54 protein-coding genes (2 of these 54 only partly in view) are annotated in these 57,671 nt (G+C 41.9%); 33 read left to right on the top strand and 21 right to left on the bottom strand.

Going from position 1 to position 57,671, the window contains the following annotated elements:
- From LZG71_RS14610 to LZG71_RS14580, 7 genes are all read right to left on the bottom strand, one after another.
- Window positions 1–708: the 5' portion of a hypothetical protein gene (locus tag LZG71_RS14610; protein ID WP_233821470.1), read on the bottom strand. 1,002 nt of this gene lie to the left of the window's left edge; the window shows 708 of its 1,710 coding nt (coding positions 1–708); its start codon is at window positions 706–708; its stop codon lies beyond the left edge, outside the window.
- Between the two features lie 17 nt (window positions 709–725).
- Window positions 726–1,937 (bottom strand): hypothetical protein, encoded by a 1,212-nt coding sequence (locus LZG71_RS14605; protein ID WP_233821468.1) that lies wholly within the window; start codon window positions 1,935–1,937, stop codon window positions 726–728.
- Between the two features lie 11 nt (window positions 1,938–1,948).
- Window positions 1,949–5,563 (bottom strand): hypothetical protein, encoded by a 3,615-nt coding sequence (locus tag LZG71_RS14600; protein ID WP_233821466.1) that lies wholly within the window; start codon window positions 5,561–5,563, stop codon window positions 1,949–1,951.
- Complete coding sequence (locus tag LZG71_RS14595) at window positions 5,524–7,020, bottom strand: hypothetical protein (RefSeq protein WP_233821464.1); 1,497 nt, start codon at window positions 7,018–7,020, stop codon at window positions 5,524–5,526. The genes LZG71_RS14600 and LZG71_RS14595 overlap by 40 nt, the downstream gene beginning before the upstream one ends.
- 21 nt (window positions 7,021–7,041) lie before the next feature.
- On the bottom strand, window positions 7,042–7,413 hold the full coding sequence (locus LZG71_RS14590; RefSeq protein ID WP_233821462.1) for a hypothetical protein: 372 nt from the start codon (window positions 7,411–7,413) through the stop codon (window positions 7,042–7,044).
- Window positions 7,414–7,418: 5 nt separating this feature from the next.
- On the bottom strand, window positions 7,419–8,675 hold the full coding sequence (locus tag LZG71_RS14585; RefSeq protein ID WP_233821460.1) for a hypothetical protein: 1,257 nt from the start codon (window positions 8,673–8,675) through the stop codon (window positions 7,419–7,421).
- Between the two features lie 296 nt (window positions 8,676–8,971).
- Window positions 8,972–9,409, bottom strand: coding sequence for a GNAT family N-acetyltransferase (locus LZG71_RS14580; RefSeq protein ID WP_233821458.1), 438 nt, complete (start codon window positions 9,407–9,409; stop codon window positions 8,972–8,974).
- A 177-nt stretch (window positions 9,410–9,586) separates the two neighbouring features.
- On the opposite strand from LZG71_RS14580, the gene LZG71_RS14575 reads away from it, so the two are divergent.
- On the top strand, window positions 9,587–12,463 hold the full coding sequence (locus LZG71_RS14575; RefSeq protein ID WP_233821456.1) for an outer membrane beta-barrel protein: 2,877 nt from the start codon (window positions 9,587–9,589) through the stop codon (window positions 12,461–12,463).
- A 74-nt stretch (window positions 12,464–12,537) separates the two neighbouring features.
- On the opposite strand, the gene LZG71_RS14570 is transcribed toward LZG71_RS14575, so the two are convergent.
- From LZG71_RS14570 to LZG71_RS14555, 4 genes are all read right to left on the bottom strand, one after another.
- Window positions 12,538–13,146, bottom strand: coding sequence for a LysM peptidoglycan-binding domain-containing protein (locus LZG71_RS14570; RefSeq protein WP_233821455.1), 609 nt, complete (start codon window positions 13,144–13,146; stop codon window positions 12,538–12,540).
- Window positions 13,147–13,224: 78 nt separating this feature from the next.
- The gene (purE, locus tag LZG71_RS14565) at window positions 13,225–13,719 is read right to left on the bottom strand and encodes a 5-(carboxyamino)imidazole ribonucleotide mutase (RefSeq protein WP_233821453.1); all 495 of its coding nucleotides are present in this window, start codon (window positions 13,717–13,719) and stop codon (window positions 13,225–13,227) included.
- 170 nt (window positions 13,720–13,889) lie between these two features.
- A complete protein-coding gene (locus tag LZG71_RS14560) occupies window positions 13,890–15,017 on the bottom strand; it encodes a 5-(carboxyamino)imidazole ribonucleotide synthase (RefSeq protein ID WP_233821451.1) in 1,128 nt (375 codons plus the stop codon).
- A gap of 72 nt (window positions 15,018–15,089) precedes the next feature.
- The gene (locus LZG71_RS14555; protein ID WP_233821449.1) at window positions 15,090–17,150 is read right to left on the bottom strand and encodes a BatA domain-containing protein; all 2,061 of its coding nucleotides are present in this window, start codon (window positions 17,148–17,150) and stop codon (window positions 15,090–15,092) included.
- A gap of 300 nt (window positions 17,151–17,450) precedes the next feature.
- Between LZG71_RS14555 and LZG71_RS14550 the strand changes: the two genes are divergently transcribed.
- The 3 genes from LZG71_RS14550 (at window position 17,451) to LZG71_RS14540 (ending at window position 19,106) form a co-directional block, all read left to right on the top strand.
- A complete protein-coding gene (locus tag LZG71_RS14550; RefSeq protein WP_233821447.1) occupies window positions 17,451–18,008 on the top strand; it encodes a YcxB family protein in 558 nt (185 codons plus the stop codon).
- A gap of 72 nt (window positions 18,009–18,080) precedes the next feature.
- A complete protein-coding gene (locus LZG71_RS14545) occupies window positions 18,081–18,650 on the top strand; it encodes a Crp/Fnr family transcriptional regulator (protein ID WP_233821445.1) in 570 nt (189 codons plus the stop codon).
- Window positions 18,651–18,758: 108 nt separating this feature from the next.
- Window positions 18,759–19,106: a hypothetical protein gene (locus LZG71_RS14540; protein WP_233821443.1), complete on the top strand. Its 348-nt coding sequence runs from the start codon at window positions 18,759–18,761 to the stop codon at window positions 19,104–19,106.
- Here the strand turns inward: LZG71_RS14540 and LZG71_RS14535 are convergent.
- Both LZG71_RS14535 and LZG71_RS14530 read right to left on the bottom strand, forming a co-directional pair.
- Entirely contained in the window at window positions 19,103–19,708 is a 606-nt protein-coding gene (locus LZG71_RS14535) for a DUF1684 domain-containing protein (protein WP_233821442.1), read from the bottom strand. The genes LZG71_RS14540 and LZG71_RS14535 overlap by 4 nt on opposite strands.
- A gap of 82 nt (window positions 19,709–19,790) precedes the next feature.
- A complete protein-coding gene (locus tag LZG71_RS14530) occupies window positions 19,791–20,333 on the bottom strand; it encodes a hypothetical protein (RefSeq protein ID WP_233821440.1) in 543 nt (180 codons plus the stop codon).
- A gap of 239 nt (window positions 20,334–20,572) precedes the next feature.
- Between LZG71_RS14530 and LZG71_RS14525 the strand changes: the two genes are divergently transcribed.
- Window positions 20,573–20,992: an OsmC family protein gene (locus LZG71_RS14525; protein ID WP_233821438.1), complete on the top strand. Its 420-nt coding sequence runs from the start codon at window positions 20,573–20,575 to the stop codon at window positions 20,990–20,992.
- 89 nt (window positions 20,993–21,081) lie between these two features.
- Here the strand turns inward: LZG71_RS14525 and hemW are convergent, their stop codons facing one another.
- Both hemW and LZG71_RS14515 read right to left on the bottom strand, forming a co-directional pair.
- A complete protein-coding gene (gene hemW, locus LZG71_RS14520; protein ID WP_233821436.1) occupies window positions 21,082–22,212 on the bottom strand; it encodes a radical SAM family heme chaperone HemW in 1,131 nt (376 codons plus the stop codon).
- 210 nt (window positions 22,213–22,422) lie between these two features.
- Complete coding sequence (locus tag LZG71_RS14515; RefSeq protein WP_233821435.1) at window positions 22,423–24,489, bottom strand: TonB-dependent receptor; 2,067 nt, start codon at window positions 24,487–24,489, stop codon at window positions 22,423–22,425.
- 229 nt (window positions 24,490–24,718) lie between these two features.
- On the opposite strand from LZG71_RS14515, the gene LZG71_RS14510 reads away from it, so the two are divergent.
- On the top strand, window positions 24,719–25,177 hold the full coding sequence (locus tag LZG71_RS14510) for a hypothetical protein (RefSeq protein ID WP_233821434.1): 459 nt from the start codon (window positions 24,719–24,721) through the stop codon (window positions 25,175–25,177).
- A gap of 71 nt (window positions 25,178–25,248) precedes the next feature.
- Here LZG71_RS14510 and ctlX read toward each other — a convergent pair whose 3' ends face one another.
- Together ctlX and LZG71_RS14500 are read right to left on the bottom strand one after the other, a co-directional pair.
- The gene (gene ctlX / locus LZG71_RS14505) at window positions 25,249–26,199 is read right to left on the bottom strand and encodes a citrulline utilization hydrolase CtlX (protein ID WP_233821432.1); all 951 of its coding nucleotides are present in this window, start codon (window positions 26,197–26,199) and stop codon (window positions 25,249–25,251) included.
- A gap of 61 nt (window positions 26,200–26,260) precedes the next feature.
- Window positions 26,261–27,712, bottom strand: a complete 1,452-nt coding sequence (locus tag LZG71_RS14500; protein ID WP_233821430.1) for an arginine deiminase family protein — start codon at window positions 27,710–27,712, stop codon at window positions 26,261–26,263.
- Between the two features lie 248 nt (window positions 27,713–27,960).
- On the opposite strand from LZG71_RS14500, the gene sufC reads away from it, so the two are divergent.
- The 10 genes from sufC to LZG71_RS14450 all read left to right on the top strand — a co-directional run bounded on the left by sufC (window position 27,961) and on the right by LZG71_RS14450 (window position 34,946).
- Window positions 27,961–28,719, top strand: a complete 759-nt coding sequence (gene sufC / locus LZG71_RS14495) for a Fe-S cluster assembly ATPase SufC (protein WP_233821428.1) — start codon at window positions 27,961–27,963, stop codon at window positions 28,717–28,719.
- Window positions 28,720–28,788: 69 nt separating this feature from the next.
- Window positions 28,789–30,108, top strand: a complete 1,320-nt coding sequence (gene sufD, locus LZG71_RS14490) for a Fe-S cluster assembly protein SufD (protein ID WP_233821426.1) — start codon at window positions 28,789–28,791, stop codon at window positions 30,106–30,108.
- 45 nt (window positions 30,109–30,153) lie between these two features.
- On the top strand, window positions 30,154–30,444 hold the full coding sequence (locus tag LZG71_RS14485) for a DUF2442 domain-containing protein (RefSeq protein WP_233821424.1): 291 nt from the start codon (window positions 30,154–30,156) through the stop codon (window positions 30,442–30,444).
- Entirely contained in the window at window positions 30,431–30,691 is a 261-nt protein-coding gene (locus LZG71_RS14480; RefSeq protein WP_233821422.1) for a DUF4160 domain-containing protein, read from the top strand. Before LZG71_RS14485 ends, LZG71_RS14480 begins: the two co-directional genes overlap by 14 nt.
- Window positions 30,692–30,697: 6 nt before the next feature.
- Complete coding sequence (locus LZG71_RS14475) at window positions 30,698–31,933, top strand: cysteine desulfurase (RefSeq protein ID WP_233821421.1); 1,236 nt, start codon at window positions 30,698–30,700, stop codon at window positions 31,931–31,933.
- Between the two features lie 34 nt (window positions 31,934–31,967).
- Window positions 31,968–32,348 carry a DUF5618 family protein gene (locus LZG71_RS14470; protein WP_233821419.1) on the top strand — a complete coding sequence of 127 codons (381 nt, stop codon included), beginning with the start codon at window positions 31,968–31,970 and terminating at the stop codon, window positions 32,346–32,348.
- A gap of 15 nt (window positions 32,349–32,363) precedes the next feature.
- Window positions 32,364–32,792 (top strand): SufE family protein, encoded by a 429-nt coding sequence (locus LZG71_RS14465; RefSeq protein ID WP_233821418.1) that lies wholly within the window; start codon window positions 32,364–32,366, stop codon window positions 32,790–32,792.
- Between the two features lie 41 nt (window positions 32,793–32,833).
- Window positions 32,834–33,145, top strand: coding sequence for an SUF system Fe-S cluster assembly protein (locus LZG71_RS14460; protein WP_233821416.1), 312 nt, complete (start codon window positions 32,834–32,836; stop codon window positions 33,143–33,145).
- Window positions 33,146–33,266: 121 nt separating this feature from the next.
- Window positions 33,267–33,695 carry a BrxA/BrxB family bacilliredoxin gene (locus LZG71_RS14455; protein WP_233821414.1) on the top strand — a complete coding sequence of 143 codons (429 nt, stop codon included), beginning with the start codon at window positions 33,267–33,269 and terminating at the stop codon, window positions 33,693–33,695.
- A 141-nt stretch (window positions 33,696–33,836) separates the two neighbouring features.
- Window positions 33,837–34,946: a VWA domain-containing protein gene (locus tag LZG71_RS14450; RefSeq protein ID WP_233821412.1), complete on the top strand. Its 1,110-nt coding sequence runs from the start codon at window positions 33,837–33,839 to the stop codon at window positions 34,944–34,946.
- A gap of 86 nt (window positions 34,947–35,032) precedes the next feature.
- On the opposite strand, the gene LZG71_RS14445 is transcribed toward LZG71_RS14450, so the two are convergent.
- Both LZG71_RS14445 and LZG71_RS14440 read right to left on the bottom strand, forming a co-directional pair.
- On the bottom strand, window positions 35,033–37,537 hold the full coding sequence (locus tag LZG71_RS14445; protein ID WP_233821410.1) for a PIG-L family deacetylase: 2,505 nt from the start codon (window positions 37,535–37,537) through the stop codon (window positions 35,033–35,035).
- Window positions 37,538–37,555: 18 nt separating this feature from the next.
- Window positions 37,556–38,182: a 4'-phosphopantetheinyl transferase superfamily protein gene (locus LZG71_RS14440; protein ID WP_233821408.1), complete on the bottom strand. Its 627-nt coding sequence runs from the start codon at window positions 38,180–38,182 to the stop codon at window positions 37,556–37,558.
- A gap of 136 nt (window positions 38,183–38,318) precedes the next feature.
- On the opposite strand from LZG71_RS14440, the gene LZG71_RS14435 reads away from it, so the two are divergent.
- The 15 genes from LZG71_RS14435 to LZG71_RS14365 all read left to right on the top strand — a co-directional run bounded on the left by LZG71_RS14435 (window position 38,319) and on the right by LZG71_RS14365 (window position 52,332).
- Complete coding sequence (locus LZG71_RS14435) at window positions 38,319–40,010, top strand: C45 family peptidase (protein ID WP_233821406.1); 1,692 nt, start codon at window positions 38,319–38,321, stop codon at window positions 40,008–40,010.
- A gap of 54 nt (window positions 40,011–40,064) precedes the next feature.
- On the top strand, window positions 40,065–41,330 hold the full coding sequence (locus tag LZG71_RS14430) for a phenylacetate--CoA ligase family protein (RefSeq protein ID WP_233821404.1): 1,266 nt from the start codon (window positions 40,065–40,067) through the stop codon (window positions 41,328–41,330).
- A gap of 92 nt (window positions 41,331–41,422) precedes the next feature.
- Window positions 41,423–41,977: a hypothetical protein gene (locus LZG71_RS14425; RefSeq protein WP_233821402.1), complete on the top strand. Its 555-nt coding sequence runs from the start codon at window positions 41,423–41,425 to the stop codon at window positions 41,975–41,977.
- Window positions 41,978–42,012: 35 nt separating this feature from the next.
- Window positions 42,013–42,642, top strand: coding sequence for a hypothetical protein (locus tag LZG71_RS14420; protein ID WP_233821401.1), 630 nt, complete (start codon window positions 42,013–42,015; stop codon window positions 42,640–42,642).
- A 188-nt stretch (window positions 42,643–42,830) separates the two neighbouring features.
- Window positions 42,831–43,505 (top strand): YdcF family protein, encoded by a 675-nt coding sequence (locus LZG71_RS14415; RefSeq protein WP_233821399.1) that lies wholly within the window; start codon window positions 42,831–42,833, stop codon window positions 43,503–43,505.
- Window positions 43,502–44,566 (top strand): methyltransferase, encoded by a 1,065-nt coding sequence (locus tag LZG71_RS14410; protein WP_233821397.1) that lies wholly within the window; start codon window positions 43,502–43,504, stop codon window positions 44,564–44,566. Before LZG71_RS14415 ends, LZG71_RS14410 begins: the two co-directional genes overlap by 4 nt.
- Before the next feature lie 40 nt (window positions 44,567–44,606).
- Window positions 44,607–45,092: a hypothetical protein gene (locus LZG71_RS14405; RefSeq protein ID WP_233821396.1), complete on the top strand. Its 486-nt coding sequence runs from the start codon at window positions 44,607–44,609 to the stop codon at window positions 45,090–45,092.
- A 33-nt stretch (window positions 45,093–45,125) separates the two neighbouring features.
- Entirely contained in the window at window positions 45,126–46,028 is a 903-nt protein-coding gene (locus LZG71_RS14400; RefSeq protein ID WP_233821394.1) for a hypothetical protein, read from the top strand.
- Window positions 46,029–46,088: 60 nt separating this feature from the next.
- A complete protein-coding gene (locus LZG71_RS14395) occupies window positions 46,089–47,231 on the top strand; it encodes a beta-ketoacyl-ACP synthase III (RefSeq protein WP_233821393.1) in 1,143 nt (380 codons plus the stop codon).
- An 82-nt stretch (window positions 47,232–47,313) separates the two neighbouring features.
- A complete protein-coding gene (locus tag LZG71_RS14390) occupies window positions 47,314–47,712 on the top strand; it encodes a hypothetical protein (RefSeq protein ID WP_233821391.1) in 399 nt (132 codons plus the stop codon).
- A 4-nt stretch (window positions 47,713–47,716) separates the two neighbouring features.
- On the top strand, window positions 47,717–48,748 hold the full coding sequence (locus LZG71_RS14385; RefSeq protein WP_233821389.1) for a BtrH N-terminal domain-containing protein: 1,032 nt from the start codon (window positions 47,717–47,719) through the stop codon (window positions 48,746–48,748).
- Window positions 48,749–48,761: 13 nt separating this feature from the next.
- Entirely contained in the window at window positions 48,762–49,511 is a 750-nt protein-coding gene (locus LZG71_RS14380) for an ABC transporter ATP-binding protein (RefSeq protein ID WP_233821387.1), read from the top strand.
- Between the two features lies 1 nt (window position 49,512).
- Complete coding sequence (locus LZG71_RS14375; protein WP_233821385.1) at window positions 49,513–50,793, top strand: ABC transporter permease; 1,281 nt, start codon at window positions 49,513–49,515, stop codon at window positions 50,791–50,793.
- A 73-nt stretch (window positions 50,794–50,866) separates the two neighbouring features.
- Entirely contained in the window at window positions 50,867–51,133 is a 267-nt protein-coding gene (locus LZG71_RS14370) for a phosphopantetheine-binding protein (RefSeq protein ID WP_233821383.1), read from the top strand.
- Between the two features lie 2 nt (window positions 51,134–51,135).
- The gene (locus LZG71_RS14365) at window positions 51,136–52,332 is read left to right on the top strand and encodes a beta-ketoacyl synthase (RefSeq protein WP_233821382.1); all 1,197 of its coding nucleotides are present in this window, start codon (window positions 51,136–51,138) and stop codon (window positions 52,330–52,332) included.
- A gap of 20 nt (window positions 52,333–52,352) precedes the next feature.
- Here the strand turns inward: LZG71_RS14365 and scpA are convergent, their stop codons facing one another.
- Both scpA and LZG71_RS14355 read right to left on the bottom strand, forming a co-directional pair.
- Entirely contained in the window at window positions 52,353–54,494 is a 2,142-nt protein-coding gene (scpA, locus tag LZG71_RS14360; RefSeq protein WP_233821380.1) for a methylmalonyl-CoA mutase, read from the bottom strand.
- A gap of 3 nt (window positions 54,495–54,497) precedes the next feature.
- Window positions 54,498–55,871, bottom strand: a complete 1,374-nt coding sequence (locus LZG71_RS14355; RefSeq protein ID WP_233821378.1) for a methylmalonyl-CoA mutase family protein — start codon at window positions 55,869–55,871, stop codon at window positions 54,498–54,500.
- A 266-nt stretch (window positions 55,872–56,137) separates the two neighbouring features.
- Between LZG71_RS14355 and dnaA the strand changes: the two genes are divergently transcribed.
- Together dnaA and LZG71_RS14345 are read left to right on the top strand one after the other, a co-directional pair.
- On the top strand, window positions 56,138–57,562 hold the full coding sequence (gene dnaA, locus LZG71_RS14350) for a chromosomal replication initiator protein DnaA (RefSeq protein WP_233821376.1): 1,425 nt from the start codon (window positions 56,138–56,140) through the stop codon (window positions 57,560–57,562).
- A gap of 54 nt (window positions 57,563–57,616) precedes the next feature.
- Window positions 57,617–57,671: the 5' end (the start) of a GNAT family N-acetyltransferase gene (locus LZG71_RS14345; protein ID WP_233821374.1), read on the top strand. Its footprint extends 953 nt past the window's final position; the window shows 55 of its 1,008 coding nt (coding positions 1–55); the start codon lies at window positions 57,617–57,619; its stop codon lies beyond the right edge, outside the window.

Below are 57,671 nucleotides of genomic sequence, written 5' to 3'. Positions count from 1 at the left end.
TTGCAACAAAGCGGGAACTTCTGTGTAAAGTTCGTCCTCAAAACGAAAAGGTAAACGGGGGTTTAATTTATAGAGAATTCGTAAATAGCGCTTTTCCGAATCAAATTCCTCTTCAATAATTCTCGCAAATTCGTCTGCTTTTGATGCGCTCTTCGTCAAAGCAGTGACAAGCCCGGGCAGGTAATTTCCGTTTCTCAGAAAATATTTCGCGTCGTCTTTATTATTGAATGAGATATCGCCAAGCTTGCTTAATGAATTAGCCTTTTCACCAAGCCATTCCACTTCAATCAGACTTTCCTTATAATCCAGCCAGACTAAATCGGTCATCCATTTATTCTGAATAGACAATGGATCGGCGTGATTTATCTCGCGCGGTTTAAAATCTCTTTTTTTTAACTCCGCTATAACATATTGCGTAATAATATTTCTGTTAACGCTGTCTCCAACAAGCAACGCAATTTCCTCAAATTGCTCTGTCGTCAAGATACCTTTGCGAAAAATCAGTTCAAGTTTAGTATTAATGATCTCATATGGTCGCCAGTCAATTTCTGAATAGACCTGTTGTATAAGCTGATTTAATTGTCCAAGATTAAAATCAAGTTCCCTTCCGTCTGACACCAAATTGGGATATTCCGTTATTTTTATATCGCCATGATTTAAAATAAGCAAATCCTTTAATTGCTGTTTCAGGCTTTCTATTGACGCCATTTCGTTGAATATTTCTGTTAACTAAAACTAATCTGGATCGGCTTAACAATCAGCCATTTGCTACCTTGTAGTTTCAATTCACCAGGTATATCCGTGTTAATCAAACTATTGCCGGATGGAAAAGTATCATATTGACTTGTCTTTCCCAGAAAATAGGGAGAGTTTGAAAGCGCATAACGTTGCGCATTTTGATTACCGGATATTTTAAACGAAGCAGTATTAGGAGACAAAATAGTCAGCTCGAATATTGTTTCGCTATCCTCGTCATCCAGCAATTCCTGAACAGAAAATCCATCTCCCTGGTCTGCGTACCTCGCATATTTTACAGACGGTTCTGATTGAGAAACAGCAACCTGCTGCACCGGATTTTCTATTTCCGGCACGATAGAAAGCCGTTCATTTCTTTCGACCTCAGCGTTTAAATTATCCTGAAGAACTGCAATTTCTACCTCCGCTTCTTTCAATTTTTGCTTAACGGCTTTCAATTCACTACTCAAATTTTTCGACTGCCATTCTGTACTTCCGTTCTTGTGGAGGTGGTCATCCAAAGCCTTGCTGCTTTTGTCGATAACTTGATTTTTATTGCGAAGCACCCATAGTAAAAACAGGATAACGGCCAATAGAAGCAGGATAATGATGTATGACATGTCTTTTGAAATGTCTGGTAAAAACGCAAAAAAACTGGCTGATTCTGATGATTTTTCTGACATTACTTTTACTGGTTCTGTTACCTTTGGTTCAACAACAACGCTTTGTTTCTCCTCTATTTTTTGAATATCAGGCACATCTTCAATGGGCTCCGATATGGATACATTTTCAATAATTGAATCCAGCCTGTTTTTATAAGCATCATAATTCGAAAACTTCTTCCGATTACTTTTGGGACCCGATGTAATTTTTGTAATTACTTGGTCTTTAAAGCCGGTCAGGCTCTTTTTCCAGTTTGAAACGCTTCCATCAACCTCTATTGATTGCCAGTCGCCGATCAGTTGATCTGCTTTTTTTATTTTGTTATTCTTGACAAAAATTACCAGTTCTTCATAACTTTTACAACTTGGGCATTGCCTTTGCTTAGCATCTTTAAATGTTTCTTTGTCAGACGCCAAAAATTCAATACTTTCTTTTACGATCTGAAATTTCGCTTCCCTGATTTGTTTATCCGCATCATTGTCAGCCTTTACTGATAAATTCGAAACCAAAAACACAAAGAAAACAACCCACTTTTTCATTAAACAACCGGTTAGATTTCTGTTATACTTTTTGAAAGCCGATACAATGCGTCTTTCAAAGCGAAGAAAAATAGTGATTCCGAAATCTCGTTTTCACCTTCCTGCTTATGTAAACCCTGTAAAACTTTGCGATAACTGTCGTAGACGAAACCTTCTCCGTTGAAAATATTATTGTTCCACTGCAACAGTCTCAATGATTCTTTAAGACCGTTGATTTTAAAATCTTTCAGGAATTTCGTGATATCCGGATTGCTGAGTGTTTTTTCCAAAAACTCATTAAGGTTGGTAAGCACTGCAACATTTAGCGGACTATCAACTTCGAACGTATCCGAAACATTGAATTTGCCTGCACCGGTTAAAAGCTTTAATTCCAATTCCGGATTTGTCTTTGGATCAAAGCCCGGATGTATAAAATCCATATTTTTTCTATACTTCTCTTTCTCATCTTCCGAAGCCAAAGCATATAATATGGAACCATTTGCAGTGATCTCTTTCGGATTAGAATTTAAGTGAATTTTAAATCCAGATTGGAGCGGTTTCGTTGTATATGCGTTAATTAACAAACGGGTAAAATCTTCCAGATCGCGCTCATCTCCACCACAAAGCAGTTTAATATACTGACTTCCTTTTCCGGTAAAAGACAAATATCTCGGCAAAGGATAACCCTTAACTTCAATCAACTGTACCAAATGGAAAATAATGGCGCTATAATGCAGATAAGGAATAATCAGCAAATCCGGATTTCCAATCGTAATGGAATCGCTGAATTTAAAGTCGTCATACCGGAAAAGTAAACTCACCAAATCATCGGCACTAAGATTTGTGTCGTCCTTTACCTTATTGAAGTATTTTATCTCATTCGGACTGATGTTATTCTTCTTTTGATAACCTAGGTAATTTCGGATAAAACCGTTGTCTTTTAGTTTGTTCCGATACCCATTCCCCCAAATATCACTACCCGCAAAACGGAATGAAGTTGTTAAATATTTATCAATCCGGTTTCCGGCAGATTCCATAAACATCATCACGTCCGTCGTGCCGCCACCAATATCCACGTTCACCACATTGGCCGTATCCTGAATATCTGTGTCCGATTTGGTCAAAAAGAAATAAGGAGCTACGGACTCCGGGATTGGATCTAGTAGTTTGGCCCCCGAATTTTTGAAAACATCTTTAAAAGCACTATCCAGGACTTTTCTCAGCTCCGACTTAATCCCCCGTTCCATACTCAAGGGAACGGACCAGACCACTTTCAAATCAGCCGGATTACCATAATTCAGAATTATTTTTGCTCTGATTTGCAGTAAAAGCTGTTTCAGGAATGCACTTACCCGACTTTTATTCGAATCGTTATTATCGTTTTCCAGCAGCCATTTCAAGTTGGTCGTGTAATTCACATTGCTCGCCTGAACTTCCTCCTGATCAATGTAATAACCAATATTGATGTGACTGAATAACGACTTGTTCTGAATATTGTTAAAGGAAACAATTTCGCAGGTCGCCGTTTTGAACGGATAGGAGATATTTTGCCCCGCTCCTAAAACAGGCGGCAAAAACTCTCTTCTTAATGTCAAATCCATCCAACCGGAATTGCCATAGGAATCGAATTTATTCCCACCCGATTCATTCCGGCCGGGCGCATTAAGCAAGACCATTTGTTGGTCCTGCTCACCGATATCAAATGGCCTTGGCAACGCCTCGCCATTTTGCATGTAAGCAATATGCGTATTTGACGTTCCAAAATCTATGGCAAATGTATAAGCTTTGGTAAGGTTATCTTTATTAAAAGTTTTCGTTTCGAAATTCGGAATAATTAATCCTCCGGAATCAATTTCATTTGGATCAGAATATGCCAGCTGAATGTAATCAAAGGCTTCTTTGATTTTATAAAATCTTGATGTTGAACCCGAATTTCCTGCATTGATATCCGACCAGGTAGACCGCTCATCCACGGTCGCATTAAGCTTCGTCGCGTCGGCAGCAAAGTTCTTGAAAGAATAAAACTCCAATGCTTTCAACGACATTTTCTCATTTCTTTCTGCCAAAAGAATGGTATACTCGTTCAGGTCTTTTAGTCTCGGATCGGAATCATTGATCTGATAGAACGGAAATATCCCCAAATCCGAACGATATTCAACAATAGATTTGCCCTTCTCATACTTCCTTGAAAAAACGACCTCGGAAACTCCTTTCCTGTTTTTTACGGGTATTTTAAGATTCGCTGTAACCTGCCCGTCGCTTAACTCAATCGATAGATTGTTTTTCAAATCTGCCAGGTTGAAGAAGTTGAAATATTCCTTCCTGATAGGCAGTAAATATTTAAAATCGCCGCCAAAACCTGTGTAAAACTTTCCTCTGTTGATGTTAAACGGCATTTCTACCAGAGAATCTTCCAGGAAATCATCAATTGTGAGAAAAGGATATGTGACCGTGGTAAGGGCATTTCCCTGTGGCAACTTTCTCTCAAACAAAGGAACTCCCCGGTGATAAAAATCCTTAATCCGTGTGGATGAATTCCATGGAATATTTTTCTCCATGTAGTCTCCAGGGATATTCATTCCGTCGACTAAAACCAAAGGTGGTTCAACAAGCTGCTGCTCATTTTTATCGTTATACTGTTCCCGATATTTTGTCTCCGTAGCCCGGATGATAAAATCGCTGACCGATTTTATTTTTTCCTTTTCTTTTTCTTCCTTTTGATGGAAAAAGAAAAGTCCGTTAACGGTCAGAAATTTCCCGTCAACATTCGTTTTGATCTTGCTGTATTCAGCATCCATCAAACTGACGCCCGCCTGCTGATAATCGGGAAACTGATGTCTGAAATCCGAAAAATAACGATCCACCGTTTTGTTCAGATACTTTCGAAAGCCATCCGCTTTGGCAAATGCCGGTTTAAATTGAAGCGAAAGTTTATAAATATATTCGATGAATTCCCGGTCTCTTTTGAACAGCGGACGGTAATCATTGCTGAAAAACAATTTCCCGTCGGAGCTCTGCGGAATTGTTTTGATATCGTTATTCTTGATGTACCGCGCCCAGTTTGGCGTTGTAAAAAATAAGGAAAGAGGTGAAGTGCCGCCTAATAATTTATTCTCATAAAAAATCAGGAAAAGGCTGTCCATTTCCGAAAATCTGTCACTGTCCTTATCATTGAAAATCTGTTCCAGTGATTTTGCCAGCAGACTGTGTGGGTGATCCTTACCTCTTTCTTTCAGTCTGCCAATGTTTTCCTGAACTTTCCATTCCTTGAACCAGATCTTTTTGCCGGGACCGATTTCAGAATTTTTGGCATTAAACAAGAGTTGAAACACATCCAGACAGTCGGATACGAGCTGATGATAAATCGTATTTCCATCCAGATTTCCACGATCCGAAGCGACAATTTGAAAGGCAGTATCAAAAAGTTCAAGCCGCGCCATGGGTGAGGGAATCGAAGTTCCCGCCTTGGACGCACCTCTGCCAAAAGCGATATTTTCAGGATCAAAACTGGCAGGATCAATTCCTGTGCTTTGACTCCAGTCTTGTATTTCGTTCGGATTGTAACCCGGATATTTTCTAAAAATGTATGAAGGCATGGCTATGAGATTTAGATCATGGATGGAAGTGCTTCCAGTTTTTTGTAGCATTCCATAGAAATACGGTTGAGCAATTTAAAGAAACGTTTATCCTGATCCGGGATGCTTTTCTTTAACTCATCTTCCAGTTTTCCCAGCTCAGTTTTCAGAAATGCTTCTGAAATTCCAGCCTTGGTTACTATCCCCAGTACTTTCTTGACCTCAATCGGCTTTTCTCTCACCAGCGCATTCAGATCCTGACTCAGATTAAAAGGCTGAAATGTTCTCTCATTTCCGGACATTTCTAACAGCCAGTTTTTGTAATGTACCGAAAAGAAAGCGGTCAGGTTCTGGTAAAATTCGTTATTCGAGTATTTATCAGCCAAGTTTAATTCCTTGTAAAAAGCTTCGTTACGAAACTCTGGCAATGTTTCCAGATAAATTTTCATGGCGTAAGTAAGCTGCGTCAGCGGCTCCATCACCGTTTTGGCAGTATTTGGATAAAAATGCCTGATGTCAATTACCTGATCTTCTTTCTTTATTCCGTAATCAAAATATTGTGTTTGACCCCTGCTCGCAAAATTGCCGTCCGGTTTGTTAACGAAGTCAATGATGGCAGTGGCACCAATTAATTCTATCAGGTGAGCACTGTTTTTCTGTTCAATGCCGCCTTGTTTGTTTTCATACTGTTTCAGCGGTCGGTCCCACAACTGATAAAAACAATTGATCTTACCATTCAGATATTTGAGATAATAGGAAAGTGCTGCTTCGGTTTTAGAGTTAAACATATCCGAATTGATAGCACTTTTACTATCGTCGGTGACATTAAAATAAGGCATCACAGTAAGCGCACCATATTTATTCCCACGCAGTTTTTCTTCCTGTTGCAGCAATTTCACCAACTGTGGAAAACCGGAGGAACCTGTCCCTCCAAAAATAGAACTAGCTATAAATATTCGGTCATGTTCTCCAATACTTTTCAACACAAACTTAAACTCCTTCGTATTGGCCAGGTTATTGAAAACAACGCATCCAATGTTTGGATTTCCTTTAAAACCCTGATTTAGTTTCAGATTTAATTCTGTATTTGGGTCGTCGTGGCTGGAATTGTCGTAAAGCGCTTCAAGCAGATCCATGTTAATATCGCCCACAAGTTCACCTCTCGGGTCAAGATACTCAATGAATGATTTTTCAAGATTTTCAAATTGCAATTGAAATGAATCATCAAGCCCTTCTGAATAATCGTTCTCCGGTGTAATAGAGCTCAATGTATTCAGGTTGGCATTGAAGAAACCGTCTCGAATTTCTTCGGTGTTGCTATACCCGTGTGAGCGGATAAATTTATAGGTTTTAAGCGCCGCCAATGCCCTGCTCGTGTCGGCATTATCCGCATCGACGTCAATAATAATCGGGATAATTTTATTTGTATCGTTAAGTTTTGCACCTGCCGCGAGCAGCATTGTCAAAGAGCGAACGATCCTCGCCCCTGTTCCACCAATTCCAAAAACAAACGTATTTCTTGTAGGCATAATCTGTGCTAAATCGACGGGTTAAAAGGGAGTGCGCTTGGCGAAAATCGAAAATCTTTTCAACAAGATTGAAAACAGGACGTAGTAAACAAACGCATAGAGGGTGTTGACCATTGCAAAAGTATAGAAGAAAGAATTTTCACTTTCCTCGGTGACCGTTTGCGCATGGTTGTAGGCGAAGCCGAATGCGATGATCAGTAAAATGACCATGGTGATGACCCAGTGAATGGTTTTGTCCCAGACAGGCCTGCTTCTTCCCAGAATTATGTAAAACACAAGCGTGAAAACAAAGGCGAAAACCAGTGTAAACAGACCTACAAAAGGATAAATATCTGTTGCAAAAATCGGATCCGGATTTTGTCCGCAAAGCAGCTCATAAAGAAATTCAAACATGGAAGCTATTTTTTTACAGGTATTGAAATATGAATAAAGTTGTCATTTGAATTTTCGTAAGCCTCGCGAACACCATCAATCAGGTGTTCAAAAGCAAAGGTTTTTCCCGGAATAGAATCCAGATTTCTGTCGTCCATGGTCGACATGGCTTTGTATCCATTGTCATAAACCAGTGGAAGTTTGAGATCAATACTACCCTTATCTTTATAGAGATCCAAAACTTCAATAACGATTACGTGCGAATTATTGGTCAAAAAGCCCTTTTCTCTTTTTAAATTCGATTTATCTACCTCTTCGGTACGTAAAATTTTCTTAATCCTAAATTCTAAATTTTCAGACGACGTTTTAAAATGTTTAATTAAATAGTCTGGACTCGAAATAGAGTTTGGAAGAGAAGATAAATCCACTGCGATTGCAAATACAGCTGGATTTTTTTTCGACACTTTCAGTTCGGAAATTTCTTTATCTTTTGGCTGCCATTCACCTGACTTTTCGTAAGTAAAAAATGTTTCAAAATCGTCAATGGTTTTATCAAACAACCCGAAGTTAAGATCAAGAACCGGCTTAAAATTATTTAGATCTGCGAGTTTTTTGTTGAACTTGCTTACCAGTTCTTTGTTCCCGATCACCCACAGATAGTAAGGCCTTTCCTGGCCATCCAACTTCAATTTTGCATTTTGATAGGTATAATAATTACCAAAGAAAGCCGAATTAAATCCGTACAAAGAAGCCGAAATATTGTCCCTTTTCAATTTCAGAAAAGTTGATTTAACCAACGCTTTCAACTCACCCGGCGCCTTTTGCTTATTAATTTCGGAATTGGCTTTAATGACATTATCCGGATAAGACAAAATACAGTCCGACACAAAAAGAGAAATATCGTTGGAATCTGTTTTACTGGCAATCATTTCCAGAATTCTATGCATTTCCGAGCTTTTCTCGTTGGCAACTTTTGTCGTAGAAATTTCGCGGATGAAATCCTTGGTTGAACCCGTATACGGTGTCAGTGAATCAGCAACGTAATAGAGTTTAAGAGGACCTTTACCAAAAGATTCCTTTCCTTCAATATCCACTAAAAGATTGGGGATGTCCTTTACAAATTCAGTCGAGCCGTTGAAATAACCCGCCATACTGGCTGAGGTTTCCATGAAAAAGTTAACCTTGCCGACTTCCTTGTCGGGCACTTTCTCTTCTTTATGTTCTTTTTTCGAGCAACTGAATACCACGATTAACAAAGCAAGCAGATACAAATATTTCTTCATCTATTATAGTATTGTATTTAGGCTAATGGATTTCCAATATATAAATATTTGTTGGTAGGTTGTATATGGCACTTCCCAAAGAAGTGTGCTGTCGTACTTTTGTGGGTAAATCAAACATCCCTCGTTTACTTCAACAACCTTTCAGACACATGGCCAACCTCACCCGAATCCAGGGTTTGCACCTTGACCAATCCGCTTTTCTTTCCCAGTAGTCTGATCAGCAATTCATGTATAGCGCGCAGCGCAACTTTTAGTAGAGTTTAAAATTCTTATAGGGTGATTTCAGTCATTTCCTATCACAATTCCAAATGCAATATCGGAAAGGCATTGCCTTCTCCATCAATTTCCGAACGACCGGTTTGCTTGAATCCCAAACCAGTATAGAATCTTACAGCCAACGGGTTTTGCTCGTTCACATCCACTTTCTGTATTCCCTTTTCATGAATAGCGAAGCTTGTGAGGGCTTTTCCAATTCCACATCCGAAAAACTCAGGATCTACAAATAACATTTCAATTTTGTCGTCCGACAAACCTATAAATCCTGCAATTTTGCTTTCATCCGTTTTGATACAAAAGGCATTCAAAGCTGGTAAATAGTCATTTGGTATCCGTGTTTTGTAAAACTGAATATGATGTTCGGAAAGAAAGTGATGCGTTGCTCTTACGGATGCTTCCCATACTTCCGTGATTTCAGGGTAATCGGTATTCGCAGCTGTATGAATGGTGTAGGTCATTTTTGAAGATTTTTTAACTCGAATTGGATATTCATTGGGTTTTAATTTCATCGGCAAATTTAGCTGGTTCATCTATAAAATGTCCCGTCTGGCAGATAAAAGCCGGTTTGTCCGGTTACATATTAAACTTTCCGGGGTAAACGTGCTCTAACCCTGCATAAACCTTTGTACGAAACCATGAAAAGATTATTAACTCTCTTTCTATTTGTGATATGCTGTTCGGTATCAGCGTACACACAGGCACAAAATGCACAGATAACTGGTGTTGTGCTCGATAGCACCGACCGCTCTCCTGTGGTTGGCGCGTATGTTGCCGTAAGCCGGGATGTGCCCGACGCCAAACCGGAGTATGTAACTACGGATGCAAAGGGTAAATTCTCTGTAAATGGGTTGAGTCAGAAGGTGACTTATCTGGTTAAAATTTCTTACCTGAGTTACAACGATCTAAATAAAAAAATTACACTCACTTCCGATACACAGGATCTGGGTACATTCGAACTCACTGAGGCTGTATCTACTTTAAAGGAAGTGAAAGTGGTAGGGCAAGTAACTGCCATGGAGCAAAAGGGTGATACCACACAATTTAATGCAGCCGCTTTTAAAACCAATCCGGATGCAACTACGGAGGATCTTATTCAGAAAATGCCGGGTATTACGGTTACAAATGGTGCCGTAACCGCAAACGGCGAGACAGTGAACAGGGTATTGGTGGATGGGAAACCGTTTTTTGGAGAAGACGCAGCACTCACGCTTAAATCTCTGCCAGCTGAAATCGTTGATAAAATTGAGGTCTTCGACAAATTGAGTGACCAGGCGCAGTTCACCGGCTTTGATGACGGAAGCGGTCAGAAAACAATTAACATTGTTACCAAAGCAGATCGTAAAGTTGGACAATTCGGTAAAATTTTCGCGGGGTACGGACTGGATGACCGGTATCAGGCCGGCGGAAATGTGAGCTATTTTAAGGGCAATCAGCGTATCTCGGTCATTGGAATGAGCAACAATATCAACAATCAAAACTTTTCTAATCAGGATTTACTTGGTGTAAGCGGCGGAGGTGGTGGGGGCGCCCGCGGCGGAGGCGGCGGATCTTCTAATAATTTCCTTGTGGGTGGTCAGAGCGGACTAACCGGCACCAACTCGCTCGGTTTAAATTATTCCAACAAGTTTGGTACGAAGGTAGACGTTACCGGTAGTTATTTTTTCAACAGGACCAATAATTCCAATTACCAAACCAACAGACAGGAGTATTTCCTGCAAGGCGGTGCGGGGAATCAGTTCAATAACGATACTAGTACTACCTCAAGCACCAATGCCAATCACAGGGTCAACTTCCGGATTGAATATGCCATTAACAAGAATAATACCCTTATTGTAACACCAAGGCTGAGTTTTCAGGACAACCGTTCTGCCAGTACAAAAGTGGGTCTTACGAGCCTGGGTGATGGTAGCTTGCTAAATGGTACGGACATTAACCGTAACAACAAAACAAACGGTTACAATTTTGGAAATGATGTACTTTACCGTCATGCGTTTGCAAAAAGAGGAAGAAGTATCTCTCTCAATGTAAATACACAAGTGAACGACCGCTCCGGAAATGGCCGGCTGTACTCACGAAACCAGTATTTTACCAATCTGGAAATGCCAGGAGACACCATAAATCAGGAGAGTTTTACGAATTCAGACGGGACTACACTCGGAACGAATCTGGTTTACACAGAGCCAATCAGTACGACTGGTCAACTTCAATTCAACTACGGACTTACTTTAAGTAACAGCAATTCCAGAAAGGAAACGTATAATCTGAATTTCGATGACAACACTTATCTGAATTTGGATACTTTGCTGACCAACAATTTTGATAACCGCTATACAACCAACAGAGCTGGTATATCGTATCGTTACCGGAAGAATAACTGGACAACCAATGTAGGTCTCGATTTTCAGAGCACTGGCCTTTACAGCAAGCAGCTTGCGCCGCGTGTAGCAACGGTTGATCAGTCATTCACTAATTTTCTTCCAAATTTCATGTTGATGTACCGTTCAAAGTCAGGGACACAGTTCCGTACTTTTTTCAGAAGCTCGACCAACCAGCCTTCAATTTCACAACTTCAAAACGTGATCGACAACAGCAATCCGCTGTCTCTGACTACTGGTAACCCGAGTTTGAAACAAGAATATCGCAATATGTTCAACGTTCGTTATTCCCTGGCAGGAGCGGAGCGTCCTTACAGCCTGAACGCGATGGTATTTGTAACGCAAACCAACAATGCTATTGTGAATTCCACTTTTATTGCACAGGAGCCAACCACCTTGCCGAACGGAATTGTTCTTGAACAGGGTGCCAAACTTACGTCGCCTATTAACGTGGACGGCAGCTGGAATGCCAGAACATTCTTAGCATACGGAAAGCCAATAGCTCCATGGAAACTGAATGTAAACGTAAACACAGGGTTCAATTATGTTCGCTCTCCGGGGGTAATAAACGAGGTTTCCAACTTTTCGAACACCTATGCTGTATCCCAGGGACTTGTAGTGAGCAGTAACATCAGTGAAAATTTGGATTTTACACTTTCGTACTCTGGTAACTACAATGTGGTCAGAAATACGATCCAGCCACGGCTAAACAACAATTACTACACTTCGGGAATAAGCGGAAGAATTAACTGGATATTTGGAAAAGGTTTTGTGGTACAAACGGATGTGAACAACCAGCAATACCGTGGATTGGGAGAAGGATTTAATCAGAATTTCACCTTGTGGAATGCAAGTGTTGGTAAGAAATTCCTGAAAAACAATGCTGGGGAGCTTAAACTGACTGTGTTTGATATTCTTAAACAGAACAACAGTATTACCCGTAATGTGACAGAAACCTACGTGCAGGATATGAGCAGCCAGGTTCTTACGCAGTATGCAATGCTGACATTCACGTACACACTAAGAAACTTCGGTAAAATGCCGGTACAAAATAACGATCGCCGACGCGACTTTGAAGGTGGCGGAGGTTTCCCGGGTGGTGGAAGAGGTGGTCAGGGTGGGGGAAGAGGTTTCTAAGCCAATCAAAATTCACAAATGAAAAGGGATCGCAAATTGACATCGCGATCCCTTTTTTGGTATTACGAGTGATATTACTTTCTCTCCGGAAACGGAATGATCAGCTTTTCTCCTCTTTCAGCAAAATCTTTTGTTTTGCCATTGGCCTTCATAATTGCTTCTTTGGTAACGCCGTATTTGCTGGCAACTACACGTAACACGTCACCAGGGCCAACAGTATGAACTGTTTTAACCTGAATTTTGAGTTGGGTTGTCCCTGCTTTTACATCCGACACAGATGAATTCAAACCCTTTACTGTTTCTGTTTTAAGATTATATCGGGAAGCAATGCTACTGAAAGTTTCTCCACTTTTTACTGAATGCGTGATTTGTTGTCCGCCGATAGACGAGGCCGAAACTTCCTTCACAGTCTCTTTTATTGGCTCAGGTTTGGATTCCTTCACTTTTTCCTGCGTTAAAGGCTGAGGTGTTTCTTCCGGTTCGGGAACGGCATTTGGATCGGGAGCTGGTTCTGCAACAACCGATGTAAGCTCTTCCGAATTTGAAGAACTGTCCGAGATGTATTCATAACCAACATAGAGCATTGCCAAAACCAAAAGAACCAGAACCGATAAAGTGATTATAGGCAGACTTGATTTTTCAACCGGGCGTACATTTCTTTTCTTAGGGAATTCGTCTTCCATAGCTCGTTGCTAATTCTATATTTTTGTGGTGACTCTTTAATGAAATGCTTGACTTTCCGCTACGAAAATAGCAAACAGCTAGTGTTTTTCAATCAGATTTTTTAATTCAGAGTTCATAATCGCCACTTTATCTTTCAGGCTTTCCTTGAATTCATCCAGTCTTTTACCTGTTTCAGCATCGCTTGCCCCAATAATCTGAGCAGCAAGTATACCGGCATTACGTGCGCCATTCAAAGCGACCGTTGCCACTGGAACACCGGATGGCATTTGCAAAATGGATAATACCGAGTCCCAGCCATCTATTGAATTGCTGGAAAGTACAGGTACGCCAATCACCGGTAGTGACGTAAGTGAAGCCACCATTCCTGGCAAATGTGCAGCACCACCAGCTCCGGCTATGATCACCTTCAATCCACGTGTTCTGGCTGTAGATGCATATTCAAGCATGCGTTCAGGCGTCCGGTGTGCCGACACGATCTCCATTTCAAACGCTATACCCAACTCTTTTAGTGCATCTGCTGCTTCCTGCATTACCTTTCTATCCGAAAGACTACCCATTATTATTCCAACCATTTTATTTAAATTTTGAGTTTTTTAGTAAATAGTTTATAGTTTCACCAGTTACCAAATTGTGAGATATTGTAAAAATCTCATGATGTATTTTTAAACTTTAAAGCTGCCCTCAAACCGGACTCTGAACTGTTTACTGTCAACTAAAAACCGTAAACTGAATACTATTTCAATCAGCTAATCACTCTGATATTTTCCTTCACGAATTTCACTTTATCTTTAAGTGCTTCAATGTTTTTATCCATGATGGTGATATGCCCCATTTTTCTGAATGGTTTGGTAATGGCTTTCCAGTAAAGAAAAGGAAATACTTGTGCAGTCGACAAAAGTTTTTCCATTCCTTCATATACTGCCGGACCTTCAAAGCCAGGTTCACCCAGCAAGTTAACCATTGCGGAAGGAGCGTAGGCGTCTGTATCGCCAAGCGGCAGATCAAGGATTGCCCGCCAATGCTGCTCGTACTGAGAAGTGACATTGGCTTTAATGGTATGATGTCCGCTGTTGTGGGGGCGTGGTGCCACTTCATTGATCAGTACTTCTCCATCGGCTGTAAGGAATAATTCAACTGCCAGTAAGCCAGCTATTTCAAATGCTTCGGCTGTCTTTCGAGCGATTTCCTGCGCTTTCGCATTAATTTCGGCTGATATCTCAGCAGGAGAAAACAGATATTCTACCAGATTGTGTTCAGGATGAAATACCATTTCCACCGTTGGGAAAGTCATAATTTCACCTGAGGGATTTCTGGCGACAATTACCGCTAGTTCCTTTTCAAATGGAACAGCCTTCTCGAGCAATCCCGGCTGGTCAAAAGCCTTATGCAAATCCGCTTCGGAAGGGATTCGCTGTACCCCACGACCATCGTAACCGTCACGTCCAAGTTTGTGAAATGCAGGTAGGAAATCAATGTGATTCGCCACGTCTGCACGATTGTCGGTTAATATGAACTCAGCGGTTGGTAAGCCTTTGTCAATATAGAATTGTTTCTGAATCCTTTTGTCCTGAATACGTCGGATTACGGCAGGTTGGGGGTAAATTCGTTTGCCTTCCGATTCCAGTTTTTCAAGTGCTTCTACATTAACCTTTTCTATTTCTATCGTAATGACATCAAGGTTTTTGCCGAAGTTATAAACGGTGTCAAAGTCTTGTAAGGAGCCTTGTGTAAACTTTGGAGCAATTTTACGGCATGGGGCCTCGGCGTCCGGATCTAAAACGTGAATATCAAGATTCCAGTCGATAGCGGCTTGTAACAGCATAAGCCCAAGCTGGCCACCGCCAAGAATTCCTATTCGGGATGAAAGCATTTATTATAATGTAATGATGTTTAGTGCAAAGTTGGGGTAAAAAGTCAGAAACAGAAAGCTATAAGGACTTTTTTACTTTTTAAACCTGATCAAAGCGATTTCTGCCAGAAGGAAGAACAGTGCTGCGTAAAGGAAATACTTCCAAAGGCTTGTTCCGAGATTTTGCTGCTGAAATTCTCTTGCAAATGCGCTGTCATCGAGGTTTTGGAATACCTGCACATTTTTTTGTCCTGCAAATAAGGTCTTCAATTCCTCAGGAGAATAATAGTCGAGCCTGGATTCTTTATTATTGTGGTTAAGCGCGATTATTTGCTCGACCTTGTTATCCTGCACAAGTTCAAAATAACCCGCGTCCAGTCCTTCTCCTAGCTGATCCCCCTCAGGAATATCAAGAAGTAGCTGGTTGCCCGTAACCCGCTGAACAGGAATGATCTCTGTTTTATCCCGTCTGAGCTTGAAGGTGGTATTGGGTGTTATTTTATCAAGTTGTAGCGTGATCGGGTTTTCGTCAAATGTGAAAGCGGTGCGTTGCGCACGTACGCTCATTGCGGCCATTTTATACATTACAGGCACAAATATGGCATGCTGTGCCATGTTGCCATACTCCGTACTTAAGGGAGATGCAAAAAGGTATATCTTGCCGTTGCCCTTGGTTATTCTGCTCAGGTATTGCTGCCCGTTCCTCAATGAAAGTAGCTTTTGTCCGCTCGCTGCCCAGGACCAGACAGGTGCTGCTGTGGGTAAATTAAGGCTTAATTCCTGACGAACCGACTCTTCAAATACATCACTGAAAAACGGATTATTACGATCAGGAGCGGCAAGAGGAAGTGGCTCTGGATTAACATTATTTTCAACAGAAAGACCATTAATTCCGAAACTACGGAGAAGCCCTTCATAACTATTTCTGTCAGGCTTCGCAGGCGGGATGATTGAAATACTACCTCCATTGGAAACAAATTGCTGCAACTCCTGGGACAGTGTGCCGTTAACCTGAGAAACGCCCTCCAATACAACCATGTCGGCATTTTTGATACTGCCGGGATCCAGATTATTTATGCTTGAACTCTGTACTGCAAAAAGACTGTCGTTGGCATAAACGTTCGTGATGTAATTGCCTGAACTTTGCTCACCATAGATGTGGGAAATCCTGATCAGTGGTGAAGCATTGAGAACGAAGTAATAGTTATTGTCAAAAACCACAGGAAAATCGTCAAATGTGATCTGACCTTTCTTGTAGCCCTTACCTTTCAGGTTGAAATTAAATTGTGCTGTTGCGGACCCGTTTGCCGGCACATTAACAGATGCGGTGGACGCTTGGGTATTGTCCAGAGTAAGTTTCAAAACGACATTTTTCGCCTCTTCCTTACCTGCATTGCTTACTTTGACGAAGAGAATGTTGTTCTGTAATTCACGGATAAAAGGAGAGCTTAACCAGGCAGAATCTACATAAATATTCTTTTCAGGAATCGCCTGAACAGGCACTATGAAAAGTTGATTGGTTGTATCAATTTTGAGATTGGCCAAATTCCCAGCCGTGCTTTTTTGAAAGTCGGAGAACCAGAAGAGCTGATTTCTGCCAGAAGACTGGTGTCTGGAAATAAGGTTTTCCTGGCGTTTGTAAACGTCTTCCAATGTGCGCGGCGTGTGCGACAGTCCCACCGTTGTGAGCACATCCCGTATTTTGTCGGTACGATAGAGACCCTGTTCCTGCGCAGAAAAGTCATTAGTAACCAGTTGAAGCGACGTTACGTTGCGAAATAACCCAAGCAGGTCGCTCAAATGTCCGGTGGCGAGATCAATGTATCTTTTCGTATTTGACTCACTTTGCATGCTGAACGAATTGTCCAGATACAGACTCGTTATTCCTTTCCTGCTTGCGGCAGCCTCGCTTTTTCCGGGTAGGTAAGGCTGAGCAAATGCGAACGCCAGGCAGGCAATGGCAAGGATCCGTGCCGCCATAATCAGCCAGTGTTTTATTTTTCTGACAGACCGTGTTTGCGTTTCAACGGCTTTAAGAAAAGCTACATTGGTAAAAAATACGCGTTTGGTCCGGCGAAAGTTAAATATATGTACCGCAATGGGGACCGAGATGGCCAGTAAACCCCAGAGAAAAGCAGGGAAAAGAAAACTCATTATTGGCAGTATTGTTAAAAGTACTAATTGGGCTGTCGGCTGTCAGTACCCGGCATTTATGATATTGGTCGGCGTGGTTACCAAAATATCTGATTAGGCCGTGTTACCGCAAATTACATTAAATTCTGATAACTGTTTTTTATTTCAAAGGCTTTCTACGTAAGTCAGATGCTTTTTTCTAACTTTGCACTTCATTTTAGCTTTGTCCGGTAGTGCGCTTCTAAACATCGAGTCCGAATCACAGTTTACCGTTCTACAAATGCTTATAAAAAAGAAATTGCTTAATTTTTAATTCGAATTATGGCCAAAGTATCGGTGAACAAACACCAGCCTGTTTATCAAATGCCCACGAACCCGGCAGCGGTTCGCACAAAAAAATATGCGTTGCCCACCAAGAAGTATATCACCATTGCAATGCGTTACTTTTTCAAAACGCAGATCAAATGGGTTCTTCTACCTGTTGCACTAATTTTAATCAATGCCATCCTTGGAATTACAGGAGTTTATCCTAATTACTGGGTTTACATCACTGTTTTTGTTGGAGTTGCCCTGTATATCCTTTTCTGGGTTATTCAATTTACAGGAATTACACAGCTTGCGCAATACAAACCGATGTTTGAAAAGTTCTCATACGAGTTTGACAGCCGTCAGATTTTGATGAAAATCAATCAGAAAGAAGGTAGTGTAATGAAGTGGGAGCAAATCCTGGAAGCGTATAAAGACAAAGATTCGTATGTGCTCGTGATTTCAAAAGGTCAGTTTGTACATCTGCCGTTCACTATTTTTACCTCAGAACACGACATTAAAGTATTTGAGAGAATTATGAAGCAGAAAGAATTGCTGAAAGCTGAAAAATAGCAACGATTTTAAACCCGGTTCATCCCGGGTTTTTTTATGCAGTTTGGTTTAATTTTCAATTGCCCGAAAAAGATGAATCCCTTTCTTGAATATCTGAATAGCATAGTTCCTGTCAACGAAGAGGTTCAGATGGCGATTAGCAACATCACTGTTCGTCGCGAGCTACCGGAAAACACATTGCTGTTTAAGCAGGGAGACATCTGTAAAGAATTCCATTATCTGGAAAAAGGAATAGCGCGGGTATTTTACTATAAAGACGGGAAGGATGTTACAGCATGGTTTTCATCGGAAGGACAGATTGTGAGCGCGATTGACAGCCTTTTTACCGGACAAAGTTCATTTTACAACATTCAGCTGGCGGAAAATACTGTATTGTGGAGTCTCCAATTCGATAAGATCGAGACTGTATTCGAAGCCTATCCCATTGTTGAACGACTTGGACGTTTGATGATCACGCAAAATTATTTACTTCTTGATGAACGTATGAAACTCTTCGCATTTTGCAGTGCAGAGGAGCGATATGAAAAGCTGCTCGTACAAATCCCCGACATCACGCAACGTGTTAAACTGGGTTATGTTGCCTCTTATCTCGGCATTTCGCAGGAACATCTAAGCAGGATCAGATCGGGTTTGAGGAAATAACTTTGCTGCTGAAAGCGATTTTGACAATTATCAAAGGAATTGATGTTCCAAAGGAATAATTTTGTTATATCAATCACCTAAGTGTAAACCGTTTTCCTTGACGTCAGCATGAAATTATTCCGGAAAATATTGATGCCCACACTTCTGATTTTATTACTGTCAAACCTTCCAATTATATCGGAGATTCTTTCAGTGATCCTTTATGCCACAGTAGCGCCTCCATTCTGTTTTTCAACAAAAGATTTGAAATTTGAAGACTGTGGTGGCATTGATAAAATAAAGCTAAGTGCAGATTACGCTACATACAAATCACAATTCCCAGGTGCCGACCATACCTTATACCGCGTGAATCGGGAGAGGGAATGGAAGTATTTCTTTATGTGGAGAATATTCCTAACTGATCCCAATTGGAAAGTGCCTTACATGCGAGATCAGCACGTGAATGAGGATTCTTAATGTTCCTTCGCAAAATTCTTCTCGCCCGCTTTTATAGCAACCAGTAACGTATTTTCTTTTGGGGGAATGGGGCAGTTAAAGCCTTCGCTGTAAGCGCAATAGGGGTTGTATGCTTTGTTGAAATCCAGGACGCAGTTGCCGTCCTTTACGTCAGATACCTTCAGATCCATGTATCGACCGCCTCCATAGGTAGCAGAACCGCTGGTTTTGTCTTTGAATGGGACAAATAAATAATCTCTGTATTGTGGCAGGGTTTCCAACCCAAGGCTCCGGTAGACGGTCAGTTTTTGTCTTCTGCCATCTATCCTGAATTTCACAACACCATATTTTACAAAAGTCTTCTGCGCACCGCTGTATGTGGGCATGCCGAATGATCTGCTGTTTCGAATTCTTTCAAATGTGGCTTTTACCTGAAACGACGAGTCCGGATCGTAGAAGCGCAGGTATTTAAGGTCTTCTTTTTTTAACGGAGAATTCGGAGTTTTTACGAATTCTTCACGATACTTTTCGCGAAAGTCATCGGTGTGTTTTGCGAAATCCTGCGAGAAAACAGGAATGCTGCTGCAAAGCAACCATGTTAATATTTGAAGTGTTCGTTTCATTGAGTTCTAAAAAATCCGGTAGCTGTGTGCTACCGGATTTGGTGACGTTTTCAAGTTTAAAAAATTAGTGCCAGCTCTGCAATTATTGCGCACTTATTTTTTGAATTTTAGATTCATCCAGGTGGAAATGCGCTTTAACTGCATTGTAATCGCTGTAATCAACAGATTCTTGTGCACTCATTTTTGCATCTGACCAATTCGAAGGCAATGCAACGATACGGAAGGTTTGATTTTGGGTTACTGTTGAAGCCAAAGTAGACAAGTTTACGCTTGCCGGTGCATCTATGAAAATGGTGAAATCAGCAGGTGTGAAATCAAAGTTGTATACGATACCTCTGGGCATATCAATGGCCTGCGGAAGCAATCGCCAAATCGGAGCACCATCCGCAACTCCCCATAAAATATACACCAAAACAATATCCTGATCAGCTATTCCTACATTAGCAGAACTAAATGTGCGGCGCAATTGCCAATCGTTTCCTGAATTAAAGCTGTAATCTTCAATCTCAAAAGTTTGTCCGATAGGACCTTCTGGGCCAATGGGTCCTTCTGGTCCTCTTGGACCGGTGCAACTTTGGAACAATACTGCTGCTGCGAATATGAAAGGAATGAGAAGCTTTTTCATGATGTAATAGATAAAAAGTGATTTGTTATTTAATTTTTACTTTGGATCAAAATGGGTTTACAAGGTTTAATTGAAACCGGTCCATTAACGATCGTTAACTAAACTGATGCCATTCAGGTCAAAATGGTTGCTTCGGCACAACTTTAATAATTAATTAATTTGCGTAGAACAGCGTTCCGTTGTACTTTAACTGCAATAGAACGTTAAAACAATCCATTATTTTAAAAAAGATAAAAAAAATGATTAATCGTAAAGCAACAGCCGTTTGGAAAGGTACTGGTAAAGAAGGAACTGGTACAATTAGTACACAAAGTACAGTTCTTGAGAACACACAATATTCATTTAATACCCGTTTTGCAGAAGGCAAAGGTACAAATCCCGAGGAGCTGATCGCAGCTGCACATGCCGGATGTTTCGCCATGAAACTGAGCTTTGAGCTAAACGCTGCTGGGTTTACTGCCGATGAACTGGATGCAACGGCAACCGTTACCCTGGATCCATCCAAGGGACAGGTTACGAAAAGCCATATTGATTTGAAGGCCCAGATCCCGGGTATCAGCGCAGAGCAATTTGCAGAAATTGCCGACAAAGCGAAAAAAGAGTGTCCTATTTCTCAATTGCTGAATGCAGAAATTTCTTTGAATGCTACTTTGGCTTAGAAAATTTTGAGTGAAAAAAACGGCATGCGTTACTTAAAAGCGCATGCCGTTTTTTTGTTGGCTGACCTTTGCAGAATTTGAACGAAGAACTAATCTTCATCAATGAACAAATCGCTGGCTATACGGTCAGCAAAAAGTTTCCCTGCCTGAGTCAAGACTATAACCTTCTCCTTGGTGTGAATGAGACCATTTTGAAACATATCATTGAGAATGCGTTCATTTTGTATCCAGAACTTCCCATTAGACAAACGTTCCAGTTCATCGGTATTTACGCCCCATTTTGTACGCAATCCGGTAAGGAGATACTCATTTGTTCTGTCGGCTGTGGTAAGCTCCTCATAAGTAGCCGGGATTTGGTTCAGATCCAACGCTGCAATGTATTTTGAGTTATTGGCGATGTTGTATTCACGGCTATTACCATTATAGGAATGGGCGCTCGGTCCAACTCCCAGATAGGGACGTTGCTGCCAATAGGAGCTGTTATGCCTGCTGTATCGATCGTTTTTTGCAAAGTTGGAGATCTCGTATTGTTCGAAACCATTTTTTGCAAGAGAGCTTGTCAGAATTTCAAATTGCCTGGCCGCGAACTCCTCATCGATGGGTTGAATTTTTTTCTTTTTTAGCCAGGAACCAAATGCGGTTTGCGGTTCGATTGTAAGACAGTATGCAGAAATGTGCGATACATTAAGTTGCAAGGCTTTGGCTATGTCAAGTTCCAGAACAGTATGATCTTCCGAAGGAATCGCATAGATCAGATCAATAGAAATGTTGGTAATACCGGCTTCCTGAGCTATTCTGACACAGTTTTCAGCCTCAGTGGCTGAATGTATCCGGTTCAAAAAGGTAAGGTGAGGCTGATGAAAGGACTGTATACCGATACTCAGCCTGTTAATTCCTGATTCTGCAAGTTGGTAAAGCTTGTCGCTATCCAGGTCGTCAGGGTTTGCCTCCAGCGTTATTTCCGCATTTTCTGCAATCTCAAAATTATCATGTATGGTTTGAAGCAGATGATCTAACTCCTGCTTGTCGAGCATAGATGGCGTACCTCCTCCGAAATAAATTGTTTCCAGCTTTTGAGCTGGTAAATATTCCCGGCGCAAAACGATTTCCTTTGCAATGGCTTTAACCATTTCACTTTTGGCATTGGTGTTGGTGCTGAAATGGAAGTCGCAGTAGTGGCAAGCTTGTCGGCAAAAGGGAATATGAAGGTAGAGGTGCAAGTTTTTTATTAATGGTTAGTTGTCAATTATTAATTGAGGGCTGAAAGATTTTTGATGAGGCATATTCCTGACTAACAAGCAAACCTTAGAATTTAGTTTTATTAAGTCAGAAACAATTAGCGTGCCGGGATGTTGTGTTTTGATATTCAGTTGTTTATCGTCTACGAGTCCAGCGGTTTACAATTAACCATTAACAACTACCATTAACAATTATCTTCTCTTCCATTCCCAACCCAGCTTTACACCGGCCCAGAGGTTATTTTTTGGCGCTGCGTTGTAGTACCGGTTACCGAAAGCATTGAGATCAAAACCAAAACTGTAAATGCCGGCATGCACCTTCTCGGCTGAAGCAGACACTTCGCTGTAAAGATGAGCTCCCCAGTTTTTCTTCCAGGTTACACGTCCTGTCCATTGATTAAACGGTGTATTTTTAACGGTGTTGGCATCGTTCAGGTACATTTCTCCACCGTGCTGATATGTCCCATAAACAGAAAATCCGTATTTAAACAAAATGTCAAGACCAGTATTTTGGGAGAAACGAGGAATGCCGGGAAGCAACTTTCCGGTTAAATTTGTTTCGCCCTGGGAAAAATCCTGAAAGGTATAACGCGTCCAGTTTCCGGAATTCCAGAGACGTACGGTAAGGGGCAGGGTGGAACTTGTGAGGAAGTCGTATGACAAATTCCATTCCAAACCATTTTGTCTGGTTTTGCCCGCATTAATAAAAAATTCCGAACCCGACTCATCAGATCTTCTGACAATGCTTTCCCGAAGGCCGAAACTGTACAGACCAATTTCTCCTGTGAAATTCCGGTCTATTTTCCTGATAGTGATCTCTGTATTAATTCCCTTTTCCGCATTCAAATCCCTGCGAAAACCTCCGGCCGAGGGGCGTACTTCCTGCAAAGTGGGTGGCGAAAATCCTGAGCTATAAGAGGCGGTAACCGACCACGTTTTGCCAATTATTTTGTTCAGTGCAAAACGGGGAACCAGAATTCCATCGAAACTACGCTCTTCATTACTGTACGGTAACGGAAAGAACCGCTCATACTTATATTTAAAGGTATTGTAACTCAGTCCGGCTGTGGCTGTGAGATCACTAAAAAGCACAACCTCCAACTGGCTGAAGACCGAGAGGGTGGTGGTTCGGATGTCTTCAACGGTTTGTTGTTTGTCGGCGATTCCACCTTTGTTGTCGTAATTTCTCTGGGCCGACTTGCCATATTGCCATTCAAAACCACTTGTCCAATTGGTCTTTACGCTCCCGATCAAAGCATTATTCTGCCAAGTGTTACGCCCGCCAAAACCCTGCTCATCCCTCTTTTCAAAGTTGGAAATAAATGGGTTTGCAAAGTCGGTGGTGGTGATGTAAAGCGCGTTGGATTGCGTCCAGTTATCCGACAGGGGCAAGGTGTAATTTCCACCTAACAAGGCGGTTTTGGAATAGATTGCAGCATGTTGCGCTTCACTTCCCGGAACAGCTGCTGTGGATTGTCTGGCGAGTTTCGGGTCGGTTTGATACTGTGCAAGTGTGATGCCACCAGGTGTTTGGTAATGAAGATCAGAGTACATGCCCAACAACATCAATGTGCCTTTTTTGCCGAGTTTCCCCACAGAGGTAAAACGAAAGGCGTCCCGGCCCATGGCACTGTGGTTGCGATAACCGTCCTGCTCGCTGTGGCCGTATTGAACACTTATACCCCCAACTTGCAAACTGGTGTTCCGGCTTTGAAATCCGTATTTACCTACACCAATACTTTGTTCGACCCGGTTATGAGATCTGCTTTCAGTATTGCTCTGAAGCAGAACCACACCGCCGGTGCCTGCTCCATACACGCTGCTGCCAGGTCCTTTGATAATTTGCATACTTTGGACGGAGTTGTAATCCAAAGCATTTAGAGGTGTGTTTCCTCCGGCATCAGTGAACGGAATCCCATTCCAGTAAAATTTAATATTTCTAACTCCGAACGGTGAACGAAGCATGCTTCCGCGGATAGAAAATCGATAACTTCCCGGAGAACGTTCCTCCATTCTCACGCCTGATATTGCATTCACTGCGTTGATCCATGTAGCAGGGGAGAACCGTTCTAGCGTTTTAGGACTTATCAGGCCTACTGACGCTGTGGTGGAAAGTGGGGTGCTGCGAGATTCGAAGGCTTGGATAGTCACTTCGCCTAGTTGTCTGGCTTGCAGAGAATCCGTTTGAGCAAGTGCAAGTTCAGAGCCGGTTAAAATCAATATGCAAGAAAAGCATGCATGTAAAACATTTTTTTGCATAGCAACTGTAAAAATTGTGTAGTTATAAATCAAGGTTCAGGAATCATTTAGGTAGCAAAGTTATCTAAAAATCACGCTCATCTGAATTTTGCTCAGAAAGGAAACGACGGATGCCGAATTTGCGGAGCTTTTTCTACAATTTCCTGGCATAACACAACAAAAATGAAGTGGTTGGATTTTTCTATTGAAACTGTTGATTAAACAACTTAATTAATTAAACACCAGTAAAATGAAAAAGATCACTTATTTGGTAGCTTCCATGATGACAGTCGGTATGCTGACATTTACCTCCTGCTCGGAAAAAACCAAAGATTCAGCAAACGAAACGGTAGAGGAAGCAAAAGAGGATATGGACGAAAATGTAGCCGAGGCTAAATCAGATATAAAAGAAGCTGGTAACGATTTTGAAAGAAAAGTTAAAGAAGACAAAGACGCCCTGAAAGCGGATATCGACGACGCTGTTGCGAAAATCGACAAGAAAGTAGAAGAGGCGGATGCCAAAATGGAAAAGGCGACAGCGAAAGAAAAAGCCAAATGGCAGGAAAGGAAGAAAGAACTGAATAAAGAACGTGACGAACTGAAAGCATCCTGGAATGAAACTCAGGATGAGACCGCTGAGAAGTGGGATGAGTTTAAAGCTAAAACAAAAGCTAAAATTGAGAAAGCTAAGGCTGATATCAATAGCTAGATTCTATTGAAGCAACAAGAAAAAGCCGACTGTTGGAATGTTCCGACAATCGGCTTTTTTCTTGTTTCAAGCTATCTCCTCGGCAAATGTATTTCAGTCATCATGCACCGTGCAGATCCGCCTCCATTGTTTTCAATTACATGAAGATCGCTATGGAAGATCCTTGCGTAATCATTCAGAATTTCACGCTGTTTTTTGGTGAGTGAATTGTATGCCCGCGTAGACATCACCAGAAATTTTTCTTGTTTGACATTTCTGATCATGAGCATATTTCCTGCAAACTGCCGGACTTGCTCCAAAGAGATTTCTACAATGTACTTGTTGGTTTCTTCCAGCACCGACCGCACCATTTGGCGTTCATCGGGATTTTTTATTGCTTCCAGGCAAACCACAGCGAATATATCTCCGACACACATCAAGACATTGGTATGGTAAATGGCTTTATCATTCTCATCAGATGCTGAAAAAATGACTAGTTCATATCCCATTGCATCGGCAAATGCCTGTAATACATCGGGATGAGTTCGTGGGGATAGGCATGCGTAGGCGATTTTATATCGTCTGTCGAGCACCATACTTCCGGTCCCCTCCAAAAATTTCCCTTCTTTTTCGAAGTGTGTAAGATCTATAATCTCTTCTACTTTATATTCATCTTTTAACGCTTCAATAATATCATGTCGGCGTTCTGCCCTGCGGTTTTCGGCCATCATAGGGTACAATACCACCTTGCCACTTTGGTGAAACGAAACCCAGTTGTTGGAAAAAACAGCGTCCGGGCGAAGTTGATCCTCATTGTCATCGAAAATGTGAACATCCACTCCGGTTTTTTCCATTTGGGAAACCATCAGATCGAACTCTTCTCTTGCGTCTTCCTGAACAGAATCACTCTCGACAAGACCGGTTTTCTGAAATTCGTTACTTCCGGCAGTTTCAATATTAAATGCAAACCGAGCCGGTCTGATCATCATGATATGTGCCGTGGATTGTGGCTGGATCTGTGCTGTTGAAGTGATGTTTCGCATAGGAGTTTTAGTATTGGCGGTTATTGCAATTTACAAATCTAATGTTCTCTTTCCAAGATTTTTATTCACGAAGGAGGGGCATGCTCATACAATGAGACCCGCCTCTTGCCCGGGATAGCTCGGCTGAGGGCAATGTGATGAATGTGTTGGTTAGCGTTTCCGGTGAAAGTTCGTCAGCTTCAAATTTACCAATTAACTCTTTTGCACTGATAATTTTGAAGCCAGCGTTCCGGAAAGCTTCAAGTGTTTTGTCGTTCCGATCATAACCTATCACAACTCCGTCTCTTACAGCGAGCAAATTGCAGGAATCGGTCCATTGTTCACGTTCCCCGTATGGAAATTCATTATTTCCTGAATAAATGAATTTTACATCTTCCGTCGACCCAAGATCATTACGGCTGATATCGGTGAGCAGATCTTCCAGGTTCTCTATTTCGATCGGCTTATGTTCCAAACCCTTTATAAATTGAAGGATTTTAAATTCCTGACTGGTTTTTTCCGATCCAAAAAAATGAAGCACATCTTTTTTCCTGGATTCGTCACCTACACGCGCCAAAGCCCCGAGCAAAACCCAGATATTTTTCTTGACCTGAGTAAAAATGGTATCAATATGCATGTAATCCCGTTTCTTTGGAATTTTGATAATCGTTATTGTATCGATAATATTCTTGTCAAAAAGTAGCTTCATTACTTGTTGCGCCGCATAAATTGAAGTTCGTTCACTGCATCCGATCAATAAGTGCCGGGGAGCAACCATCATTACATCACCGCCTTCCAGTGTACACCTGTGATAATCACTTGCTTTCTCATCATCGGGGAGCAAAAAATGTCGCTCATTATCAGGTATTTCAATGATTTTGTCACGTACCGATGCGAACATAGGATGGTGAAAAAAAACGAACTGGGCCAGTATAGATTCTCTCGTGCGTGCAGCTTTGGCAGGTTTGTTCAGCAATATATGGTCGTTAATCACAATGCCGATATCCCGCATAAATATCAGGTTGGGTAAGGGAGCGAACAACATCCGATCGTCGGAATATGAACCGGAAATAAAAATTTTCGCCAGCTCGAACGGATCCTGATGATGAAGTTCCTGTTGTGTTTGAAAGGTACACTTTTCAATACCGCAAATGGCTGCAGTGAGTTTTAGCCGAACCAGATCGTTTTTCAGAATATCCCCCAGCAACTGCTGAATGTCGATGACTTTATCGGAATTAAAATACCCAGCTGTTCCGGGGATGTAAAAGGAACGCGATTCATCGGAATCAATCTCGCTAAGTTTCCCTTTGATTTTTGCAGGATCCAGAAAGTACAACAGCAGCTTGATATAGTAGTCATATTCACTGCGTCTCATGGTGTCCAGATGAACAATATCTTCAAATAGCCAGTCCTGTGCTTTTGAGGGTACTACTTTACCAAGGCCGCGATCGGGGCTGTGTACCAGTAATCTTTTCAGGGTCGCAGTTTCCGAGGCAACATGTATTTTTGAGGATGTTGAATGAGTCGTTTTCATAGTAAATCGGGCGTATGCTTTAACGCAAAGTAAAAGCTATAATTTAGAAATTTCAGTGGTGATCACACTTCTGCATTCAATTTAGGATTAAATATTAGAATGCGGGGAACGGGCGGGAAGGGAAAAAGGTTGTAGAGTATACAAACGTTTGACTGCGATCCGGTGGGCGGTTATTTTCATATGCCAGCAAAGCTTACTACTTTTGCGGTAAATTACCACGGACTACATATTAAAGTATAAAATTAGTTATGCTCTCTATTAAAGAATTACGCGCTTCTATCGAAGGCAAAGAAATATTAAAAGGTATCAATCTTGAAGTAAAACCTGGTGAAGTACACGCTATTATGGGGCCTAATGGTTCCGGAAAAAGTACTTTGGCTTCGGTTTTGGCAGGAAGAGAAGAGTATGAAGTTACTGGTGGAAGTGTAGATTTTGACGGTAAAGACCTATTGGATCTTGCAGCTGAGGAAAGAGCGGCAGAAGGAATTTTCCTTGCTTTTCAGTATCCGGTAGAAATTCCTGGTGTTACTACGATCAATTTTTTGAAGACGGCAGTGAATGAAATTCGCAAGTACAAAGGAGAGAATCCTTTGGACGCAGCGCAGTTTTTGAAAATGGTTCGTGAAAAGGCGAAGCTTGTCAGCATGAATGATTCATTGTTGAAGCGTGCGTTGAATGAAGGGTTTTCAGGAGGAGAGAAAAAACGCAATGAAATTTTCCAAATGGCCGTGCTTGAACCGAAGCTGGCTATATTGGATGAAACTGACTCCGGTTTGGATATTGATGCTTTACGTATTGTGGCAGAAGGTGTTAACTCGCTGCGTTCTCCGGATCGCTCGGCTATTGTGGTTACGCATTACCAGCGCCTTCTGGATTACATCGTGCCTGATTACGTTCACGTTCTTTATAAAGGCCGTATTGTAAAATCGGGACCTAAGGAGCTTGCATTGGAATTGGAAGAAAAAGGATATGATTGGATCAAAGCAGAAGTGGAGGCCCTGGGCTAAAATTACCCCGGAGTTGTTCCGGATCTGCTGCAACGAATACCAATCCCATACCAATTACTTAATTACGGAATGAGTACCGAGACTATAGATTTAAAAACGAAATTACTAACGGACTTTCACGCGCGTGAATCGTTGTTGAACGGAGAGGCTGGTTCTGCTTTTCATCAGAAAAAACGTGCTGCATTGGGTCGCTTTGAAGAGCTGGGATTTCCGACTCCTAAAAACGAGGAGTGGAAGTACAGCAATGTAAAAGACCTGATCAGTGAATCCTACCATTTCAATGCTGAGAGCTCTTTGACTCTGGCAGATTTGCAGGATTTGAAGATACCTGAACAGGTTGCAAACATTCTATATTTTGTGAATGGGCATTACAGCGAGGAGCTTTCCAGCATCGTGTCGTCTTCTGATCAGATTATTATAGAATCACTTCAAAGTGCCTATAAGAAGAATCCAACACTGGTAAACAAGTATTTTGATGAGCTTGTAAAAGATGATACTGACGCTTTTACTTCGCTGAATACAGCATTTGCCTTTGATGGTGTGTTTATTCATGTGCCTGACAATCAAACCGTGGAGCATCCTGTTATCCTGCGTTTTGTGAGTGACGCCAGGTCAGAGAACGTCGGAAGCCAGCCCAGGAATATTGTTGCAGTGGGCCGTAATGCGCATGTGAAAATGGCTGAGGCTTTCAGAACACTGGGAACCGAGCGTTCTTTCACCAATGCCGTAACGGAAATCCACATGGACCGCGACTCGGGTGTTGAATATTATAAAGTACAGAATGAAAGTGATAAGGCTTATCACGTAGGAACTACGCAGGTTCGGATGCTTGATAATTCGCATTTTTATGCAGGAACTGTTACGCTAAACGGACGTTTTACCCGTAACAACCTGAATATCATACTGGACGGTGAACATTGCGAAGCACACATGTATGGCCTGTATTTCCCTGATGGAACGCAGCACGTTGATAACCACACAGTTGCTGACCATAGAAAGCCGAATTCAGAAAGTAATGAGCTTTACAAAGGGATTTTGAGAGACAAGTCCAAAGGCGTATTCAATGGCAAGATATTTGTTCGTGAAGACGCCCAGAAGACAAATGCTTTTCAGTCCTGCAAAAATATAGTGTTGTCTACCGAGGCCACAATGAATACAAAACCGCAGCTGGAAATATTTGCGGATGATGTGAAGTGTTCGCACGGAACCACCACGGGACAAATTGATGAAGAGGCATTGTTTTACATGCGTTCAAGAGGTATTTCGAAGCCGGAAGCTATGTCACTGCTGATGTATGCATTTTGTGCAGATGTGGTATCTCAAATCAAAATTGACTCGGTTCGTGAGTATCTCGAAAATGTGATTGCTGAAAAGCTAACTACGAAATAAAAGAAGTCATTCTGTTCATTTTTTTAATTTATAAATTCGAAAAAAATGACATTCCCAGCCATTACAAGCGTCGGAGGTTTAGGCAAGTATAAGCTCTATATTACATTTGCTGACGGTGTGGAAGGTGAAGTAGATTTGAAACATCTTGCAGATCGGGGTGTGTTCAAAATATGGGAGGAACAGGATATTTTTGATAAGGTTTATATTGATCCGGACACAAAGTCAATCGCTTGGAATGAGCAGATTGATTTGTGTCCGGATACTTTTTATCTCGAATTGAGAAAAATGACTTTTCAGGAGTGGCAACAACAAACGAATTCTTATGCCTACCATTAGCAGGTTTTTTGGTATACTAATTCAGATGTACTATAACGACCACAATCCTCCCCATTTTCATATACAGTACGGAGAATTTCAGGCAACAATCGGCATAGTTGATTTTGCTCTTCTGACAGGAACTTTACCTCCGAAGGTGCTTGGAATGGTGGTGGAATGGGCATCCATCCATCAATCTGAATTATTAACTAACTGGAATTTGGCAAGCAAAAATTCTCCATTGCTGCCGGTTCTTCCATTAACTTAGAGTGATATGATTTCTTCTCCCAAGATTCTCGATATAACATCCATCAGAAATGATTTTCCTATTCTAAATGAAATAGTGAATGGAAAACAGCTGCTGTATTTTGATAATGCCGCAACTACGCAGAAGCCAAGACTTGTTCTGGATGCATTGTCGGGATATTATGAGCACTACAATGCCAATATTCACAGAGGTATTCATCACCTTGCTGAGAAGGCAACGGCGGCTTTTGAAGAATCCCGTCGCAGTATGCAACGCTTCGTTAATTCCCCTCTGGCTGAACAAATCATTTTTACCTACGGAACCACGGACAGTATTAATCTTGTGGCGCAAACTTATGGTCGCAAATTTCTGAAAGAAGGAGATGAGATCATTATAAGCACCATGGAGCACCACTCCAACATTGTTCCATGGCAAATGCTTTGTGAGGAAAAGGGTTGTATTCTAAAAGTGATCCCAATTAATGAGGAGGGAGAGCTTTTGATGGAAGAATATGGAAAATTGCTGTCGGAGAGAACGAAGTTTGTTTCTGTTGTTCACGTTTCCAATGCTTTGGGGACAATTAATCCAATTAAAGAAATCATTGAGAAGGCTCATGCAGTTGGTGCCAAGGTACTGATTGATGGAGCTCAGGCAAGTTCACACCTGACAATAGATGTGCAGGATCTGGATTGCGATTTTTATTCTTTGTCTTTGCACAAAATATATGGCCCTACAGGAATGGGCGTGTTGTATGGAAAAAAGGAACTTCTGGATGCGATGCCTCCTTACAGAGGAGGAGGTGAAATGATCAAAGAAGTGACTTTTGAAAAAACAACCTACAACGAATTACCTTACAAATTTGAAGCTGGAACGCCCAACATTGCTGATGTGGTCGCGTCCAAATTCGCTTTGGATTACGTTGAGTCATTAGGTAAAGAGAATATTGCAAGTCATGAAAATGAACTTTTGCAGCATGCTACAAATGCTTTGAAAGAAATAGATGGCTTGAGAATTATTGGTAACGCAAAAGAGAAAGTGAGCGTAGTGTCTTTCGTGATTGATGGAGTTCACCATCAGGATATCGGTGTATTGCTCGATCAGCAGGGAATTGCGGTTCGTACAGGACATCACTGTACGCAGCCATTGATGCAGCGATTTGGCATTACAGGAACCACACGAGCCTCTTTTGCTGTTTACAATACAATTGAAGAGGTAGATAGATTTGTGACTGGATTGAGAAAGGTTGTGAAAATGTTAGCTTAGGATTTATTCACTTCATCATAATCGACAAATAAAAATGAGCAACACTATTCAAGAAGCAAAACGATACCTCGATAATGCCAAAGAACTTTTAAGTGAAAAGGCTAAAAAAGAAGATGGTTACTATCAGGATACAAAATATGTCAAGTTAGCTGGTCATGCAGCTTATGCGGGAATTTTAGTTGCACTGGATTCTTATTTGGGTAAGAAGTCAAAAGGTAGGAAACATGTGGATTGGTACAAGGAACAACTTGCGGCATTGGATAAAAAACTCTTGACCTCCTTTGTATCTGCTTATGATACACTTCATTTGTCGATGAGTTATGATGGAAATCCAAATGCAAAGGTTGCAAAGGCTGGTTTGGAAGATGCTGAAACCATTATCACCTGGGTTGAAAAACGAACGGCAACTGCTTAATTTATATTTTAATTTATGACAATAAACGAAGCACAGGACGAACTAATTGAGGATTTTGAATTGTTTGATGAGTGGGAAAGCAAGTACGAGTATATCATTGACCTCGGAAAACAATTGCCGGATCTTTCTGAACAATACAAGACGGAAGATAATATTATAAAAGGCTGCCAGTCGCTTGTTTGGCTGTATGCCTACATGGATGGAGATCTTTTGAAGTTCGAAGCAGACAGTAATGCAATTATTGTGAAGGGGTTGGTTAATATGCTTGTTAAGGTGTTGTCGGGCCATACTCCGGAAGAAATTGCCACTGCTGACATCTACTTTATGGATAGAATCGGTTTACATCAGCATCTGGCTCAAACCAGGTCTAACGGACTTGCTTCCATGCTGAAACAAATGCGGGCTTATGGTGTAGCATTTCAGGCGAGATCTTTAAGTAATTGAAGTTGAATTTTACAACAAATAATAGCTAACAGCTGATATAAATGTCTGAATCTGAGTTACGCGAAGAAGTAGTAAAGGCAATTAAACAGGTATACGATCCTGAAATTCCTGTGGATGTGTATGAGCTCGGTCTTATATATGATCTGAAAATTTTCCCTGTCAATAACGTTTTTGTTTCAATGACATTGACTTCGCCTTCATGCCCGTCGGCAGGAACATTGCCCGGTGAAGTGGAGCAGAAGATCAGAGAGGTCGAAGGAGTTAATGATGTAAGTCTGGAACTGACTTTCGATCCTCCTTACTCAACAGAGATGATGTCTGAGGAGGCTAAACTTGAACTTGGATTTATGTAAACGGCTTTCGGCAGTCAGCCATCGGATTTCTGCCCGAGGTTAAATATGAATTACAATAAGAAGCTAATAGCCATTGGCTGATAGCTATAAGCTAAATAAATAACTTTAAACTGATAAGAATATGTATCCTCCACACCTGGTGGCGCCTATGAAAGCGGAATTGGTAAATGCCGGCTTTCAGGATTTAACAACTGCGGAAGAAGTTGATAACTTCATGCAAAATACCAAAGGAACTGCTTTGGTTGTAATTAATTCAGTTTGTGGCTGTGCGGCTGGTGCGGCTCGTCCGGGCGTTCGTGCGGCTGTTACGCGTAGCGAAATTAAGCCTGATCACCTTGCAACGGTTTTTGCCGGAGCAGATATCGAGGCAGTTGCAAAAATGCGTGAATATACTTTGCCATACCCTCCGTCATCTCCGGCTGTTGCTCTTTTTAAAGATGGAGAATTGGTACATTTCGTAGAACGTCATCACATTGAAGGTCGTTCTGCTGAGATGATCGCGGCGCATTTACAAATGGCATTCGAAGAATTTTGCGCGGCAGAGGCGTAATTCTTGATTTTAGAAAATTGTGTTACGGCTACTTTCGATTAAATTTGAAAGTAGCCGTTTGTATTTTGTTAGTTTCTCATGTAACCTAATGGAAGGCATTAATAACCAACCATTAAGAATTAACCACTAATCTCAGCCTTCATGCGCGGACATCGTTTCACTCAATTTGTACCAGCAGAACAAAGCGGAAATAATAAATTTGATCAGCTATTTGATATTTTTCAGCAATTGCTGCTCATGACTTCGGGAGACGTGGGAGAGGCTATGTCGTGGTTAAGCCAGCTGGACAGGCAGTATACACTCACGAACGACTCTTACGGAATAGGCGACTTTTTTGACGATCTCAAAAAGAAAGGATATATATCCGAAGAAAAAAGAGATGGTGAGAATAAGATCATCATGACGCCCAAGGCCGAGAAAAGTATTCGGAAAAGTGCGTTGGATGAAATTTTTGGAAAGCTTAAAAGATCCAAGTCCGGTGGAAATCACCACACACCACATCTTGGATCTGGCGATGAATTAAGCAGTGATATACGCCAGTTTCAGTTTGGTGATACGCTGGATCAGATCGCCATGACGGAGTCAATAAAAAATGCGCAGGTGAACCATGGAATAGGGGACTTCATGCTCATGGAAAATGATCTGGAGGTAGTCGAGCGAGAGCAGAAAACAACCACTTCTACCGTCGTGATGATTGATATTAGTCATTCCATGATTCTTTATGGAGAAGATCGTATAACTCCTGCGAAGAAAGTGGCACTGGCTCTGGCTGAGTTGATCAGGACGAAATACCCCAAAGATTCATTGGATATTATCGTTTTCGGAAATGATGCCTGGCAAATCCAGATTAAAGATTTGCCATATTTGGAAGTTGGGCCTTACCATACCAATACCGTAGCGGGACTTGAACTGGCTATGGATATTTTGCGCCGGAAGAAAACGCGTAATAAACAGATTTTCATGATTACTGATGGTAAACCAACTTGCCTGAAAGAAGGAATCAGATACTATAAAAACAGTTTTGGTCTCGATCGCAAGATCATTAACAAAACACTTACACTTGCTGCGCAATGTCGTAAACTGGATATTCCGGTTACCACGTTCATGATTGCTACCGATCCTTATTTGAAGCAATTCGTTCAGAATTTTACCGAGATAAATAACGGAAGAGCCTATTACAGCAACTTACAAGGACTTGGAGGTTTCGTTTTGGAAGACTTTCAACGCAATAGAAGGAAGAATGTAAAGTAGTTTTTTTAGTGAGAAGTGAGAAGTGAAATGTACGATAGACAAGTCAGTACACTTTACCTCTCACTTTTTAATTTCACCCACTCAACTCACTTTTTCCCTACCGAAATCATATTTGCAAAGAGTCTGTAGGCTCCTGTAACCCCGGCAGGAAGTTCCCGGAAAAAGGATAGACCAGTATAAATGTAATGTCCTTTTCCGTATTTGGCATAAAGAACGCTACCTTCTTTGGTCGTTTCGTCGGTATCATTTCCTGAAAGTATCGCCTGGTATTTTGACTTATCCCAATCCAGTCCAAAGTACAATCCGCGTTCCTGAATCCATCCGTCAAAATCCTTTTGGGTAATTTTGTTGGGGTAGTTCAACAGTGGATGATCAGGAATCAGGAATTTCATAGCAGCGTCCTCCTCTGTAATTCGGTCACGACCCGTTACCAACGGATAGGGCCCAAGGTTTGCAACTTTTACATCTCCCGGAATGGTGTACTGAACTACCATCGTTCCGCCGTTGTGAACATATTCCAGCAACTTAGCCTGATAGTGAGACAAGATACCCACAGTATTATAAGCCCGAACACCAACTACAATCGCATCATAAATTCCGAGATCTTTGGAAAGTTCGCTGCCGTCAAGCATAGTAACCTGGCAGCCAATCTGCCTCAAAGCCGCGGGAACATCGTCACCCGCGCCGGCTATGTAACCAATGTTTTTAGCCGTCGTGCGAACATCAATTTTTGCCAGTTTCGCTTCCGCATTTGGAAATAAAGTCTGGCTGGGAATGTGGTGATAAGCTATTGTTCTGATTGACTTGTCGTAAGTTTTTCCGTTTACGGTTGCTATCGCGCTCACAACTACTTCCTGATTTTTAGCAGGAGGAGTAACTGTAAATGTAAAATTCTGAACCTGATTTTTCTCTTTGATATTAAATTCAGCTGATGCCGGAACCGATTTCCATCCCGCAGGAGTGTTTAGCTTAACAGATCCTTCTGTGTTCCCCTGCTGTGCCTCCACAACAACACTGATTTGCTTTGGCTCAACGGATGCAAAAATGAACACAGGCTCACTGATGTTAACAGTAACCGCTGGCCTGATCTCGAATGGGCGATAAATTTCACCTTCGGCAGGATCTGTGGATTTGTATATCCATGGCCTTGAATAACTGAATTTCTGGCCATCAATCTCAAAAACAAAATTGGTAACTGTTTCAGGTCGGTTTTCCGGGAATCCTATCGCTTGCTGACTATCGATTTGGAACAATCCCTTATCAATCGGCTTTTCTAACCAATAGGGTTGACTTACCTTTAAAGATGCGGGCAACTTCGGGTTAACGGTAAATTTATTTTCCTGCCCTTCCTGCAAGGGAAGGTTTAAAGTGCTGTCCGAAGCTGCGCCTGTCCAGCGCAAGGAAACCAGATTGACAGGATAAGTGCTCCGGTTCACAACAGAGATGTTTACTTTTTCATAATCTCCGGAAGTTGCAGAAAAGCTCACCGGGTTACTTTCAAACCACAAGCCCAGGCATTGGACGATGAGGTCTTTCACCTCAGCCTTTTTTGTTTTAACATTGATATCGGTGCTATCTAGCACGGCAAGTTGCTGGTTAAGTTTTAACAGACCCGGTACGGATAGCGTGGGATTGTTTACATCATAATTTTTAATGAGGGACGATACGAGCTCCTGCACTTCACCACTGCCTGTAACTCTCTTCCAGGTTAAATCAATCCCGTCAAAGAGTGTCTTCGTCGCTGGCTCACCCTCTTTGTGAAGGAAATAGTCGATCCGCTGACCTCTCGAAGCTGAACTTCCAAAGCCCTGGCTTTTATGCTGGCTCCTGCTCAGTGCAGATATTTCAGTGTACGAGCTACCCAAAACAGGATTATACCCACTTATTTGCAAAGAGATAAATCCCGACTTCTCACCGGTAGGAGGTTTGTTGGTAAAGCCAGGGGAAAAGGTGTTCCAAACCAGTCGCTTGGCCTGCCAGGGTTTCACAAATTTCAGCTGGTCAGAGAAGGATTTGGGATCTGCTGCCATGGCGAATGCTTTTTCAGCAAGATATCCGGAGGTTTGGTGGTGACCATGTCCAGCTCTTGGATCAGGTGGAAACCGGGTAACTATAACATCCGGCTGAAACTTGCGTATCAACCAGACCACATCGCCCAGGACTTTGTCCTGGTCCCAGAAATTCAATGTTTCTTCCCTGGTTTTTGAAAAACCAAAATCATAGGCACGTGAAAAAAACTGCTCAGCTCCATCAATTCTACGTGCCCCCAAAAGTTCCTGCGTTCTGATTACGCCAATATTGTATCCCTGCTCAGCGCCTATGAGGTTTTGGCCGCCATCACCTCTTGTCAGGGATAAATAGCCGGTTCTCACGAGCTGGTCTTTCGACATGTAAGTAAGAAGTAACGTATTCTCATCGTCCGGATGAGCCGCAATGTGAAGTATCGAACCTACAACATTCAGTTTCTTGATGTTCTGAAATATCTCACCTGAGGATAACGAGGGAACCTGTGCTGAGGCGTTAAATGAAAACGGCAGAAGTGAAAGTAAAAGAAGTTTTTTTAATTTGTTAAGGGTAGGCGTTTTTTTCATAGGTTATTGACAATCGGTTTAGTTCGTTCGGGTTAGAATGTAGTTTTCAAGCATTTCATACCGCAAAAACAATGTTTTTGTACTGCCGATATGTAAAATGTTAACTTCAATTGAGCCCGTTTGGTTGCGTTGAAAGGGTAAAAGGTAAATATCTTTTTTTACATCAATATCACTGTGACCCAAGAATTTGTAAACCGTTTCTTTCGCAGACCATAAAATATGGAGTAACGTATTATCAGAGGTGTCAAACTGTGATAGTTCTTTCGGGCTCAGGAAAAAATCAACGCCCTTGCTGATATCTGGTTTGAGCCTTTGGATATCAATACCGACCGGATTCTGTTCGTTGATGTAAATGCAGGCATAGTCGCCTGAATGCGAAATAGATATATGGCTGGAATTGTTGTTTAAAAATGGTCGTCCCTCAGGGTTGTAATAGATGCCATCGTTTTCGGGGAGCATGATTTTTAATAAATTACGACACGCTAGCCACTCTTTTTTTCGAAGAACGTTCCTTTTGGAATTGTATAAGGCCCTTTCCACATCGCTCAGATGTATCGGTGATAGCAACTCGTCAATAGATTCTTCTATTTTCCAAAGTCCGATATGTGCATATTCAGAAACCTTTTTAATAAATACGACACTCATTTATTGCTAATTTTGCGCATGAGAGTAAACCAAACAGTTATAAATTTCTGTTGTAACTCCGATTCAATCTTAATAATCACAAGGGAAATCGATTGTAATAGATCACTTGCATCGGGATTTGCCTTTGTCATCATATATGTTTCCAAAAAACAAAACGGCCAGAAAGCTAGCCAGAATATTCATTGGATTTTTGTTGTTTATGGGGGTGCTGTTTGCACTTTTCCTGTGGCGAATCAGAATTCCTGCGCCCGAGATTGAAAGTACGAAATCTGTCGACAGTTACAAACGGGTAAAGCTTGGCAAAGATCATTATCAGGTAGAAAAATGTTGGCTGAAAAAAAATCGGTATGGAATTTGGGAGATGTATTTGGAAGGTTCGCCTTACGAGCGCGGACTGATATACGGTGTTCTTGCCAAGGAATTGATGGAAAAACAGGAGGTACATTTTGTGGGCCAGATCAACGAGATGATTCCGAATGCTTTCTTCCTTCACATTCTCAGGGGTTTTGTAGGCTGGTTTAACAGAGATATTTACAAGTACATTCCTGACGAAAACTTGCAGGAAATTTATGGTGCTTCTCAGTCCTTTTCCGATCAGTTCAATTACATCGGTCCTAAATATTACCGTATTTTAAATTACCATGCGGCACATGATATTGGTCATGCACTTACCGATCTTAACATGGTTGGCTGTACTTCATTTGCCGTGCGGAACACTTTATCGAAAGATTCATCCCTGCTCATTGGTCGCAATTTCGATTTTTACATGGGGGATGCCTTTGCCGAAGACAAGCTGATCGTGTTCATGAACCCTGATAAAGGATATAAATTTGCTTCCTATGCATGGGCCGGGTTAACAGGCGTGGTTTCCGGTATGAACGAAAAGGGTATTACAGTGACCCTGAATGCATCCAAATCGGATATTCCCTATGCGGCAAAGGAGCCGATTTCACTATTGGCCAGAGAAATTTTACAATACGCAGCGACCATAGAAGAGGCGCGCGAAATTGCCTCAAAAAGTGAAACCTTTGTTTCTGAATCCCTGCTCATTGGGTCGGCAAAAGATAACAATGCTGCGATTATCGAGAAATCACCTGCTAAAATGGATGTCTACAAATCTGGTGAGGATTACCTGGTTTGTGCCAACCATTACCAGAGTGCTGCATTTATTAAAGATTCTGTAAATATTAAGAACGTTCGGGATACAGACTCCAAATACAGGTTCGACCGAATGATGCAGCTGATGAAAGAATCCTATCCGTTGGATGTGGATCGTGCAGCAAAAGTATTGAGGAATAAAAATGGCTTGGACGACAAGTTTATTGGATACGGCAACGCCAAATCGCTCAATCAACTCATCGCTCATCATGGTATTTTGTTCAAACCGGCGGCCAGCAAACTGTGGATTTCAGCTCCTCCGTACCAGCTCGGGGCATTCATTTGTTACGATTTGAAAGATGTTTTCAACAACACACAATCATTTCAGGCGATAGATTCGCTGGCAATTTCTAGTGATGCATTCCTTCAAACAGCTGATTACCAAAAATATGAGGCGTATAAGGCCACAAAACAGCGAATTAATAAATTCGTAATGTTGGGAGCACCTTTTGAGCTTACCTTTGAAGATGAAAAGGAATTTGTAAATAACAACCCGGTGAGCTACATAACCTATATGACGCTGGGTAACTATTTTGAAAAGGTAAAAAACTTTAAAAAAGCTGCTTCATATTACAAGGAGTCTTTGAAACGTGACGTGGCCTCGGAGAATGAAAAAGCGTTAATTTTGGCGAAAATTGAATCCTGTAAAAAACATATCGAGGGAGAATAAGGCAAAAGTGAAGTTTGACGTTTCGCTCTCCTCAATGAATCAGCCATCGAAAACATGAAATCTGAAAGCTTGAATAACAATTCGCAGAATGAAAAATTGAAGGAATTGATCAGCTACGTTGCTAAACATTCTCCGTATTATCAGGAAATTTTCAGAGAAAATGAAATTGATCTGACCTCCATTCGGTCGGCTGTGGATCTTGCCCAATTACCTTTTACGACAAAGGACGATTTGGCAAAACAAAATGATGCATTTCTTTGTGTTCCCAAAAGCAATATTGCCGACTTTGTGACCACGTCTGGCACAATGAGCGATCCTGTGGCGTTTTATCTGACAGATGCGGATATTGAACGGCTTGCCAATAATGAGTCAGAGTCTTTCCGTTGTGCAGACGGGAGTTCGAATGATATTTATCAGCTTATGACCACCATTGATAAGCGCTTTATGGCTGGTCTTGCCTATTGGATGGGTGCTCGCAAAATGGGCGCAGGGATGATTCGTGTTGGTCCGGGAGCTCCATTTTTGCAATGGGAGTCTATTCAGCGCTTTTCACCCACGGTATTAATTGCAATTCCATCCTTTATCCCAAGATTACTGGACTATGCTGAGGCGAACGGAATCGATTTCGCGGCTTCCAGTGTGAAGTCTGTAATATGTATTGGCGAACCCATCCGCAATGCAGACTTTACTTTAAATGAATTGGGCAAACGCATCACATCGCAGTGGAATGTGAAACTCTATTCTACCTATGCTTCCACAGAAATGGGGGCGGCTTTCACAGAGTGTAGCGAAGGAAAGGGCGGCCATGTGAACCCTGATTTGCTGGTGCTGGAAGTTGTGGATGAAGCAGGAGATGCGGTAGGAGAAGGTGGGCTTGGAGAAGTGGTTGTGACCACATTAGGTGTGGAAGGAATGCCGTTGCTGCGTTACAAAACCGGGGATCTTTGCAATGTATACTATACTGCGTGCAGCTGTGGCAGAACAAGTGCAAGGCTCGGTCCTGTGGTTGGCCGAAAACAGCAGATGATCAAATTTAAAGGAACAACCATTTTTCCTCCGGCGATTTTTGACGTGTTGGATATGGTGAAGGAAATTGAATTGTATCAGGTGGTTATTTCAAAGAATGAATACGGAAATGATGAAATAACAGTGCTGCTACCCATTCAGCTTTCCAATCCTGCGTTTAAGGAAATGCTGCATTCTTTGTTCAAATCACGCTTGCGTGTATCGCCCTTACTGGAATTTATTACCGCTCAAGAACTCACATTCAGAATATACAAACAGGAAAAACGCAAACCTGATAAATTGATATATATTTGATTTCTCTGTAAAATTTTAACATGTTAAATCAAATGAAGAACCTATTCCGCGCAGTATGTTTGACCGCATTCGTGTGTTTGTCAGTCAGTTCAATGGCACAAAAAGTAGAGCTAAAATCCGGGAATGTGGATGTTCTTTCCGGGCAAAAGACGATTAACGTCGAGTACGACTATTCTTCATTCGGAGTTGGAAAGTTTGCAACCGAACAGGAATATCTCGATAAAAAAGCTGCCGAATACAATGCAAAAGAAGCAGGCAAGGGAGACGCCTGGAAAAAGGACTGGGTGGCAGACAGAAAATCTAGCTACGAGCCCAAGTTTGAGGAGTTGCTAAACAAGGGGCTTGCCGACAAAGGTATTATCGTAGGAAGGGGCAAAACGGATGCAAAGTATACGCTCATAGTACGAACCACATTTGTGGAACCAGGTTTCAATGTAGGAGTTGTGAGAAAAAATGCCGCAGTCGATTTCGTGATTGATGTTGTGGAAACCTCCAACAAAACTGGTAAAGTTGCAGAAATAACAATGGCAAAAGTACCAGGCGGACAATTTGGTGGATATGATTTTGATACAGGCGTGCGTATTGCTGAGTCTTACGCAAAGGCAGGCAAAAGCCTTGCGGCCTTTCTTGATAAAAAGTTAAAATAAAAGTGTGTTAATAAATTGTTCAAATTACTTACGTCATGAAAAAACTTTCACTATTAAGCTTTCTCTTTTTTATTGCAGTACAAAGTTTTGCCCAAAATACCATGTCGGATATTTTCAGTGGGAAAGCCAAAGTCGTGTTTTTAGGTCTGGACTTTACACAGGCCAAGTATATTGGTCCTGCCGGATTTATGGATCCAAATGCGATTTTGAACCAACACATGGTGAGCTGGAACAATCTGATTGAATTTGAACCTAAGAAATTTTCGCTTGTGAAGCCATTAAAACTACGCGAAGAACAATATGTTGCAAAAGTGGGCGACATGATCACGTATAACAAAAAGGCAAATGTTGCTGACAACATCACCAGTGAAAATTACACATTGACCGAGGATCAGGCAAGAAAAGCCGTTGGGAAATATTCCCTGAGTGTTAATGAGGGAATTGGTGTGGTATATGTAGTTGAAAGTCTGAGTAAAAATGCCGAGAAAATGACCGCTTGGATTACGTTTATAGACTTACCAACCAAGAAGATTTTATTGACTGAGAAAATTGAAGGTAAAGCAGGCGGTTTCGGCTTTCGCAATTACTGGGCCGGAGCAGTGTATAAAATGAACGAAAACGTTGGCTCAAAATATTACAAAAAGTGGAGCACTGGTGCTAAATGACAATAAATAAGAAATTGTTTTCTATTTTCATGGCTCAAAACTGATCTGAACATAGAATTTCATAAGCTGTGAACTGTTCTTCTCTTTTGAAGCCGTTCACAGCTTCTTTTTTAGCTATACTGACCAACGTGATATACCGACTTCTTTTTTTCTTCTTCGTTTTTCTTTCTACAACCGGATGTACCAAAATGATGTTTCGGTCAGCAGAAAAGGCATTCAACGAAGGTTTAAAAGATCAGCCTTATGACGTGGTCATCGTACCTGGCTTTCCCTATAATGGACAAAACTGGGATCGCGTATTAAAAATGCGCGTCCACTGGGCGAAATTTCTGTTTGATAACGGTTACACCAAAAACGTCATATTCTCAGGATCTGCCGTAGCAACACCTTACATTGAAAGCAGGGTAATGGCTTATTACGCGAAAGAATTGGGCATTCCGGGCGATAACATATTTACAGAAGAAAAAGCAGAACACAGTACAGAAAACGTGTATTACGCGTTTTGTATGGCCCGGGAAATGGGTTTCCAAAAAATTGCATTGGCAACAGACCCCTTTCAAAACAGTTATATGCGTAAATTCGCAGCCAGATTTGAATTACCTCTGGGATTTCTGCCAACTGTACTGGATACCCTGCGGACTATGGAGATGCCTGAACCACAAATCAGCCTGGCGAATACCACCCGGAAAAACTTTGTGAAATTATCCGACCGGGAAAATTTCTTCCAACGTTTCAAAGGAACGATGGGCGGATATATAAACTGGCACGAAGTTGATGTTAAAAGTAAAAAGCACAAAAGAAAATTCAAAAACAGAATCATACCTTCATCTGCAAGAGCAGAGAACCATAATAACGTCGAATGAAAAAAGAATTGTCGGCTATCGAAGCCAAGTATGAAGCGCAGAAAATTGCATTTGGACCCATGTTTTTCCAGTCAGTAATCGCGCTGCGGGATCTTGGAATTCTCGAATTTATTAGTAGCCATCGTAAAGGAGTAAGCATTGACACGATCGTTGAAAAACTGGATGTGTCAGAATATGGTATCAATCTGCTCATAGAAGCTGCTGAGGTGATAGGTGTGCTGGAAGTGGAGGAAGGTAAAGTGAAAATTACAAAAACCGGATTCTTTCTTTTAAAAGATGAAATGACGCGTATCAATGTCAATTTTATGAATGACGTTTGTTACATGGGAGCAAAAGCCATGACAGACAGCATTGTGAAAGGAAAACCTGAGGGACTCAAAGTACTCGGAGACTGGCCTACGATTTACGAGGGACTGTCCATTTTGCCAGAACCAGCCAAGAAATCCTGGTTTGATTTTGATCATTACTACTCTGACGGCGCATTTCCAGAAGCGCTTAAAATTGTGTTTCGCAACAATCCAAAACTGATTTTTGATATTGGTGGAAATACAGGAAAATGGTCATTTGCATGTTGTGAGCATGACCCCAATGTGAATATAAAAATCCTTGATTTACCTGTTCAATTGAAGGTAGCCAAACAAAATGCCACCGAAAAGGGCCTGCTCGACCGTATTGATTTTCACGCGATAGACCTGTTGAATACGGAACAAAAAATACCGCAGGGCGCTGACGTAATCTGGATGAGCCAGTTTTTAGACTGTTTCTCAAAAGAAGAAATTGTTCAGATTCTTAAAAACGCATTTCAGGCGGCTTCGGCAGAGACAACACTGTACATTCTTGAACCATTCTTCGACAATCAACAGTATCCTGCGGCGCAATACAGTCTGGTAGCAACATCGCTATATTTTACCATTATGGCCAATGGAAACAGTAAAATGTATAGCATTGATGTGATGAAGGATTTGGTGAAAACAGCCGGATTTGAGGTTGTAAACACCTATCCGCTTATCGGTGACAGCTATCACTCCGTATTGGAATGCAAGAAAAGGCTTGATGTTTAGTGAGGAGTAATTTCTATCTTTGTGGAAAGAATATAGCAATATGGCAAGGAGAAAAGGGTCGTGTTCTGTAATCTTTTTATTGCTGATTTTATCTGCATTTAAGGTTATAGTTACAGACAGGTCAATCTTTTACGAAGTGCTTTCAGGGAAATCCGAAGCGAACATTGACAGGGAATTGAGCAGGTTGAATACTGAGAAAAGTACATCACTTGTAAATGCTTTCAAGGGAGCTTTACAGATGAAAAAAGCAGGATTCGTTAAAGGGGCGGGTAATAAGGTGAAGATGTTCAAGAACGGAGCTCTGCTTTTGGAAGAAGAAATTAAGAGTAATCCCAAAAACGTTGAATACCGTTTTATTCGACTATCTATTCAGGAAAATGCTCCTAAGATTCTGAAATACAATAAAAACTTGAACGAGGATAAAAAATTGATCATTGAAGGTTTTAAAAAACTGGATCCGGAGTTGCAAAAGGTTATTAAAAATTATGCTGAAGGTTCAGATTTTTTAAAAATAGATAACTTTTAATAAACTGGCATCTGAAATATTAGAATTTGTTGAATGAAAAAGGTGCTTGTAATTAATTATTCGCAATCGGGTCAGTTGCACGAAATTATCGACAATTTCCTGCAACCCTTCGATTTTGCGGAAATAGAGAGAGTATACATTAAGCCGGTAAAACCATTCGCTTTTCCCTGGACAAGCGAGGTTTTTTACGATACAATGCCTGAGTGTGTCAACGAAGAGGCTGTGGTTTTGCACCCGATTCAATACCGTTCCGAAAAATACGATCTGATTGTAATTGGCTATCAGCCATGGTTTTTGTCGCCATCTTTGCCAATTACTTCGTTAATGCAGGATGCGGCTTTTCAGGAAAAGATGAGAGGAACGCCTATTGTTACCATCATTGGTGGGCGTAATATGTGGCTTAATTCTCAGGAAAGCATCAAGGCCTATATAAAACAGGCAGGCGGGATTTTGGTAGGTAACATTCCACTGATGGATCGTGAACCGAATCTGATCAGTGTTTTGACCATTTTCCACTGGATGCTTACAGGTAAAAAGGAGCGTAAATGGGATTTGTTGCCTGTACCTGGTGTGAGCCAGCAAGATATTGATGGTGCCGGAAGGTTTGGAGGCATTGTGAAAGGTGCGTTACAAATGGGCGATTTCTCCGGTTTGCAGCAAAAAATATTGTCTCTGGGGCTCATCACAATCCCGACCGACATCTGGTTTATTGAGATGAGAGGTAAGAAAATTTTCAGGATCTGGGCAAGCCTGATCAAGAAAAAAGGAACTACGCCGGACAAGAGAAAGTTTTATGTCAATCTGTTTAAATATTACTTGCTGATTGCCCTGTTTGTGGCTTCGCCGATTATATTGACAGTTTATTTCATTCTGATTGCGCCGTTCAGTCAGAAATCTATAAAAAAGGCCAAAGATTACTATTACAATGTGGATTGAGCCCTAAGCTCGGGAGAAGTTAAAAGTGACATCAACTTATTAATTATTACCAATATTAAAATGTCAGAAGCATACATTACGAGGGTTTCCAAATTTGTTCCCAATGAAGCTGTTCCTAATGAGGAAATGGAAGAATATCTGGGTTTTATCAACGGGAAATCATCAAAATCGAAAGCAATTGTTTTAAGAAATAACAAGATTAAAAGTCGCTATTACGCATATACAAAAGAGGGTGTTCCTACGCATACCAATGCGGAAATGGCTGCATCTGCTGTAAAAGGTTTGTTTTTTGATAATCCTGCGGAAATAAAGGAAGTCGATTTGCTGAGTGCGGGCACTTCCAGCCCGGATCAGATTATGCCATCGCATGGCGTGATGATTCATGGCTGGCTGCCGGAAACCGGTTCGATAGAAGTTGTATCTCCTTCGGGAGTGTGCTGTGCAGGGATGCATGCGCTTAAGTATGCATATATGTCTGTCAAACTTGAAGACAAGAAGAAGGCAATTGCCGTTGCTTCTGAGCGATTTTCTCCCTCGCTTCGTGCTGAACAGTTTGAAGAAGAGGTGCAGGAGCTCATCCGTTTGGAGCAAAACCCATACGTTTCATTCGACAAAGATTTCCTTCGCTGGATGTTGTCGGACGGAGCAGGTGCTTTTCTTCTTGAAGGTAAGCCGAATGAAGAAGGTATCTCCCTAAAAATAGACTGGATAGAAGGCTGCTCATTTGCCAACGAAGAGGAGGCTTGTATGTACATGGGTGCTCACAAGCTGGAAGATGGTACTCTGAAAAGTTTTAAAGATTATTCTAATGAGGAAATTCTTGCTAAATCTGTATTCAGTATCAAGCAGGATGTGAAGCTATTGAGTGAGAAAATTGTGAAGTTGGGTTTCACCAACCTGAAAAAGATATTGATAGAAAAAGGATTTGACATGAACGATGTCGACTATTTCCTGCCTCATATTTCCAGTTATTTCTTTGAAAGTAAAATTGAAGATGTTCTGATAGAAAACGGCATACCTGTTCCGAAGGAAAAATGGTTTACCAACCTAGCCACCAAAGGCAACGTCGGAGCTGCTTCTATATATATGATGGTTGAAGAACTGTTCAACAGTGGCAATCTGAAAAAGGGACAAAAGGTGTTGCTAGCGGTACCAGAAAGTTCAAGATTTTCATACATGTTCTGCCTGCTGACCGTTTGCTAATCCGTTGAATACGAATTGTCTTTATTTTGAGTAAATTGTTGTCTTGTAATCTTATTCATCCTGGTTTTAATTCTCATTCAAAATGAAAAAGGAAGATCTGCCACAGGAGCCCGGCGCACTTTCGAGGCTAACGAGAGAGTTGTGCTATGTGAAAAATGAAGAAGGAAAATACGAGACTGCGCTGAGCCAGGGCTGGGATGTCAAAAAGGAAGCGCTGGATAGTGCGTGGGACAACGTCAACGACCGTGTGGAAGAGGCCAGGAGGGCAGTGGCGAACGGCGAAAAAAGTCCGGTATACTATTTTATGGAACTGCGGCTTATGGATTTGACAGTGCTTTCAGGATATACAGGATTCTTTACCTTCTTTATAAAACGGCATTTAAAGCCGTCGGTTTTTAAGGGGTTGAGCGATAGGAAGCTTGAAAAGTATGCGGGCGCTTTCGATATTTCAGTAGACGAATTAAAAAATTTTAAAGGCTAAGCAATTGAATACCGAAATAGGAACGGAAGAATTTCACCACGTACAGGCAGCACATTGTGAAAATGGTGTCACAACAGCGTTGCTTCGGCATCATGGTCTGGACTTTATGACAGAACCCCTTGCTTTTGGAATGGGCTCTGGTCTTTTTTATATACAAATACCTTTTCTGACGATTAACAACGGACCGGCCATTTCTTTCAGAACCATGCCCGGCGCTATCTTCAACCGAACCTGTAAAGCGCTGGGTGTAGAAGTTACACGAAAAAAATTCAGTAATCAGGACAAGGCACAGGCGTTTCTTGACAACAAAATAAAGGAAAGCGTTCCGGTGGGATGCCAGGTTGGTGTATTTCATCTTACCTATTTCCCAAAAGAGTATCGCTTCCATTTTAATGCACACAATCTGATTATTTATGGTCGTGAAGATGATCAATATCTGATCAGTGACCCTATTATGGAAGGTGTAACAACGCTGTCTACTCAGGAATTGAATCGCGTGCGTTTTGCGCAAGGTCCGCTTGCTCCGAAAGGACATATCTATTTTCCTGAGCGTATCGGCGCCATCAATGATGACCTTATTCGCAAAGGAATTGTGAAAGGTATCCGAAGGAATGTACGTGATATGACCAGCATCCCCGGATATTTTGCAGGAGTTGATGGCATCCGCCACACTTCCAACCACATCAGAAAATGGCGGGATAAGCTTGGACTTAAAAAAGCAAGTTTATACTTGGGGCAGATTGTACGCATGCAGGAAGAGATTGGTACAGGTGGCGGTGGTTTCCGTTTTTTATATGGCGCTTTTCTTGAAGAATCTGCTGCCTGGCTGCAAGATGACCGGCTCGCTAACTTATCGGAAGATTTTACACATGCCGGAGATTTGTGGCGGGCAAGTGCGATAAAAATGGCCGGTGTCTACAAAGGTCGTCTGACCGAACAAAAGGATTTTGAAGAAATTGCCGATATGCTTCTTAACATTCGTTCAGTTGAAAAGGAGGCATTCCAAAAGCTTTCCAAGCTAAATCTTGGGAAGTGAGATTATTCAAAAAATGGCAAGACAACCCGGGATTGAGATTCAACACGTTTCTCAGAAATACAAATCAGCCTCAGAAAATACGCTAACCGATATCAATCTGGACATCTATAATACGGATGTCTTCGGGTTACTTGGGCCTAACGGTGCAGGTAAAACCACTTTGATATCCATTCTTTGTGGGATTATTCCACCGAGTTCCGGCACAATCAGATTTTACAATCAGGGAGTTCCCATTTCAGATCAGGAAAGGAAAAGTGTTATTGGCTTTGTCCCGCAGGAATACGCTTTTTATCAGGAACTAACACCCCGGCAAAATCTGGACTACTTCGGTGCCATGTATAACATTGCCAAAGCCGAGCTGATAAACAGAAGAGAGGAGTTGCTGGAAGTATTGGGGCTATCCAAAGCGGCTGACAAACCAGTTGGAACATTCTCGGGTGGAATGAAGCGGAGAGTTAACCTGGCCATTGGTATTATTCACAAACCAGGTATTTTGTTTTTGGACGAACCTACGGTAGGTGTGGATGTGCAAAGTAAAAATGCGATAATCCGCTATTTACAATTGATTAACAAGTCGGGAACAACTATAATTTATACTTCTCATCACATGTCGGAGGCGGAGGAGTTTTGTAATCGCATCGCGCTGATCGACCATGGAAAAGTAATTGCGCAGGGTGGTATGAAAGAGCTGAAAATGGGCAATGATGTTGCTGATCTGCAATCTTTGTTCATAAAACTTACCGGAGAGGAGTATCGGGATTAATATGATGTTCAAAATATATGCATCCATAAAAAAAGAACTACTCCTTCTGGTCAATGATCGGGTGGGATTGGCACTTATGTTTGTGATGCCGCTTTTGCTGGTTTTTATCATTACCATTATTCAGGACAGCGTATACAAGGTTGTGAACGAAAACAGAATTCCGTTGCTGGTGATGAATCAGGATGAAGGAATTTTGGGTGAAAGATTAATAAACGTCCTTACAGAATCAGGACTTTTTGAAATTGATTCTGTTGCCGGGAAGTCTGAGCAGGTTTTGAAATCGGAGTTACTGGCTAGAGGCAAGATGATTGCACTTTACGTTCCTAAATCTTTTTCTGCCGGGTTGGAATCGAATGCGGGTGATGTAAGTAAGATTTTGATGAAAGATCTCGGTCTGGAATATGATTCAACCGAATCAGCGTCTGTTGAGATCCCGGCGTTGACTTTTTACAACGATCCCGTTTTGCAGGAAAACTACACGTATTCGGTGATGGGCGTGATCCAGTCCTATTTGAGTGTGATCGAAAACTCACTCATGATCGATAATATGTACGCTGAAATGGATTTGGGAGCTCGGTCAGAAAGTCTGAAAGACAAGATGATTCAGAACCGTGTGAAGATCAATAAAGTGGTAGCGACCAATAACAAATCGATGGCCGTGCCTAACTCAACACAGCATAACGTCCCTGCCTGGACAATATTTGCGATGTTCTTCATGGTTGTGTCATTGGGAAGCAATATTGTGAAGGAACGCGTTAACGGGAGTTTTTTGAGATTAAAAACAATGCCGACCAGTTTTATGCTGGTGATGTTCAGTAAAATGAGTGTGTATGTTCTGGTTGCTATTTTGCAGGTTATACTTACATTTTCGATGGGAATGTGGATCTTGCCGCGACTCGGACTGCCCGAATTAACCCTGCCAACAAATCTGCTGGCCTTTGGTTCGGTGGTGTTTATCAGCAGTATGGCGGCAGTTAGTTATGCGTTGATGATCGGCTCCATTGCCAGGACGCAGGAACAGGCAAATGGGTTCGGTGCGGTATCAATCATTATATTTGGGGCGATAGGAGGTATTCTGGTTCCCACTTTTGTGATGCCTTCCTACATGCAGCTGGTAAGTAACTTTTCCCCGCTACATTGGTGTCTGGAAGGTTTTTACATACTGTTTCTCAAAGGTGGAAGCTGGCAAGAGCTAAAAAGTGTATTTTTATTTCTCGGCATATTCATTCTGCTTTGCCAACTTTGTACTTACTTTAAATTAAAGATTGAAAAAATAATATAGTCGTCAGAAAAACAGCATGGCTACCGACACACTTATTGACCTAATAAATTACAGTTAAAGAATAAAACGACACATGGACATTGAAAGCCTTAAGCCCATCCTCAAAGGGCAAATAGTACAGTATTTGAATTTGTTGGATATCAACCCTGATGACATTAAGGATGATGAGCCACTATTTGGTGGAGATCTGGGTCTGGATTCTATTGATTCTCTGGAACTTGTTGTTTTATTGGAACGCGAGTACGGCATCAAAATTACAAATCCCGCCGAAGGAAGGAAAATTCTTGTTGATGTGAACCACATGGCCGCTTACATTTTGGCCAATACAAAAAAGGTTTAGGTATGGGCAGGGTAGTGGTGACGGGAATGGGGATTATCAGTGCCATCGGTAACAACCTGGATGAAAATTATTTGAGTTTACATCAGGGGAAAAGTGGCATCGATAAGGCTATCCATTTCGAATCGGTCTACACTGCCAGTTTACCATTCGGTGAAGTTAAACTCAGCAACGAAGAGTTAAAAAAATCATTGAATTTGCTGGGTGAGAAGGGTTATACGAGAACCAGCCTGCTTTCGATTAAGGCCTTTGAGGAAGCCATACAAGCTGCCGGACTTACCGCCGAAGATCTTTCATCTTTTGATACTTGTCTGATCTCTGCCAGTACGGTAGGAGGAATGTGCCTCACGGATCAGCTATATGAGGATGCTAATATGCAGTCGGAGGGATCGGAATATCTGGATGCTTACGGCTGTGCAGCGCACACAATCCAACTTATTGAACGATTTGGGATCCGGGGTTTTACCGATACCATCAATACGGCCTGTTCCTCTTCTGCCAATTCAATTATGCTCGGAGCAAGGCTTATTCAGGCCGGACGTGCCAAACGTGTTATTGTTGGAGGTGTTGACTGTCTTGCCAAATACACCGTGAATGGTTTCAACGCGCTCAAAATACTTTCAGAATCTCCATCCAAACCTTTCGATGAAAATCGGGACGGACTCAATTTGGGCGAGGCCGCGGCATATCTGGTTCTGGAAGCGGAGGAGATCACGTTTGGTAAAAAGATTTATGCCTGCGTTGCAGGATATGGAAATGCCAACGACGCGCATCATCCATCGGCAATGTCGGATGATGCGGTGGGAGCCATCGCGTCGATGCGTCAGGCATTGACTTCTGCCGGCATTGGTCCCGAACAGATCGGTTATATCAACGCCCATGGAACGGGAACCCCAAACAATGATCAGGTAGAACTGGAAGGCATTAAGAATATTTTTGGTACAAAACTTCCTCCTTACAATTCAACCAAAGCTTACACAGGACACACCCTTGGTGCAGCTGGTGCAGTAGAGGCAATATTCAGTATTTTGTTTTTAAATCACGGAGAAATATGTGCCGGACTGAACGTGGAAATTCCTCTGGACGCCAACTTTCCACCATCAAGTTCTTTGCGTGAAAACGTAAAGTTGGATTACGTTCTATCTAATTCTTTTGGTTTTGGTGGAAACTGTACGTCTTTGGTGCTTGGAAAATATCTTTGAGCACATGGCTAAAAGTTTTCTCATTTCATCAATTCAACCAGGATTTTTTGAGCCGCAACGGATATGATGGTCCCGGGACCGAATACACCTTTTACACCCGCATCGTATAAAAACTGGTAATCCTGGGCAGGTATTACACCGCCCGCAATAACCATAATATCTCCTCTTCCGATCCGTTCCAGTTCAGCTATGAGCTGCGGTATGAGCGTTTTGTGTCCGGCAGCGAGGCTGGAAGCACCCACAACATGTACATCGTTTTCTGCGGCTTGCTTCGCCACTTCCTGGGGCGTCTGGAAAAGCGGACCAATGTCCACGTCAAATCCAAGATCGGCAAAACTCGTCGCAATTACCTTTGCGCCACGATCATGGCCATCCTGTCCCATTTTTGCGACCAAAATCCTTGGCCTGCGTCCTTCCATGGCGGCAAATTCGTCCGATAATTTCAAAGCATTACGGAAATTTTCATCGTCTGAGGATTCAGACTGGTATATTCCTGAAACGGATCGAATTGTAGACTTGTATCGCCCGAATTGTTTTTCCATAGCATCTGAGATTTCACCTAACGTAGCTCTTTCCCGCGCCGCATCCACAGCTAGCGCAAGCAAATTTTGATCCATATTTTTGCCGCCACCTTCTGCACAGGCGGCGGTTATTTTTTCCAGGGCCAGTAAAACAGCTTCTGTGTTGCGATTGGCTTTTGTTTCGTTCAGCCTTCTGATCTGTGCTTGCCGTACAGCGTCATTATCGACTTGCAGGATATCAAGCATTTCATCATCCTCTGTTTTGAATTTATTCACGCCTACCACAATGTCACGTCCGGAATCGATCCGGGCTTGTTTTCTGGCTGCGGCCTCTTCAATCCTCATCTTAGGTAAGCCTGTCTCAATTGCTTTTGTCATACCGCCCAGTGTCTCTACCTCTTCTATAAGTGACCAGGCCTTCTGGCAAAGCTCATGCGTTAAATATTCTACGTAGTAAGAACCTCCCCAGGGATCTACGGAATCGCAAATACTGGTTTCATGTTGCAGATAGAGCTGCGTGTTCCGGGCAATCTGCGCTGAAAAATCTGTTGGAAGTGCTATTGCTTCATCAAGCGAATTTGTATGCAGCGACTGCGTGTGCCCCATTACAGCAGCCATCGCTTCTATGCAAGTCCGGGTTACATTGTTGTACGGATCCTGTTCCGTGAGGCTGTACCCGCTCGTTTGGCAGTGCGCTCGCAGCATCAAAGATTTTTCGTTATTTGGGTTAAATGCCTTTACAATTTTAGCCCACAATAACCTTCCGGCGCGGAGTTTGGCAATCTCCATAAAATGATTCATACCAATGCCCCAAAAAAACGACAGTCTTGGGGCAAAATCATCAATGTCCATACCGGCATCAATGCCAGTTCTGATATATTCCAGTCCGTCTGCTAGCGTGTAGGCTAGTTCGATGTGAGCGGGTGCGCCGGCTTCGTGCATGTGATACCCACTAATGCTAATCGAATTGAATTGTGGCATCTTGCGGGTGGTGTACGCAAATATATCTCCGACAATCCGCATGGAAGGGCCTGGCGGATAGATGTAGGTGTTTCGTACCATAAATTCCTTCAAAATATCATTCTGAATGGTTCCGGATAACATTTCAGGCGAGACACCTTGTTCTTCTGCCGCAACAATGTAGAAAGCCATGATCGGGATCACTGCTCCGTTCATCGTCATGGATACAGACATTTTATCAAGAGGGATCTGGTCGAAAAGCAGCTTCACATCCTCGACAGAATCAATGGCCACGCCCGCCTTTCCAACGTCGCCTTCAACCCGCGGGTGGTCGGAATCATAGCCACGGTGTGTGGCAAGGTCGAATGCTACCGAAAGCCCTTTTTGACCGGCAGCCAGATTCCTGCGGTAAAACGCATTGGAGTCCTCCGCTGTGGAGAAACCGGCATATTGCCTGATCGTCCAAGGACGTTGCAGGTACATACTCGCGTAGGGACCGCGTAAGAACGGAGGAATTCCAGCACCAAAGGATAGGTGTTCAAAATTTTCATTTTCCCTGGCAGTATACTTCGGTTTAAGTTTTATACCTTCAGAAGTAAAAAATGGTTTAGATACCGGGTTGGCATCTCGATCCTCTTTTCTTTTAAGGTTATTTTCAATTTTGGTGAAATCCGGTTTCATAACTTATTGATGAAGTAGGTGCCAGGTTTTGGCGAGGTTTCGGTTTGGCAATACACGTATTCCTGTTTCGTTATGATCTTCACTCTTTGTCAGCGCGATAATCTCAGGTGACTCATTCGAATATTTGTTGACACCTACCATCACACTTCCATTGCGCATCGCTTCCAGTTTCTGGTGCCATGATTTATCAATTTCATCCTGAATAAAACCATTTTCAAAGCTTGCAATGATTCCTCCTCTGCGCTCAACGTCAAGAAACAACTGCCAGGCCGACTCTGCAAGTTCGTTAGACTTTTTCTCGATGAAATAAGAGCCGGCTGCTGGATCAGAAACCTGGTTGATGTAGCTTTCATGCGCAATAATCGAAGATACATTTCTTGCTATTCTTGCGGAAAAATCAGTGCGTTCCCTTAGAAGATTGTCGTAAGGCGTTACCGTCAAAGCATCGCATCCACCAATTACAGCGCTCATGGCAGATGACGTCGCCCGCAACATATTGGTGTGCGGTAAAGTGTCGGCATAATAGAAAGACGAACTGGAAGCGTGGATGAAAGGCTTTGCAGCATTTACGCCATACGCATCGGTTATTCTCTTATGAAGCAGTCTCAATGCTCTCATTTTCGAAATTTCGGTCATATAATCTGTTCCGACTGAAACTGAGAAAAATACACTTTTTAGTGCAAGGCTGGGGGAAATTCCGTTATCGGTTAATTTATCAAGATATGAAACAAAACTTGCCACCAGGAAAGCCAGCTCCTGTTGCTGTGTTGCACCAGCATTGTGAAAAACATGGCTCTCAACCATAAGCGGATAAAAATCGGCCATGGTTTCAGTTGCTTTGCACACGCTGAGCTTTTCTTTCAGGGAGTGATCAAATGACGTTCCTTTGTTCATCCAATTGGCAACCGGATCATCGGCTATGCCTCCCTTCATTGCGTATCCCGATCCCTTGGAAATTAGCTCAAATAAGTGTGACGGATTTTGAGGGGTTTTGAAGAACACAGGGACATCAGTGAGGCGAACCTTGTGCAATAACCGGGAAACATCATTAATTGTGAGATTATTTTGCAAGTGTAGCAACATCGCCTGAGCGCCTCCTGAGAGCGATTTTTGTATTTCGTCATTTGCAAGCATCGGATCATTAACAACTACTTCCGGCATATTGAGCCAGCCGGGATCTTTCTTCTGACAGGAATTTAGTTCAAAGAAATTTTCAGGATTAAACTCTTCATGAGAATAGTATGGATCAAGCTCATTTGGTGAGGTGTTGGTGGTTCTATTAAGCTCTGCCACAGGGCGTTTTATCTCCTGCTCTACCTGTTGTTGCCAGGCAGATTTATTGGTGGGACCAAACTCTGAGAACAAATTAATTGCCATGTTCAGGTGCGATAGGTTTAGGACTTCCGTACTATTGGACTGCTCCTGGCAAAGCTACAAATTTGAAGTAACATATCTTTTATTCAAGAATTCACTTTTGAATGCCGTTGAATAATGCATGCATTTAGGACTGATTTACTTAGTGGCTTGAAATTGCTTGCTGAGAATGCTAAATTGAGCACAGGTTTGATCGGTACAGATCAGGTTATTTTTATATCTTTGCGTCCTTTTGATTTTTAAAGAAGACAGATTAGGGTTAATTAGCATTGGAAAGAAGCGGATATAAAGAAGTAGACCAGGTTTGGAATGCCTGCCTGAGAGTCGTTCAGCAACATATACCGGAAGAAAGCTTTAAGACATGGTTTGAACCCATTCGTCCGTTGAAACTGTATGGTAAAGTACTTACGATACAGGTTCCCAGCCAGTTTTTCTACGAATGGCTGGAAGACAACTACGTTAATCTGCTCAGAAAGGCGCTGGACTATGCCATAGGTCGTGACGGTCTTCTTGAATACTCTATCATCGTAGATAAGGGCAACGACAAGCATCAACCGCTTACGATGAATGTCTCGACTCAGAAAACACCTAATTCGTCGAAACCCGATAATTTTGCCAATGACCCGAGAGTTGGGGCACACATCCAGCTTAAAGATCACGATTCGATGAATCTGGATACTTATCTGAATCCCAATTATTCATTCGACAATTTTATTGAAGGGGATTGTAATCGTCTTGCACGTTCAGCAGGTTTTGCTGTTGCGCAACGTCCTGGGTTAACTTCGTTTAACCCTTTGATGATGTACGGTGGAGTGGGGCTGGGCAAAACACACCTTGTTCAGGCAATAGGAAACTACATTATGAACCACTTTGACAACAAACTGGTGCTATACGTTTCGTCTGAAAAATTCACAAATCAGTTTATTAATTCTATCAAAAACAATACGTTACAGGATTTTACTGACTTCTACATGAAGGTTGATGTTCTGGCTATTGATGACGTTCAGTTTTTGTCTGGAAAGGAAAAGACGCAGGATACTTTCTTTCATATATTCAACCATCTGCACCAGCTTGGCAAGCAGATCATCATGACAAGTGACCGCCCTCCGCGCGAGCTTCAGGGTTTGCAGGACAGGTTACTTTCTCGTTTTAAATGGGGATTGACGGCAGATTTGCAAACACCAGATTTCGAAACACGTATTGCCATTATCCAGAAGAAAATACAGTCGGAAGGTATTTCTATTGATTATGATGTGATCGAATATGTGGCGCATAGCGTTAATTCCAACGTGCGTGAGCTTGAAGGCGTAATCGTGTCTCTTATGGCACAGGCGTCGCTTACACGTCGCGAAATTGATGTGGAACTTGCCAAGAATACATTGCGTAACATCGTAATGAATGAGGATAAGGAAGTTACCATTGATACCATTCAGGAAGTAATTGCAGATTATTTCCAGGTTACGGTTGCCGACCTCAAAAGCAAAAGCCGTAAAAAGGAAGTGGTTTATCCAAGACAGCTGGCGATGTTTCTGGCAAAAGAGTACACAGAGCTGCCTTTGAAATCTATCGGTTATCATTTTGGAGGAAGGGACCACAGTACAGTAATTCACTCCATTCAAAGTGTGAACCTGCTCATGGACGAGACTCCGGATGTGGAGGAAACTTTACAAAAGCTACGCAGTTACTTTAAATAGACTTCTCCGTTTCAATGGTTGTTAAAAGGATTTTGAATTTAAATCCCACTTCCGTTGAGTCCGATACTTTTAACCCACCAGCAAATAGAAACCGAATTCTGGGATAGCT

The sequence above is a fragment of the Dyadobacter sp. CY312 genome, assembly GCF_021390535.1.
Lineage (GTDB): Bacteria > Bacteroidota > Bacteroidia > Cytophagales > Spirosomataceae > Dyadobacter.
The sequence above is the reverse complement of the archived record's forward strand: the minus strand, read 5'-3'. Positions and strand labels throughout refer to the sequence as shown.

Excerpts from the sequence above, each read along its gene's own strand:
- LZG71_RS14605 (WP_233821468.1), bottom strand. The coding sequence starts at position 1,937 with ATGAAAAAGTGGGTTGTTTTCTTTGTGTTTTTGGTTTCGAATTTATCA.
- LZG71_RS14600 (WP_233821466.1), bottom strand. The coding sequence starts at position 5,563 with ATGCTACAAAAAACTGGAAGCACTTCCATCCATGATCTAAATCTCATA.
- LZG71_RS14595 (WP_233821464.1), bottom strand. The coding sequence starts at position 7,020 with ATGCCTACAAGAAATACGTTTGTTTTTGGAATTGGTGGAACAGGGGCG.
- LZG71_RS14590 (WP_233821462.1), bottom strand. The coding sequence starts at position 7,413 with ATGTTTGAATTTCTTTATGAGCTGCTTTGCGGACAAAATCCGGATCCG.
- LZG71_RS14585 (WP_233821460.1), bottom strand. The coding sequence starts at position 8,675 with ATGAAGAAATATTTGTATCTGCTTGCTTTGTTAATCGTGGTATTCAGT.
- LZG71_RS14580 (WP_233821458.1), bottom strand. The coding sequence starts at position 9,409 with ATGACCTACACCATTCATACAGCTGCGAATACCGATTACCCTGAAATC.
- LZG71_RS14575 (WP_233821456.1), top strand. The coding sequence starts at position 9,587 with ATGAAAAGATTATTAACTCTCTTTCTATTTGTGATATGCTGTTCGGTA.
- LZG71_RS14570 (WP_233821455.1), bottom strand. The coding sequence starts at position 13,146 with ATGGAAGACGAATTCCCTAAGAAAAGAAATGTACGCCCGGTTGAAAAA.
- purE (WP_233821453.1), bottom strand. The coding sequence starts at position 13,719 with ATGGTTGGAATAATAATGGGTAGTCTTTCGGATAGAAAGGTAATGCAG.
- LZG71_RS14560 (WP_233821451.1), bottom strand. The coding sequence starts at position 15,017 with ATGCTTTCATCCCGAATAGGAATTCTTGGCGGTGGCCAGCTTGGGCTT.
- LZG71_RS14555 (WP_233821449.1), bottom strand. The coding sequence starts at position 17,150 with ATGAGTTTTCTTTTCCCTGCTTTTCTCTGGGGTTTACTGGCCATCTCG.
- LZG71_RS14550 (WP_233821447.1), top strand. The coding sequence starts at position 17,451 with ATGGCCAAAGTATCGGTGAACAAACACCAGCCTGTTTATCAAATGCCC.
- LZG71_RS14545 (WP_233821445.1), top strand. The coding sequence starts at position 18,081 with ATGAATCCCTTTCTTGAATATCTGAATAGCATAGTTCCTGTCAACGAA.
- LZG71_RS14540 (WP_233821443.1), top strand. The coding sequence starts at position 18,759 with ATGAAATTATTCCGGAAAATATTGATGCCCACACTTCTGATTTTATTA.
- LZG71_RS14535 (WP_233821442.1), bottom strand. The coding sequence starts at position 19,708 with ATGAAACGAACACTTCAAATATTAACATGGTTGCTTTGCAGCAGCATT.
- LZG71_RS14530 (WP_233821440.1), bottom strand. The coding sequence starts at position 20,333 with ATGAAAAAGCTTCTCATTCCTTTCATATTCGCAGCAGCAGTATTGTTC.
- LZG71_RS14525 (WP_233821438.1), top strand. The coding sequence starts at position 20,573 with ATGATTAATCGTAAAGCAACAGCCGTTTGGAAAGGTACTGGTAAAGAA.
- LZG71_RS14515 (WP_233821435.1), bottom strand. The coding sequence starts at position 24,489 with ATGCAAAAAAATGTTTTACATGCATGCTTTTCTTGCATATTGATTTTA.
- LZG71_RS14510 (WP_233821434.1), top strand. The coding sequence starts at position 24,719 with ATGAAAAAGATCACTTATTTGGTAGCTTCCATGATGACAGTCGGTATG.
- ctlX (WP_233821432.1), bottom strand. The coding sequence starts at position 26,199 with ATGCGAAACATCACTTCAACAGCACAGATCCAGCCACAATCCACGGCA.
- LZG71_RS14500 (WP_233821430.1), bottom strand. The coding sequence starts at position 27,712 with ATGAAAACGACTCATTCAACATCCTCAAAAATACATGTTGCCTCGGAA.
- sufC (WP_233821428.1), top strand. The coding sequence starts at position 27,961 with ATGCTCTCTATTAAAGAATTACGCGCTTCTATCGAAGGCAAAGAAATA.
- sufD (WP_233821426.1), top strand. The coding sequence starts at position 28,789 with ATGAGTACCGAGACTATAGATTTAAAAACGAAATTACTAACGGACTTT.
- LZG71_RS14485 (WP_233821424.1), top strand. The coding sequence starts at position 30,154 with ATGACATTCCCAGCCATTACAAGCGTCGGAGGTTTAGGCAAGTATAAG.
- LZG71_RS14480 (WP_233821422.1), top strand. The coding sequence starts at position 30,431 with ATGCCTACCATTAGCAGGTTTTTTGGTATACTAATTCAGATGTACTAT.
- LZG71_RS14475 (WP_233821421.1), top strand. The coding sequence starts at position 30,698 with ATGATTTCTTCTCCCAAGATTCTCGATATAACATCCATCAGAAATGAT.
- LZG71_RS14470 (WP_233821419.1), top strand. The coding sequence starts at position 31,968 with ATGAGCAACACTATTCAAGAAGCAAAACGATACCTCGATAATGCCAAA.
- LZG71_RS14465 (WP_233821418.1), top strand. The coding sequence starts at position 32,364 with ATGACAATAAACGAAGCACAGGACGAACTAATTGAGGATTTTGAATTG.
- LZG71_RS14460 (WP_233821416.1), top strand. The coding sequence starts at position 32,834 with ATGTCTGAATCTGAGTTACGCGAAGAAGTAGTAAAGGCAATTAAACAG.
- LZG71_RS14455 (WP_233821414.1), top strand. The coding sequence starts at position 33,267 with ATGTATCCTCCACACCTGGTGGCGCCTATGAAAGCGGAATTGGTAAAT.
- LZG71_RS14450 (WP_233821412.1), top strand. The coding sequence starts at position 33,837 with ATGCGCGGACATCGTTTCACTCAATTTGTACCAGCAGAACAAAGCGGA.
- LZG71_RS14445 (WP_233821410.1), bottom strand. The coding sequence starts at position 37,537 with ATGAAAAAAACGCCTACCCTTAACAAATTAAAAAAACTTCTTTTACTT.
- LZG71_RS14440 (WP_233821408.1), bottom strand. The coding sequence starts at position 38,182 with ATGAGTGTCGTATTTATTAAAAAGGTTTCTGAATATGCACATATCGGA.
- LZG71_RS14435 (WP_233821406.1), top strand. The coding sequence starts at position 38,319 with ATGTTTCCAAAAAACAAAACGGCCAGAAAGCTAGCCAGAATATTCATT.
- LZG71_RS14430 (WP_233821404.1), top strand. The coding sequence starts at position 40,065 with ATGAAATCTGAAAGCTTGAATAACAATTCGCAGAATGAAAAATTGAAG.
- LZG71_RS14425 (WP_233821402.1), top strand. The coding sequence starts at position 41,423 with ATGGCACAAAAAGTAGAGCTAAAATCCGGGAATGTGGATGTTCTTTCC.
- LZG71_RS14420 (WP_233821401.1), top strand. The coding sequence starts at position 42,013 with ATGAAAAAACTTTCACTATTAAGCTTTCTCTTTTTTATTGCAGTACAA.
- LZG71_RS14415 (WP_233821399.1), top strand. The coding sequence starts at position 42,831 with ATGATGTTTCGGTCAGCAGAAAAGGCATTCAACGAAGGTTTAAAAGAT.
- LZG71_RS14410 (WP_233821397.1), top strand. The coding sequence starts at position 43,502 with ATGAAAAAAGAATTGTCGGCTATCGAAGCCAAGTATGAAGCGCAGAAA.
- LZG71_RS14405 (WP_233821396.1), top strand. The coding sequence starts at position 44,607 with ATGGCAAGGAGAAAAGGGTCGTGTTCTGTAATCTTTTTATTGCTGATT.
- LZG71_RS14400 (WP_233821394.1), top strand. The coding sequence starts at position 45,126 with ATGAAAAAGGTGCTTGTAATTAATTATTCGCAATCGGGTCAGTTGCAC.
- LZG71_RS14395 (WP_233821393.1), top strand. The coding sequence starts at position 46,089 with ATGTCAGAAGCATACATTACGAGGGTTTCCAAATTTGTTCCCAATGAA.
- LZG71_RS14390 (WP_233821391.1), top strand. The coding sequence starts at position 47,314 with ATGAAAAAGGAAGATCTGCCACAGGAGCCCGGCGCACTTTCGAGGCTA.
- LZG71_RS14380 (WP_233821387.1), top strand. The coding sequence starts at position 48,762 with ATGGCAAGACAACCCGGGATTGAGATTCAACACGTTTCTCAGAAATAC.
- LZG71_RS14375 (WP_233821385.1), top strand. The coding sequence starts at position 49,513 with ATGATGTTCAAAATATATGCATCCATAAAAAAAGAACTACTCCTTCTG.
- LZG71_RS14370 (WP_233821383.1), top strand. The coding sequence starts at position 50,867 with ATGGACATTGAAAGCCTTAAGCCCATCCTCAAAGGGCAAATAGTACAG.
- LZG71_RS14365 (WP_233821382.1), top strand. The coding sequence starts at position 51,136 with ATGGGCAGGGTAGTGGTGACGGGAATGGGGATTATCAGTGCCATCGGT.
- scpA (WP_233821380.1), bottom strand. The coding sequence starts at position 54,494 with ATGAAACCGGATTTCACCAAAATTGAAAATAACCTTAAAAGAAAAGAG.
- LZG71_RS14355 (WP_233821378.1), bottom strand. The coding sequence starts at position 55,871 with ATGGCAATTAATTTGTTCTCAGAGTTTGGTCCCACCAATAAATCTGCC.